This is a genomic window from Candidatus Edwardsbacteria bacterium, from assembly GCA_018821925.1.
Taxonomy (GTDB): domain Bacteria; phylum Edwardsbacteria; class AC1; order AC1; family EtOH8; genus UBA2226.
Map to the genome: position 1 here is coordinate 1 of JAHJLF010000049.1, position 48202 is coordinate 48202.

Sequence of the window (48202 nt, forward strand, 5' to 3'; positions counted from 1 at the left end):
GGGCTTTATGCCAATCCGGAGGCCATAGAGTTTTACGAGAAATGCTTGGCGACGCTGAAAGCCGTAAAACAGACCAAGGATTCGACATTGGAAAAGGCAGAGGTGCTGGGTGCCCAAGGGTCCATCTATAGGCTGATAGGTGAAATGACAAGGGCTCTTAAAAATCTCAACCAGGCAGTCAAGGTGACGGCCGGGGGTGGCAATAGTGCTGTCTCCCGGAAATATACATTGGAGGTCGGCATCATCCATGATATGCTGGGCCAGGCCGACCGCGCCTTTGCCCTGTGGCAAAAAGTACAGAAAGCGGCCCAAAAGGACAAGGACAAGGAGGCCCAGGCCCTTTCCCTGCAAAATCAAGGACTGCTGTACTTGCGAAAAGGGGACCCGGCCAAAGCCGTCGAAGATTTCCAGACCGCCTTGAAGGTTTTTGAGGAGCTCAAGGTTAAAAAACACATTGCCCGGATAAACTCGCACCTGGCCCAGGCTCAAGAGGTCATGGGGAATCTGGACAAGGCCATCGAGCATAATGGCATCGCCCTGGCGATATCCCAGGATATCAACTACCTGGAGGGGATAGCCTCTTACAACAATAACCTGGGCATCAATCTGCTGATGACAGGCAGCATAGAGCAGGCTGCGGCTAATTTCAGGACCGCCTTTAACATGGCTGGGAAGATCGGGGACCGGAGGGTCGAATCCCTGGCCGGTTTCAACCTGGGCAACTGCCAGTACATCATGGGGAATTACGATTCGGCTCATGAATATTACCAAGGCGCTCTGTCCTCGGCCCGGGAGATAGGCGATATCGCCCAGCAGATGAACATAGACATCAACTTGGGATGCTTGCAACAGGTGAGGGGAAATGCCAAGGCCGCCCTGGAATACCACAGCAATGCCCTAGAAATAGCCTTGAAGATAGGGGACAGAAACAACGAACTGGAGACCAAGCGCAATCTGGGGATCGATCTTTCCATGTTGGCTGATTACGACAAGGCCCGGTCCGAATTTGAAAGCGGGCTCAAACTGGCCCTGGAGATAAGCGACCCCCGGATGGTGGCCTATATTAGGGCCAACTACGGGCTGACCATGGTCAATCTTCGAGATCTGAACCAGGCTGAAAAGCTTCTATCAGAGGCCCTGGATGACGCCAGGAAGGTGGGGGACCCCGAGGTCATCCTGTCGGTGGTCCGGGGCTTCATAGAGCTGAACCTGGCCAAGGGCGATTTCGGGGCCGGCCAGCAGGAAGTTGACAGGGCCCTGAGGATATCCGGCGATACCCATAACAAGAGAGAACGAGCCTATGCCCTGATGTACAGCGCCCTGCTGATGGTCCAGCAGAACGAACATGAAGGGGCGTCGGCTCCCATATCGGAATCGCTGACCCTGGCCCGGGAAATGAAGGATGGTATCCTGTTGTGCAAGCTTTATCTGATCTCGGCTCGAAGATCGCTGGCCTGCGGATCGATCAACGAGGCTCAGATGTTCATAGTGGACGCCAGGGAGGAAGCGGCCAAAAGCGGGGCCAGGGAGGAAATGGCAGACAGCCATGGCCTGATGGCTCAGCTTAAAAAACTGCAGGACCAAAGCGATGAAGCCGAAACCGAATTAGCCAGGCAGAAGAAGGAGCTCGACGACATTGCCATGAATATTCCGGAGTATTTAAGAAAAGGATATATAGAAGCCAGAATATCTTCCGAGTAGGCAGGCAGAATGAATAAAAAAGCGGCCCCGTAATGGGGCCGCTTTTTCGTTTGAACCGTTATCTCAGCAGCGTAATCTTCTGGGTCAGACAACCCTGTCCGGAAGTCAGGCGGTAGAAATATACGCCATTGGCCAGGTTCCGGCCGTTGTCATCGGTGCCGGTCCAGTTGGCGGCATAACTGCCGGGTTGTTTGACATCGTCAAATATGGTCTTTACAAGGTGCCCGCAGATATCGTAAACTTTTAACGCCATTCTTTCCTGCCGGTTGGTGCTGTAACGGATCTGGCAATTGTTGTTAAATGGATTGGGCATGGCTTTTAAGCTGTATGAATAGATATCGGCTGCCACAGGGGTGTTCACCAACACCGGCCCGTACCATTCGACAAATTCCATATTATCCTGGGCCCCTAGGCGATACAGATATGCCTGCCCCAGCAGGGCCGAATTATCCTGGTAGCTGTAGTCCGAACCCGAGCCTGAGCCGGGTAGCTCAACCAGCCGGGCATAATTTCTCCCGTCGTCGGAAGAACGCTCCACCAGCCACAGATCGTGATCCTCCTCCAGGCCGCTCCGCCAGGCCAGGTTTACACTTCCCTGCTCGTAAGCCGCGGCAAACATGGAAAGTTCCACCGCCAAGGGGGTAGCCACCACCCGGGGGGAAACCCCGGAGGCCAGGCTGTTGAATTGATAATAAGAGCCGTATTTGGCCGGCACCTTGGCGCCCTTTGTAGTGATGGAATTGGTTGTGGGAAAAGCGTTCCATGGATTGTCGCTGGTTTCATATTGGGAAACCGCCAAAAATTTAAATACGTTACCCACGGTATATTTTAAATAACTAAAGGGTACCCGCATTTCAGCGTAAGTGAATTTATTGATGCTGTCCAGATAAGGCCTATTGGATGCAAGATAGGTTGCTATGGGAACTGAATCAACCCAGGCTGAACCGTTCCATTTCTTCAAAGATATTGAGTCGGCATTTTCAAAAATCAGGCAGAAATCTGGCCGGAAATTGATATCGAATCCGGCGGATCCGGTACCGTTGTATTTAAAAGTTGAGTCGGCCCCTCCGGTGCGGGTGTCAAAGTAGAATAACAGGTCTCCAGCGGTGCGCCAGTCATTGCGGCCGTAACCCAAGTATAGATTGGATGCATCCCATGTGGTAAAGAGCGTATCCCTTAAACCCACTGCTCCAATCCGCGTTCCAATCCGTTCACTTTTGCAGAAATCATTTACGGCGCCGAATGTAATATAACCCAATCTTATCGTATGGGGAGTGACCGTATCTCCTGAAGCCACAATGCGAGGCTCATTACCCAAAGTACCCCACCTGATGGGAGAACTTTCATCACCGGCTTTTAAAGCAAAGATCAAGGTATCTCCTGGAGCAAAACCGTAAACAGTTTTCTTCTCAAGCACACCAGCATTTGCTGGCGTCCAAGTCTGGTAATATGTAGAACCAGTGTCGATAAAATCGATTTCGGAACTTATTTTGCCCAAGTCGGAAACAGCGGAATTGTACTTGGAATATTTCAGCCAATACTTGGTGGCCTTTTCTGTAGCATCGTCATCGCTGACAGCCGTCCACGAAAGCTCTACGGTACCCTCAATGGTGCCGGTGTAAACCGAATCCACCAGGTCAACAATCGGTTCCGGTTCCACATTGAAGCCCTGGTAGGCCAATATCCGGCGGGTCAGCTCTGAAGCGGTGCTGGGGTGAATCCCGTTGCTTAAGGAGCCGATGGAGAAGGTCAGGTACACGTTTTTATGTGTAGAGGCCTTCTCGCCTTTATAGTAGCTTCCATAGGTGGTGGCCCGTCCGTAGGTAATTTTCCCGGGGCCGTCGCTTTCCATAACAAGTTGAGAACCAGCTGCCAGAGGACCAATTATATCCACAGAATTATCCGGCCCTTGCTGAAATGGGTAATCAAAATTCATTCCTTCGGTAAAGGTTCCGGGCAAGCCGCTTATTTTCTGGATATTGCCGGTTTCGGATGAATTGCCTGGACCGATATATTTGGAGCCGAAATACGAGAATAATGTGGTCGCATTGTACATCTCGCCGAAATCATTTCCGGCCACGATCAAACAGCTCAGGCTGTCCGTGGCAAAAGCTTCCAAAGAATCCTGCTGTTCTTCCTGTATGACCCCGGCGGTGGAGCCGTCTTCGGCATAGCCCAAGTCCAGCAGGCACAGGTCATATGCGGCGCTGCTGTTCAGCTTTTGTTTGTCCCGCCACATGTATTCCAAGACTTCGGTGTTGGTGATTTGGACAAACAATTGGTTTGGTATATTACGCTCCTTAAAGGCCAACACATAAGCCGAATCCAACGGAATGTAAATAGAATCCGGCTCGGCGATGGGATCCTCGTTCCAGCCGGGGGTGGATGGATTATCATAATTCTTCTTGGGGTGATACCAGATAGTGCGCCCGGCGGCCTTGTCGTTGCTGATGTTGTAGTTTACGCCCACGGCATCCAGGGTATCGTCCTTATTGACATTAAGCATGTAATACTGCCCGAAGATGTCGCCCCGGCCGTTGACCCGGCTGGAATCCAGCCAGGCCACAGAGAACAATTCGCCAAAACGGCAAACCGCCGGGGCCCGCTGGCCGTACCAGGGGTTTTGGTTGACTGTTTTGACCGCAGCGTTGAACCGGCCGGCCTTGTCAAAATAACGGGCCCGTATCTGATACATAAGAGATGTATTTTGGGAGTCGGCCCAGCTGGTCCAGAATGAAACGTTGTCTATGCCCATGGTCACCGACGGTATCCGGCAGGCCACCGGGGCGACGGTAAGGTTAACTTTGATGTTTAGGTTGATCGGCTTGGCGTCGGGATCGAAACGCTGGGCGCCAATATCTCCGTAGGCATTGCTTTGGAAACTCAACCACACGATCGTGAAATAGCCAGTGTCAGAGACGGCGATGGCGGGGGTGAAATGCCATCTTTCGACGTCGCTATTGACCTGCTTGCTGGCTGTGAGCGGGGAAAGATCTGGTTTGAAATATCGAAAATAGATATCGGCCCGGGCCAGTCCGTCGCGGTTGTCCTGCCAGGCCACGGCAATACCTTTGTCGCTGAAGCTGACGACAGGTAGAATGTGGGCTACTTTTAGCCCGTCCTCGTTTAGTTTGATGTCGGGCGACTGCGGCTCGAACTTATAGTTGAACAGCCTGGCCCAAATGTCAATCTGCCCATCCCGGTCTTCCTGCCAAACTATAACGAAGTCCTGGGTGCGCTTATTTACAGCAACCTTGGGAAATTTAGCGTTGTTCACGATTTTTTCTGTGACCCTTATTTCGTCCGTCATCGGTTTCCCGTTCTTGTCCAGCTTGCGGCCATAAAGCTGCCACAGTTCCCCGGGTTTCATTACAGAGTCCTGCCAGACCACAAAAAAGAAATCCCCCACCGTTCCGGCCACATCGGGCTGCTCCTGGGTATGCTCGTCCACCCGGATCCGGTTGACCAGAAAGGAGCCGGTAGCCGCTGCCGGTTTCCGTTCCCATATCCGGCCGTAGATGTTGAAATTTCCGTCGCGACTGTCGGCCCATACATAACGGGAGCCGTAATTCTCGTCCATCACAGCGGCCGGGGCCCGCTGGGTAGCTTCGCCGGCATCGTTGTCCCACAGGAATATTTTACAGGTATCCTGGGCTGCCTGGGCCACACAAGCGAAGGCAGCAGTAAGTAAAACCATTAACCATAATTTTTTCATTTCTTCTCTCCTTTACCGGAATTGCTTTTTACCCTTATTGATTCCACGGCCACCATCAGCAATCTCAATCTAGCAGATTTATCGGTCATGCCGCTTTTTAATTTTTCAAATATAGGTGCTTTTTCTGACGACAGATGGTAATTGTCCTGGTTGTTTTCATTTGAGTACAGCACCCCCTGCATCAGCAGGTCATCTATAGCCTTTTTTATTGCTTCCTCGGTGCGTCCGGTCATTTTGGTCAGGCTGCAGACCGATTCCTGAGCCATGGGCTGACGGCTGTAGTGAATAAGGATATTCCATTTTTCAAAACAATCAACGGTATCCTTAATGAAAATGCTAAGCTCCGGGAAGTCCTTTGAATTATACATGTAAATCCTTTGTGCTATTATTGTTAACACTAGAATTACATGCAAATAGTATGCCAAGAAAAAATAACAACTTAACTTGTTGTTATTTGTAGAGTTAGTTGTTTGATTGTTTGATATGATTTCTTGAAAAGTTATACTATTAAATAATCCAAGAATAATATAATAGTATAAACTACGGTTTAGATATATTGAGTTCTTTTATAAGCCGAGACAAATAAGTGGGTTGTATTTTTATGGCGGAAGCGGCTTTACGTTGATTCCAGTTGTTTGCATTCAAGACTTTTATCAAATATTCTTTTTTGAAAATTTTCTGCGCCTCATCCCAGGGAAGATTGGCTGGCAACGCTATGTCCTTTTTACCGCCGACGCCGATATCCTGTAGCATGATGTTATTAATTACTTTTCCCGATGATATCACTACCGCCCGCTCAATGACATTCTGAAGCTCCCTGATATTTCCCGGCCAGTTGTATTCCAGCATGGAACTGATCACATCGGCTGAAAATCCCGTGATATTTTTTTTGGTCTCCCGGCAGAAATATTTCAAAAAATGATTGGCCAGGACCGGTATGTCCTCCCGCCGCTGTCTTAGTGGCGGTAAAAATATCTGGAACACGTTCAGGCGGTAATACAGATCCTCCCGAAACTGGTTTTCCCTGACTAATTGTATCAGATCGTGGTTGGTGGCTCCGACTATCCGGACATCGACCTTGATGGTTTCACTGCCGCCCAGCCGTTCAAATTCGCGCTCCTGCAACACCCTCAGGATCTTGGCTTGAACCGCCAAAGGAAGGTCGCCCACCTCATCCAGAAATATGGTCCCCTGGTGGGCCAGCTCAAACCGGCCCCGCCTTAAGTTGGTGGCTCCGGTGAAGGAACCTTTTTCGTGACCGAACAATTCCGACTCCAGCAGCTCCAGGGGTATGGCGGCGCAGTTTACGGCGATGAAAGCCTTGTCGCGCCTGGGGCTTTGGTTATGGGTGTATCTGGCCAGAAGTTCTTTCCCGGTGCCGTTCTCCCCCTGCAGTAAAACCGTGGTATTGCTCAAGGCCACCTTCTGAGCCAGGCCTAAAACCTCCTGGATGGACGGGCTTTCTCCGATAATGGTGTAGCGGCTGGCGATGTCATCCTTGAGCTGAAGGTTCTCGGTCTGCAGCTTGTGATATTTGTCGGCATTCTCCAGGACCCGGGCCGCCATCTCGGCCACTTTCAGAAGAAGCTCCTGATCACGTTCGTCAAAGGACTGGCTTTCCTGCTTGTTCAAGACTTCTATGACTCCGACCGTCTTGTCGTCCAGCACCAGAGGAACGCATAACAGCGAGCGGGTGATGAATTTGGTCTTTTCGTCAATGCCCTTGTACCAGCGGTTGTCCGTATCCGTCTGATTGACTATCTGCGGTTTCTTCTCCCTGGCCACCCAGCCGGCTATGCCCTGGCCCATAGGAACCGAAAGCTTTTTCAATTCCTCCGAAACCTGCCCGGTGGCATGGGCGAAATGAAGCCTTTGGGTATTCTCATCCAACAGCAGCAAAGAGCTGGCCTCGGCCATGGTCAGTGTTTTGGCTGCTTCCATGATCATATCCAGCAGCTGGGTCTGGTCCAGGGTCGATGACAACGCCTTGCTTAACGAGTATAGAAATTCAAAATCGTTGTTTGAATCTGGATTCTGTTTCATGATATTGCTCCTTAAAAGTAATGAAAAACCAAAGATGAACAATTTTATAATATAACCCTTATACAATTTAATAATATCAATGTAAACAAGTCAAGTCAAGTAAAAAATATAATTAAATATTGCATAAAATAAACCCGTTGACAGTATGAAATTACAGTGTTATCATTATGAATGAATCATTATGGAGGAATTATGTTCAGCAATATTTTGAAGATTGTTTTATTAGCTGTTTTGGCATCGACCCCTTTGACAGCTCAAAACAATAAGAAGATCAAGGGGAAAGCCTATTCCGGAGAATCCCGCCAGACCAGCGTTTCCGGGGAATATGCCATGCTGAAGGGACTCTTCTCCTATGGTGCGGCAGTCTATCAATTCCAGCTTCCGGCCACCACCGACCGGATAAAGGCCAGATTAAACTTCAAAAATTTGAAAAACAAATGGCTTAAGATATACGTTTATAATTATGGAATCGCCTTCGACGATTTTTCCATCCGCAATAAACGGCTGGGTCCCAACTGGAGGCTGTGGGAAGCGACCGACAGCGATGGTTTATGGGAATCCCACAGCCCCAAGCATATTTATACAACATCAAACGATGGCCGGATTGATTACCTGGGGCCGCAGAATATCTTCAAGGTTATGTTTTATGCCGATGGGGGCATACCTTTCATCAGCGACGGAAGATTCATTATCAAGCAAATAGAGTTGGGGTACAGCACCAGCGAAAGCCTGCTCCCGGATATCGTTACTTCGAAGGATGTTTGGATCGAGGGAAATTTTATGCTGGTCAGGGGAGTGGGGCGGACTAAAAACAGGATAGACGCGCCGGGTTATGAGGCTCTGCCGAAGCTTACGGCCCTAAGGCTGGCCAAGGTGGATGCCTATAAAAAGCTGGCGGTGGCCCTGAAAAAGATACCCCTATCCGGCGGAACTGTGGCCATTCCGGGCAGCCAGGTGCGGTCCACTCGTTACATCAGCGACGCCGAGGTGGAAATTATACTGGAGGTACCGCTGGCCAGTCTGCATGAGAAAAAATAAATAGTGCAAAATACACCGCATTGAAGGCATCATAACTACAGAAAGATTTTTAATGGACTTTTTAGCAAAGCTCAACCCCGAGCAAAAAGAAGCTGTCACCTATCTGGAGGGTCCCTTGCTGATACTGGCCGGGGCGGGCTCCGGAAAGACCCGGGTGCTGACTCACCGCCTGGCTTACCTGGTGGGGCAGGGCGTTTGCGCCCCCTGGGCCATCCTGGCGGTGACCTTTACCAACAAAGCGGCCGGGGAGATGAAAAACCGGGTGGGCCGCTTGATAAATCGCAGCGTGGACGGTCTGTGGGTAGGGACTTTCCATTCGGTCTGCGCCAGGATACTGCGCAAAGAGGGATATCTCCTGGGATACCAGCGTGATTATACCATCTACGACGAGAATGACAAGCTGGCCCTGATGAAAAAAGTGATGAGCGCCCTGGCCATCCCGGAACGCAGAGTCCCGGTAAAAGCCGTGATATCACGCATCTCCAGCTCCAAGGACAGCTTGGTGGGGCCGGAGGAATACCAGAAGATGGCCTACGATTTCTTTGAAAAGGAAGTGGCCAAGATATTTAGCCTCTACCAGCAGGAATTGCTGAAGAACCAAGCCATGGATTTCGACGATCTGATCTTCAATACCGTAAAAATACTGTCCGGCAATAAAAAGGTTCTAGACGATTACGGCCATAAATTCAAACACATCCTGGTCGATGAGTATCAGGACACCAACCGCGCCCAATATATGCTGGTAAAACTGCTTTCCCAGAGCCATCGCCAGCTATGTGTGGTGGGCGATGACGACCAGTCTATCTACGGCTTCCGGGGGGCGGATATTCGGAATATCCTGGAGTTTGAAAACGATTTTCCCGAGGCCAAGATCGTCCGCCTGGAGCAGAACTACCGCTCCACCCAGGTCATTCTGGAATGTGCCAATCAGGTGGTCAAGAACAATGCCGGTCGCAAGGGCAAGGAGTTGTGGACCGACAACCCCAAAGGGGAGAATGTCTCGCTGTGGTGCGCCTGGGACGAGCGCGACGAGGCCGAAAAGATCTGCCGGGCCATCAAGGAGCATTGGACCAAAGGCTCTTTAAAGGACTGCGTGATACTCTACCGCACCAACGCCCAGAGCCGGGCGCTGGAGGACTCCCTGCGGCGAGCAGCGGTGCCCTATCTGATAGTGGGCGGCCTGAAATTCTACGAACGCAAGGAGATCAAAGATATTTTGGCCTATCTGCGGGTGGTGGTCAACCCGGCGGATGCCGTCGGCTTGAAAAGGATCATAAATATTCCGCCCCGTGGCATTGGCGACACCAGCCTGTCCAGGATTGAATCCTATGCCGCTGAGAGGGATATTTCCCTGTTCCAGGCTCTTAAGGAAAACGACCAGGTGCCCGGACTGGGGCCGGGCATAAAATCGGCTGTCAGCGGGTTCGTAAAGGATTTGGAAAAGCTGATAGCCTTAAAAGATTCCTTGAATGCCCAGGAGCTGATCACAAAGGTCATCGAACAATCCGGCTATATAAAGTTCATCGGCAGCCAGTATCTGGACAAGGTCGAGGCCGATAGCCGGACCGAGAACGTTCAGGAGCTGGCCTCGGCCGCCAACGAATTTTGCGAGCGTTCGGAGGATAAGAGCCTGCCCGCTTTTCTGGCCGAGGTATCCCTGGTGGCCGATATCGACCGCTGGAACGATTCCGCCGAGGCGGTTACGCTGATGACCATTCACAACGCCAAAGGGCTGGAATTTCCCCAGGTGTTCATCACCGGGCTGGAGGAGGGGCTGCTGCCGCACCGGGCCTCGCTGGATACCATTGAAGAGCTGGAGGAGGAGCGGCGGCTGTTCTATGTGGCCATCACCAGGGCTCAAAACAAGCTGACGCTCTGCTCGGCCATGTCCCGCCGACATTTCGGCGGACTGATACAATCATTACCCTCCCGCTTCATTGCCGAGCTGCCCAGGGAGAACCTGGATGCCGATTTGCCAAGAAGCGAAAAACAGGCCGGCGATTTCCCTAGGGAATCCCAGGAGGGAACTCACCAAATCCAGGCCAAGGGCCTCAAGGGTAAGCGGGTACACCATGAGATATGGGGCCAGGGCCAGGTGGTGGATGCCGAGGGAGACGGCGATGATGTGAAGCTCTCTATAGTTTTCGGCGGCGGGGTGAAGAAAAAAATAATGGCCGGATTTGTGGAGTTCATGTAATACCCAGGCAGATCGTTAAAACACTGCTTGAAATTATCAGCAGTTATTATTATATTTCATATGAATATCAAGCCACGCTTCATAGAACTTTATAAAACCGGAGATCTCGAAAAAAAGAGCCGGGAGGCCCATGATCTTTTAACCTGCTGTACCCTCTGCCCCCGTAGCTGTGGAGTCAACCGTTTGCAGGGCCAGCTTGGTTTCTGCCGGTCCGGATTTCTGCCCACGGTCTCCAGCTATAACGCTCATCACGGCGAGGAGCCGCCGATATCGGGGACCCGTGGCTCGGGAACCATTTTCTTCAGTCACTGCAATCTGTCCTGTTGCTACTGCCAGAACTGGCCCATAAGCCAACTGGGACAGGGACAGGAGGTTTCTTGCGAAAGGCTGGCCGGGATGATGATGGAGCTGCAGCAAAGGGGCTGCCACAACATCAACTTTGTTACTCCTTCCCATATGATCGCCCAGATCCTGATGGCGCTGGAGATCGCCGTTCCCCAAGGGTTTAATCTGCCGTTGGTCTACAACACCAGCGGGTATGATTCGCTGGATTCCTTAAAACTGCTGGAGGGGGTAATAGACATTTATCTGCCGGATATCAGATACACCGATCCCGGGGCGGCGGAGAGATATTCGGGAGCAGGGGATTATCCGGCGGTCAATCAGGCGACATTAAAGGAGATGTGGCGGCAGGTGGGCGAACTGCAACTGGACGACGAGGGGATAGCGTTCAGGGGAATGCTGGTAAGGCATCTGGTGCTGCCTAATGGATTATCGCAAACCAAGGAAGCTTTAAAATTTTTATACTGTGAAATATCGCCCAGGGTGCACTTGTCACTTATGTCCCAGTTCTTTCCAGCCCACAAGGCAAACCAAACGGCCGAACTGGGAAGAAACATCAGCCGGGAGGAATACCGACAGGCAGTGGAATGGACGAAGGAGTACGAGTTGGAGAACGGCTGGCATCAGGAGTTGGACGATACCGGAGGCGGGCCTCCGGACCGGATAGTGAAAACCACTTAAAACAATATCATCTTCACCTAATGAATACTAAGTGCTGGGAAGACAGAAATTGCCAGCAGAAAGAATGTCCGGTCCGCCGCCGAGGCGGCAAGCACTGCTGGCTCAGCGAGCCCCGTCCGGGCTTTGACGGGCAGTATCTGCCATTCCGTGAACGGCTCTACCGGCACTGCCGCGGTTGCATCCATTTCCATGAAATCATCGAAAGGGCCACCGGGCGCAGAGCGGACGACCGCCTGATGTCCGATACCCTTTTTAAACTACTGGAGGAGATGGGCTCCTTTCACGAAGAGGTGGCCAGATCTAACCAGGCCCTTACCGAGAATGTTCAGAACCTGGCCATGCTCAATGAAGTGACCAAGGCCCTGCAGTCCACCCTGGACCTGAAACAGACCCTGCATATAATCCTGACCGGGGTCACGGCGGCGGAAATTTTAAGGCTGAACCGGGCATTTTTACTGCTGCTGGACGACAGCCGGAAAAACCTGGTGGGAGAGATGGCGGTCGGCCCCACCGGTCCGGAGGAAGCGACAAAGATATGGGACGAGCTTAAAAGCAGCCCCGCCAGTTTTAAGGAATTGGCTATGCGGCCTCATCATGAAATAAACGGCAACGAATATGTCAACCGGCTGGTCAGGGAGATAAAAGTGCCGGTTGACGATTACGACAACGTCGCCATCAGGGCCATCAGCCTAAGGAAACCTTTTTTGGTAAGCGATGCCCATGCCACACCGGGGGCCAAGGGCTTTGCCGCAGTTCTCAAGGTCAGTAATTTCGTGATAGTTCCCCTGATTGCCGAGAACGAACCGCTGGGGGTATTGATGGCGGATAATTCGATCACCCAGGCGCCCATCGTGCAAGGCGACCTGACCCTGCTGGAGATATTTGCCGGCCAGGTTGCCAGCGCCATCCGCAATGCCAAGCTTTATCAGCAGCTGCAGATGAAGGTCAAGGAGTTACGGGAAAGCCAGGACAAGCTGATAAAAGCCGAGAAAATGGCCTCCATCGGAGAGATCGCCACTACTCTGGCCCATGAAATGAGGACCCCGTTGGTATCCATCGGCGGCTTCATCAACTCCATGGCCAAGCAGCAGCCGGACAACCGGCCCTTTGAAAAGCAGTTCAGGATAATAGGCTCCGAGATCGAGCGCCTGGAGGCGGTCCTCTCCGACACCCTGGAGATGGCTCGATTCAAAGAACCGGAGCTGGTCCGGGCCGACATCAATACCATCATTGACGATTGTCTTAAACTGCTGCTGCCGGAATTTGAGGACAAGAAAATAGAGATACAAGCCAGCTTCAACTGCCCGGAACATCTGATCTGGCTGGATAAACTGCAGCTACCCCAGGTTTTTTTTAATATATTCAAGAATGCCATTCATGCCATGCCGACCGGCGGTCTGCTGCGGGTCGAAACCAGAAGAACCGACCCCAACGATATTGAGATAACGATCTCCGACACCGGATCCGGCATATCCGGCGACCATATAGACAGAATATTCGAACCCCGGTTTACCACCAAGAACGGTGGCAGCGGCATAGGACTGGCCCTCAGCAAGAAGATCATAAACAGTCACCGGGGAGTGATAAAAGCCGAGTTAAGGCCGGAAGGCGGGACCGCCTTCACCATCAGCATTCCGTTGATATAGGGATTTATCGGGGTCTGTAACCTTTAAAAAGGAGCGTATCATGAGAACTATTTTGGTGGTCGACGATGAGGAGAATATCCGCATTTTATACCAGCAGGATTTTACGGCTAACGGTTACAAGGTGATCTGTGCGGCGACGTTGGATGAGGCCAAGAAGGAGTTCTCCCAGAACCAGGTAGACCTAGTGGTCCTGGACCTTAAGCTTACCGCTCACGACGGCGGCCTGGAGATGCTGCGCTGGATGAGGGAGACCAACCGCAAGATCCCCATCATCATCAATACCGCCTATCCGGCCTATAAGACGGATTTCTCCTCCTGGCTGGCCGATGCCTATATTGTAAAATCCAGCAACTTGGATGAACTGAAAGATAACATAGCCCGACTTCTTGAAGAAAACAAATAAATACTGTTCGGGAGAAAAAACATGAAGCATTTATCTATATGGGCTGTTATCTTATCCTGTCTGGCAACTCCAGCGGTGGGCGATGAACTGTATCTGTTGGCAGGCAGTAAATTCAATGGAACAGTAATCATGTGGGGCCAGGAAGATATTACCTTCGTTCTTAAGGGCACCACCATAAATGAATCTTTCGATATCTCGGTGAAATCTATCTCCCAGATTATTTTAAGCGATAACACCATACATGTTCCGGGCGAGGATAGCTGGATCGCCAGCGGGGGGCTAAGTCAGGAACAACTGGCAGGATTGGGTCTGCTGGGCCAGCCGTCGAATAATATAACTAGATTTGAGGAAAAGGGTACCGCCGGGCTGATTTCACCGGCAAAGATAATGGCAACCAGGAACCCGTTTGCCGTCGATCTGTCATTAAAAAAAATGTCGGGGTATACCGATTATCACATTGAGATAGTGGAAGGATACATAACCTGGCAAAGCATCCTGGCCTTTCCTCTGGATGGTAATAAATTAACCGTACAAGCTTCGTACTTAAAACATCCTTTCAAGGATCCTAAGAAAGATCTTAGTTTTGAGTTGTTGTATGCCCGGTATATGACTGACCCCAAAGAGGCCATGGTCGATTCCGATTACGGGGTATATGAAGCAGGTTCTTTTACCGAGAAATGGGTTTGGAGCGCCACCAAGTCCACCGCGAAAGCCAGCATCAATGAAATATCCGCTAAAACGCTGATAGGCATGGATCTGGGAAATAACATCTATGGCGCCCTTATCCTGGGGTATCGTTATCTTAAATGCTCTTATGATATCTTCGGGATTGATGGCTGGCAACAGCCGGAATACGGGGGAGAAATCTATTCTTTTGATGTTTATCAGAACTACAATGTGCTGGACTACCGCATATCCTATCATTTGCCCCTGGCCGGGATAAAACTGGATATCGGGATGACCGATAACGTAATGATCGCAGGAGAACTATTGTGGCATCCAATGTCAAATGTCAACGACTTCGACGACCATATTTTAAGAAAGAAAACCGCAGTTTCGCAATGCCATGGTGGCGGGTGGGGGGCTTCAATATCAACCAAGATATTAGCAGGGCACCTGAAAAAAGCGGAGATATTCGTTGGGGCCGGATTTGAAATGACAAGGGTCAGCACCACCGGCGAACAACAGCAGACATTCTATGGTGATGATCCGGGAACCACCGATATTGATGAAACTGGTCTTAGTTATACAGATATTGATAATTCAATAAACTTGAAACAGCAGGCCATAGGGTTTTTTATGGAGACCCGATTTTAAAGGAAGAAAGAAAAGATGAACTTGCTCAAAACTATCATATTAATGACGGGGTTAACGGTTATCCTGGTTTTAGTCGGGGACCAACTGGGCGGCCGGCAGGGGATGATGATGGCCTTGATATTTGCCGGAGGGATGAATCTTTTTGCCTACTGGTTCTCCGATAAGTTGGCCTTGATGAGCTATCGGGCCAAGCAGGTGTCCGAGGCCGAGGCCCCGGAACTGCACTCTATTGTCCGGGGTTTGGCCACCAGGGCCGGGATACCCATGCCCAAGGTCTTTATCATTCCCTCGGCATCCCCCAACGCCTTTGCCACCGGGCGCAATCCCAGCCATGCCAGCGTGGCGGTGACCGAGGGCATAATGAGCCTTCTTAATCGGACGGAGCTGGAAGGGGTAATCGCCCACGAGCTGGCGCATATCCAGCACCGCGATATCCTGATCGCCTCGATCGTGGCCACTCTTGCCGGAGCCATAACCATGATCGCCCGGATGGCCGGTTGGGCCGCCATGTTCGGCGGTTACGGCGGGAGGGGCAATGACCGAAACAGCGGTGGCGGAGCCATAGGTTTCATTCTGATGGCCATATTGGCTCCGATTGCCGCCCTGCTGGTGCAGATGTGGATCTCCCGCACCCGGGAATACGACGCCGATGCCGGGGGAGCCAGGATAGCCGGAAATCCCTCCGGCCTGGCCAGCGCCCTGGAGAAACTGCAAAGGGGGGCGCAGGCGCGGCCCCTTCAGGCCAATCCCTCCTCGGCCCACATGTTCATCGTCAATCCGCTCTCGGGTAAAAGCCTGATGAGCCTGTTCTCCACCCATCCTCCCATTGAAGAAAGGGTGGCCAGACTGAGGGCCCTGGCCAGGGGGTAGCTTTTAGGGTAAAAGGGGTGTATAATTCATAAAACGAGGCAATAACTTTTTTAAGGAAACCGATCGATGAAAAAAACGGGGTTGTTATTTGCGTTGGCTTTCTCTTTGCTAGGCGGGTATCTGTTCGCTCTGCCGGTGGGGATCTACAAAGTCGAACTTGCTCCCGGCACCGATGCCTACCGCTATGCCGCCGACAAAGGCTGGGAGGTGTTTTATGCCATGGAGGAACAGCTGCTGGTGTCCGACAGGCAGAGCATTTTAAATGACAGCAAGATCATCAATGCCGAAAAGATATACCAGGGCGATTCGAAAAACCTAAAGTGGGCCTATCAGAGAAAAGGCTTTGCTGCCGCCGCCCCGGCCCAAAAAATCATCTTCTCCCATAACGGAAGCTATCTGCTGGAAGCCCCCGATATCAAGCATTCAACCGCCAAGGACTACGAGTCTTTTACCATCAAGAATTTCTCCGGGGAGCCGATCAGGCTCAACGCCAATACCTATGTGCTGGGCACAACCCTGGTCAGGGATTCCTCGATAGCGACGCTGACCCATCTGGTGGATACCGCCCAGGTACGCACCCGGATAGAAGCTTTGCAATCTTTTAACACCAGATTTTTAGACGCCGCCAATCATGACTCGGTGGTAGGTTGGATACGGAATCAGTTTCTGAACATGGGCATTACCGATGTTATATTAGATACCTTTAATATCGGCTTCGGTCCCAAACAGCATAATATCATCGCTACTATACCGGGTCTTTTAGACACATCGGTCGTTTATATCGTGGGGGGGCATTACGATTCCTATTCTGACAGACGTTATTCAGATCCTTTAATAAAATACTCTCAAGCCCCCGGCGCTGATGATAACGCCTCAGGCACGGTGGCGGCCATGGAGATGGCCCGGGTGCTGGCCCAGCCCGGCAACCGGCCCAACAGCACGGTCAGGTTCATTGCCTTTGATGCGGAGGAATATGGTCTGTTCGGCAGTGAATATTATGCCCAGCAGGCTCTGGCAGAGGGTAAGGACATAGGATGCATGCTCAATTACGATATGATCGGATATAAAGGCAACGACAGCACTTTTATCTCCAAACTTTATCCGGGCTCGGAAGAATATGCCTACATGCTGGGACAGCTGGCCGGATGGTACGGCCGAACCGCCGACACCAATCTGGTGCCGGTATACAACAGCGTTTATTTGAACGGCAGCGATAGCTGGGAATTCTCCATTCGCGGGTTTCCGGTGACCTACAGCGAAGAGGATGTTTTCAGCACGGTCTATCACCAGACCAACGACAGCACTACATATATGAACATGCGCTATGTTACCAGCATTATCAAGGCTGGGACGGGGTTTTTGGGCACGCTGGCCAACTATCCCCAGAAGGTAGCCGATGTCATCGCCAGCGATATCGGAACCGGAACCGAACTGGCGGTGGATTGGACCCCGAATGCGGCATCCAACATCGCGGGCTATAAAATCTATTATGGCTATACCAGCGGGTCTTACGTCTATAACCAATACACTACTTCATTATCCGACACCATATCGGGGCTGACATCAAACGCCAACTGTTATATTACCGTCCGGGCGGTTGACACTGACGGGAAGGAGAGCCCGATTGCCGCCGAGGCTATCGGCGTTCCGGTACTGCTGACGCTGGATAAGGGAATCCTGGTGGTGGACGAGACCCAGAACTGGACGGCGGGGAGCTTCCCCCGGGATACCACCCAGGACAAATATTACCGGGATCTTCTGGAGGGCTATACCATAACCGAGCATGAATATGGCTCCAGCGGTGAGAAGCCGGGCCTGATCAACCTGGCCCCCTATTCCACAGTCTTCTGGCATGCCGACGACTACAGCTCACCGATGTTGAACAGCTGCGTTAACGACCTGAAGTTGTATTTGTCGCACGGCGGCAAATTGTGTATAGCCGGCTGGAAGCCCAGCGCGGATATCACCGGCAGCAATATTGATACTGCTCATTACTATGCGGGCAGTTTTATGTACGACTACATGAAGGTGTCCCAAATGAGCCGATCACTAACGGCGGATTCGTTCCAGGCAGCGGTGGGTAAACTGAGTTATCAGGATGTCTCAGTGGATCCGGCCAAGGTGCCGGTGGTCTCCTGGGGCGGGACCATGCGTTATATAGAGAAGCTGACGCCGGTATCACCGGCCGAAGGGATCTACAATATAGACATGAAAAACGACAGCAGTCTTTTTGAGGGACAGAACTGCGGGGTGAGGTATTTGGGAAGCGACTTCAAGACGGCCCTTCTAGGCTTCCCGCTGTACTTCATGGATCAGGCCCAGGCCAAGGCGGCGGTTCAGAAGATCATGGATGATTTTGGGGAGGTTAGCGGGGTGAGTGGCAATCCGGAGGACAAGATCCCGGCTTTGAACTTCAAATTATCCCAGAACGCTCCCAACCCCTTTACCAAGTTTACAGTTATCAGTTACCAGTTGCCGAAGGCCGGCCGGGTCAGGCTCAATATCTATAACATAGCCGGGCAGTTGGTGAAGACACTGGTCAATAAAGATCAACAGGCGGGAATTTATGTCCTCAACTGGGACCGGAAAGACAATAATAACAAGCAGGTCAGCGCCGGGGTGTACATCTATCATTTAAGCACTGGCGACAATACCCAAAGCCGGAAGATGGTAGTGCTAAAATAAAAGAGAAAAACTTAATGGCAGTTCTATTATAGAATAATTCAGAAATCGAATTGTTATGAGGAATGACGATGAAAACTAATATCTTAATAATTGCCATAACCATACTGTTGGCATTATGCTGGCCAGTTCCAGCAATATGTCAGCAAAGTTTTTTTTATATCGAAGGAAATTATAATCGTGATTTCATCCAAAGAACAGACAAGCCTGAATATGAAGTCATCGCCAGATTTGGATCGGGTTATATTATCACTGGCTTGAAAACGGATCATGCTCGGCTAGTTAACTGCGATCTTAGGGTAACTTGCCTTGGCACGATGGATGAAACTTGTCTTTACCGTTTAAAATCCGATGGTGCCGTTGACCCAGAGGCCTTGCGATCTTTGGGGCGTATACTCATCCAACGTGGCAATGATGTGTTGATAGCCGCCAATGTGGTAATTCCTATCGAACGATTAATAATTGCGCCCGGTATCACACTATCCCCAATTTCTCTAAAGGGACTTCCTTTTAGACCGACACCATTGTTATCAACCGGTCAGATCCAATACGATCCCGTTATCGCGGCAATGGTTTCATCTATCGACACCACATCGATTCAAAATCGAATTCTCGCTTTGCAGTCCTTAGGTACTAGATATTACCTTTCATCTAATCGTTTTACCATCGCCGACACTATACGCCAATGGTTCACATCCATGGGTATTCCTCTTGTGGAGTTCGATACTCTTTACACTGCGGAATACGATTCGATCGGCAGCAACCTATCGATTAACGTCATAGCGACCATACCGGGTTCTAAAGATACTTCTGTGATATATATATCCGGTGGGCACTACGATTCCTATACCGGAATATACACCCCTGCTCCGGGGGCCGACGATAACGGCACCGGATTGGCGGCAACTCTGGAAATGGCCAGGATCATGGCACTATTCCCTCCCAGAAAAACTGTACGTTTTATTGCATTCGCTGCTGAGGAGGTCGGAGCATTGGGAAGCATACATTATGCGGGTGTTGCTGATTCTTTAGGTATGGATATTGGTTGCGTATTAGTGAATGATGTTATGGGATATGTTGGCAATAATGGGGAAATTCAAATATATAGGTATCCGGGGTTTGAAGCATATGGTGAACTATTAGGTCAAACCGCTCAAATTTATACCACACTCATTCCGCAGTTTATTCCGGGATATTACAGTAGCGACGATTATCCTTTCTTCGAACGAGGTTACCCAGCAACTCGGGGAAAGGAATACCCATATAGCCCATACTGGCATACGATGCAGGATATCATTGATTATGTAAGCATTCCTTATTGTAGTCAACTTACCGGCGCCGGGCTGGCAATGATAGCTACTCTTACTAATTATCCTGGAATTGTTCAAAATCCCGTGGTTAGTGACCTGGGCGACGGGGAACGACTTCAAATCGCTTGGGAAGAGTTAAATGAACCCGAGATACACGGATACAATATCTATTATGGTTATGCTAGCGGATCCTATGCATACAGTAAATATACAACCTCATTATGTGACACAATTTCGGGGCTAACATCAAATGTTAATTGTTATATTACCGTTAGAGCCGTGGACAATGATGGCAGAGAGAGCCCGATTGCCGCCGAGGCTATCGGCGTTCCGGTACTGCTGACACTGGATAAGGGAATTTTAGTGGTGGACGAGACCCAGAACTGGACAGCCGGCAGCTTTCCCCGGGATACCACCCAGGATAAATACTACCGTGATCTTTTGGATGGCTACATCATCACGGAACACGAGTATGGGACCAGCGGTGAGAAGCCGGGCCTGATCGACCTGGCCCCCTATTCCACAGTCTTCTGGCATGCCGACGACTACAGCTCACCCATGCTGAACAATTGCGTAAGCGACCTGAAGTTGTATTTGTCGCACGGCGGCAAATTGTGCGTAGCCGGCTGGAAGCCCAGCGCGGATATCATCGGCAACAATATTGATACAGCCCATTACTATGCCGGCAGCTTTATGTATGACTATATGAAAGTATCGCAGATGAGCCGATCACTAATGACGGATTCGTTCCAGGCGGCGGTTGGCAAACAGGGCTATTCGGATATCTCGGTGGACCCGGCCAAGGTCCCGGTGGCATCGTGGATCGGGACCATGCGGTATATAGAGAAGCTGACCCCGGTGTCTCCGGCCGAGGGGATATATGATATAGACATGAAGAACAACGGAAGCAGTTTTGAGGGACAGAACTGCGGGGTGAGGTATTTGGGAAGCGACTTCCAGACGGCCCTTCTAGGCTTCCCGCTGTACTTCATGGATCAGGCCCAGGCCAAGGCGGCGGTTCAGAAGATCATGGATGATTTTGGGGAGGTGAACGGCGTATACGGGAAACCGGAAACAGAAAATCGGATAACGGCAATGCATCTGTTCCAAAATGCTCCCAATCCATTCAACAAACAGACTTCAATAAAGTACCAGCTGCCTAAGGCTGGACGGGTCAGGCTCAATATCTATAACATAGCCGGGCAGTTGGTGAAAACACTGGTCAACAAAGATCAGCCGGCAGGAAGCTATACCCTCAGCTGGGACCGGAAGGACAACCATAACAAGCAGGTCAGCGCCGGGGTGTACATCTATTATTTAAGCACCGGCGACAAGTCCCAAAGCCGAAAGATGATAGTGCTGAAATAAAAAGACAAGCCAACCAACAGGCCGCCCTTAAAAAGGCGGCCCGTTTTTATTAAGCAACAAAGATATTACAGCATCTTATATTCTTTTCAACTTTTAACTGCTTTTGTCGCCCCTCTGTGTTAAAATACTAAATATGCCAAAGGGGTTTTCTTTATGACAATATAAGATATCTATCTTCTTGATTTTTTCTGTCCGATAATAGATAATCAACCCCAGGCCTTAATTGATAAATCAACCAATCGGAGCGTTACAATGTCCGAAGTGTTAATAAAAGACAGCGAATACAAATTTCCCCACCTGCTGGTGGTCTCGGCCTCGGCCGGGTCCGGCAAGACCCACGCCCTGACCCTTCGCTATGTCCAGTTCCTGCTATCCCCGGCAATCCCCCAGAACGAGGTTCAGAATATACTGGCCATCACCTTCACCAAGAACGCCGCCCGGGAGATGAAGGAACGGATAATTGCCTGGCTGAAAGCTCTGGCCCTGAACAGTGACAAGGAAACCCTGGCCCAGACGGCAGCTGTTTTAAAGATCAAACCAAAGGAGATTCCCGCCGCGGCTGCCGCGGCGCTGGACCGGATCCTGAAAGGTTATTCCGATTTTCAGGTTCAGACCATAGACAGCTTCGATAAAAACATCTTCATGGCATCGATAAATGATTTTGACCTGCCGTCGGACATAGAGCTGGCCCTCAACTACACCGACCTGCTGAATTATTCCATCGCCGACATGCTGAGCCGGTCCGGAAAGGATGAGGCCCTGGACAGATCGCTGGATGATTTCATCTCCACCCTAAACCGTACCGAGGGGGCGATCTTTGCCTGGAAACCCGAAGAAAAGATGGCTAAAGAATTCTCGGTGCTTCTTGGCATAGAAGCCAAGAAGTACGGAAACATCATCGATCATTCGGAGCCCGGCAAGGTGAATCAGTTCTTAATCGTAATAAAAACGGAATATGAAGGCATAATCACTGAAGCCCAAAAAAGCGGCCTGGAGCTGAAGAAACCAAGCAAATTCATGGAATATGTGTCATCCCGCGAAATATCTAAACTTCTGGATCTGACGATATCCAACCGGACCCTGCCGGTTGCCAAACCTAAAAAGGCAGACAAGGCCTACGAACAAATGATGGGCCGTTGGCTGGAACTCCGACAGGTTTTCGAGCAGCTGGCCTATGCCCATGCCACATCGTACTACAGCGCCTATGCCCGGCTGTTCGGGGATTTTAAAACCTACCTGGCGCGGTCCCAAAAACAACTGGGTATTGTCCACTTGAACGATCTGGGGCGTTATTTAAACGGATACCTTAGGGAAGAGATCATTCCCGAGGTCTATCTGAGGCTGGGTGCCCGGCTCAACCATTTCCTGATAGACGAATTTCAGGACACCTCGCCCATGCAGTGGTTGACGCTGGATCCCCTGTTTAGGGAGGCCCTGTCTCGCCAGGGTTCGCTGTTCGTGGTGGGCGACGTCAAACAGGCCATCTACATGTTCCGCAACGCCGACTACAGGATTATGCGGCAGATGATGGAAGAGGCCAAATCCGCCAAGGGCGGGGAGAAGGTCCCGGCCAGTGTGGCCGGCAGCGCCCATGTCAAGTCCCTATTGAACAACTACCGCAGCGGGGGGGTGATAGTCGATTATGTGAACGGTGTGTTTAAGGGAAAACTGAAAGCAATGCTGGGCACCGAGGATTTTGCCGCCGATGACAGCGGCTTGACTGAATATGAACAGCAGGCCCTGCCGGAAAGAAAGTCCCAGGGTTATGTGCTGGTGAAGCACATTCCGGCCAAGGCCTCCGAGCCCGAAGATGGGGAAACAAATGGAGACGAAAGTCCGGCGGCCGAAACGGAGGAGACTGGCCCGCCGGAGCCGGGCCGGGATGATCTTTTAGCGATAATCAAGGATGTCCTATCGCGGGGATATTCTCCCCGGGACATAGCCGTGCTGGCCCATAAGAATGCCCAGCTGGAGGATGCAGTGGGCTGGCTGAACAAGGCCGGCATACCGGTGGCCTCGTCCAGTTCGCTTGATATCCGGAACCGCAAGGTGGTGGCCGAACTGGCGGAGCTGTTGAAATTCCTGGACTCGCCGGTGGATGACCTGTCATTTTACCGTTTCATCAGTGGGAATATAATGAACCGTGCGGCATCATCATTAAACATCAACCTGACACCGGAACTGCTGCACGCCCTGTTGGCCGTCCGCCGGGAAAGCCGGGAATACCTCTACCAGTGTTTCAAGCGTGATGCCGTACTGGGACAGCTGTGGTCAGTTTTCCTGGAGCCGCTCTACCAAAAAGCGGGCTATTATCCACTTTATGACCTGCTCTCCCTGGCAATGAAGGCGCTGAATGTCTTTGCCAATTTTGCCGAGGAGGCCGATTCTCTGGCCAAGATGCTGGAGTCGGTCAACGGCCTGGAGGCCAAGGGAGCCAACAGTATCCGTGATTTTCTGGAGCAAGCCGGGCGCCAGGACCAGGAACTGTTCCAGCAGGAACTGCCGGAATACGGCGATGCCGTCCGGCTGATGACCTTCCACAAGGCCAAGGGTCTGGGCTTTCCCGTCGTAATAAACCTGTTGTATGACTCCCGGGCCTCGAAAGGATCGATTTATTACGCCAAGGAGGGGGATGACCTTGCGCTTTACAGAATAACCAAGCAGACGGCCGAGATCAATGACACCCTGGGCGGAATATTTGACCGCCAGGCCATTGATGATCAAATAGCCGAGATGAACCTGCTTTATGTGATCTGCACCAGAGCCAAGTATGAGCTTTATAACCTGGTGGTTTACAAAAGTGATAAATGTTTTTATAAAAGGCTTTTTGACGTAACCGAGAAGGGTGCTAAGCGTGATGTGAAAGGAGACAAGGCGACCCAGTCTCCCACCGAGATCATCCTGCCGGAAAACTTTGCCAGGAAAGACGACATCAGGGGGGATAAATGGACCAGCCATCGCCTGCATGAGACCCGCAAGGGGGAGGTTTATCACCGGGCCCTGGAACTTGCCGAAGAGCCATCGGGCCGATTAAACGAAGAGGTCGAGCGGGTATTTGCCCGGCTGGAAAAGGAGGGAACGCTGTCTGATTTCTCCGCGGCCGAGGCCACAGAGATGAAACAGCATGTCGCCACATTCCTCGAAGATCAAAAGATAAAAGAATGGTTCCGGACTGACGAAGGAAGGAATATCTCTAAGGAGAAGAATTTCATCGGCCGGGATGGAAGACTTTACCGTATGGATCGTCTGATAGTCCAGGATGAGCGGCTGACCCTGGTTGATTTCAAGACCGGTCGGGAGGGCGACCACCGGAAGCAGATGAAGGAATATGCTGAGATCCTGGGGGAGGTCTATCCCGGCAAAAAGATCAGGGTCTTTATCGCCCATGTCGAAACCGCCAAAGTGGAGGAATTATCATGAACCGGACCATAGTTCTTTCCAAGGGCGGCGACCTGGTGGCCGGGGCGGTTGAAATATTGCTGGAGCAGGGAGAGAATCTGGACCAGTCCCTGCTTGTCTTTCCCGGCAAAAGGCCGGCCGTTGCGGTCTACGAACTTTTGGCGGCCAAGAAGGGCAAAGCCATGGCCGGTCCGGAGATCTTGTCAATAGATGAGTGGGTTGACGGGGCCTGTGATGAACTGGGGTTGATCACCCGGCCGGTCTCTCCCGCCGATGGAATGGCCCTGCTATACGACCTGCACCGGGAACGGGGCTCTTTCGGGGCCGGGAAGAAAGATTACAGTCTGGATGAATTCGCTCCCTGGGGTTTCAAGCTCCAGGCCGATTTTGACGAACTTTATATCGAGGGGGTAAGGCCCGAACAGCTGTCATCGTTCCAGGCGCTGGCCGAGCAAAAGATCCCACCCCGGATGCAAAAGGATTTCAGTGACTTTTCAGGCATGTACCGGGCCTTTTATGACAAGATCCAAGCTGAGGGGCTTTCTACCAGGGCCTGGCGGTATGCCCGGGTTTCGGAGGGAACGGCCCGGCTGAAACTTGGCAAATATTCCTGCATCATTTTGGCCGGGTTTTATGCCCTAACCCGGGCCGAGCAGGCGATATTCAGGGAATTGCTGAAGTTGGATCAGACTACCATCCTGCTCCAGGACGGGCCGGGCATCGAAGGCATAATCAAGGCCCTGGGTTTAAAACCGGAGATGCCGGAGACAAAGGGACCAAATGCTAAACCGCATTATCATCGGGCCAGGGACATTCATGGCGAGGTTTTCGGGCTGAACCAGATACTGAAAGGCACCGGTAAACTCGACGGCCGGGCGATCATCCTGCCGTCCCCGGAGAGCCTGTTCCCATTGGTGGAACATACCCTGCCTCTAACGGGAGACGATTGGAACATATCAATGGGCTACCCCCTGTTCCGAACCCCAATCTACGCCATGATCAAGGCCCTGCGACAGGCTCTGGAACAAAAAAATGATAACAGGTATTATTTACAGGATTACCTGGGATTATTGTTGCATCCCTATCTGAAGAATATCAAGATGGGGGATTCTGTCCAGGCAGGACGGATACTGGCCCATACCGTAGAGGAGCAGTTGACCCAACATCAAGCCCGGTTCGTCGAGCTTGAGGTTATCGAGCGGGACCAGGAACTGGTTAAAAAATTCTGCGAAAGGTGCTCGGTGGGAGGCAATCATGATGTTAGCCGGGACTTGGCGGGGAAACACCTGGCAAATATCCACCAGGTGGTGTTCCGGAATTTTGACCAGATCGCCGATATCGGGGATTTTGCCGGGAAACTTCAGAACCTGGTGTCCTTCATTTCCCGCGAGGGTTCGGCCAACCGGCATCCTTATACTTCGGCCTTCATAGAGTCGCTGCTGAACGGCCTGGAGGACCTGCGACACTCAATGCTGGCCGGCCAGAGGTTTGACCGGGTGGGTTCCTATTTCCGCTTTCTGGAGCACTTCCTGGGCAGCATAGCGGTGCCTTTCGGAGGCAGCAGCTCCCGCTGCCTGCAGGTGCTGGGGATGATGGAAACCAGGGGCATAAAGTTCCGGGAGGTATTTTTGCTGGACGCCAACGAAGGCATACTTCCACCCGGAAAGTCACCGGACACCCTTCTGCCGCACGCCATGCGCCAGGAGCTGGGGCTGATCGGCTACCGGGAGCGGGAGATGATCCTGAAATATTACTTTGAGAATCTGGTTTGGGGTGCGGAGGATGTTCATATATTCTTCCGGGAGGGCGACGGCCAGGAAAAGAGCCGTTTTGTTGAGGACCTGATGTGGCGGGAACAACAGAGGACAAATGACCCGAAGGCCGGAAGGCCAAGCCCGGTGTTCTTCCGGACAATTTTCGGACATGGCGACCCCCGGCCCATCGCTAAGAACCAGGAAGTGATCGGGCAACTAGCAGGCATGAGTTTTTCGCCCACTATGCTGGACAGTTACCTGAAATGCCCGCTACAGTTTTATTACCATTATGTAATGGGGCTGAAGGAGAAGGAGGAGGCCGGAGAAGAGGTGGACCAGAGCATGATAGGCAAACTAGTCCACGGGATACTGGAGAATTTCTTTGAACGATGCAAGGGTAAAAAGCTGACCATCGTCAAGGGTGATAGGAAAGAAATCAAGGAGATTTGCGACAAGGCATTTGCCAAAGAATTCGGCCAGGTGCTGGACGGCCCGGTCCGGCTGATCAAGATGCAGGTGGAGAACCGCCTGGAGGCCATTTTGCAGTATCATGACCAGCACCTGAAAGACATCGAGATCATCAGCAACGAGGACACCCTGACCGGCAGCATGAAATTGGAAGACGGGCGCCTGGTGATGCTCAACGGAAGGGTCGACCGGGTCGACCGGAGGGGCCAAGATATCTTCATTCTGGATTACAAGACGGGAGCCAACCCGTCCAAGCCCAATAACAAGAAAGTTCAACTCGATGGCCGGGTAGACTGGCACAGGACCGTAAAATCGGTGCAGTTGCCGTTGTATCTGCTGTTGTACAAGGACAAGCACCAGGAAGTTCCGGTTGAGGTATTGAACAGCGGCCTGCTGGTGCTGGGAAAAAAAGCGATCTGTCAGGAGAACCTGTTCGAGGCCTCCGATTCCCGCCAGGAATTGTTAGAAAGGTATCATCGGGTGATAAAAGCCCTGATAACCGAGATCCTTGATCCGGCCGAACCATTAGGCGATTGTCCAGATCCGAGCACGACCTGCCCGAACTGCAATTATACCATCATCTGTGACAGGCAATGGATCAAGGCAGCGGGAGGTTGAGAAGCGGGATCCTTCAACGGCAACCTGTGTGAGAAGTAAAACAACTTTCATTTTAATATCCCGCCAACTTGCGACGGGATAATTCATGAATATTTAGATTGACATCAATAAATTAAGGTGTTAAAATTAAATATTAAAGATGGCAATGCCATGATGGAAGCGTGGCCGAGTGGTTGAAGGCGGCGGTCTTGAAAACCGCAGTGCTGCAAGGCACCAGGGGTTCAAATCCTCTCGCTTCCGCCATTTTGCAAGAACCCCTGGAGTGGTTGAAGACCACGGGGTTCTCCGCCGGCAGGAATTATGCAAACAAGGCGACGGCGGATGCGCCGCAGGTGCAAAATCCTCTCGCTTCCGCCAGAATGTTCATGATCAAATCACAGTTAGAATTGCTTGCCCGACAGGGCCATCTTGAATTTTAGACCAAAAAACAGTATAATTAGTTTAGATGTTTAATGCGGAGAGGTGGCCGAGTGGCCGAAGGCGACGGTTTGCTAAACCGTTATACGGTTTTAAAGCTGTATCCAGGGTTCAAATCCCTGCCTCTCCGCCATGAGACTTATGGCTAACACCAAAAAATAAATACCAATAAAAGGCGGAGCATTCCGCCTTTTATTATTAGGGAATAAAGTATGGTTTTAAACGGTATATAATTTGGAAACACTAAGCGACCAAGAACTGATAGAAAAAGTGCTGTCCGGCCAGGACGCCTATTACAGCCAGCTGGTGAAAAGATACCAGCGGGCTATCTATTCCACTGCCGCCAGGTACCTAAGAAGCCATGCGGCGGCCGACGAAGCGGCCCAGGAAACATTCATCAAGGCCTATTTTTCACTTAGAACCTACAATAACCAGTACCGGTTCTATACCTGGCTGGTGCGGATAACCATAAACCTTTGCCATGATGCGGTAAAAAAACAACAACGGTACGTGACCTTGGAGGAAGATCACCAACTGTCGGACTCCGATGACCCTCTGGAGAATGCCATTCAGAACGACTCCTGCCAAAGGATCAGGAACGAGATAGACGGCCTGCCAAACGACCAGCGGGAGGTCCTCTTATTAAGGGTCGATAAAGAGCTTTCCTATGAAGAGATCAGCCGGGCCCTGAAAATCCCCCTGGGGACGGTAATGTCCCGGCTGTTCCGGGGAAGAAAGACCCTGATGGAAAGGTTGAAGGATGTAATATGAATAAGAATGAACATAAAATAGATCTGGACCAATTGCAGGCCTATATTGACGGGCAGTTGGATCAGCGGGATCGAGCCATGGTAGATGCCCATCTAAGCCATTGCCCGGAATGCCAGGGGCTGGTCACGCAATTGAAGAACCTGGACCAGGCCGTGGCCGATGCGGAATGCCAATCGGCTCCCGAGGGATACTTTGACACCTTGGCTTCCAGAGTGGCCGGCGGCATCGCCCAAAGAAAGATAGCCCGGAAGAAAACGCCCCTATGGGGAATTTTTAACTGGGGTGGAATGCCGATAGCTGCCGCGGCTTCGGTGATCATTTTATTGGTCATTTCCGTGAACCTGTTTTACTCCGGAGAATTCTCCAACCCCCGGGAAACAGAGCTTGATAAAGCCGTCAGCATGGTCAAAGACGAAGAACCGCTCCTGGCCCGGGCTCCGGAAAAGAAATCCCGGGCGGCGGCCCCACGCGCCAGGCAGGAGATGGCGCTGGTTGCTGCGGCGCCCCACGTGGTGTATGAGGTGAAGACCATCGTCATCTTCCTGCCGGCTGATGATTCGCCCTGCCCGCCGCCGGAGATCTCCACCGCCATAGAAATAGATATTCCCAACGGAAGTTGATCGCCGGGAAAATTAAAAAGGGGAAAGCGTATGCTTTCCCCTTTTTCCGTTGTCTGACGCAACTATTTTCCCAAGGAGAAGGTGATGGGATAGGCCAGCCAAACCCTTACCGCCTTGCCGGAGGAGGCCAGGGCCGGAGAGAAGATGAATTGCCCGGCGGCAGCCACCGCCGCTTCGTCCAGGGCCGAATTGCCGGAGCTTCTTACGATCTCCACCTTCATGATATGGCCGTCATAGTCAAGCAGCAGATTCAGGTAGACCCGGCCTTCGGCCTGGGCGGCGATGCAGATTGAAGGGTAGACAGGTTTTATGGATTTGAGCAATACTGGCTTTTTGCTCAGTTCCTGGAAGATCCCGGATTCGGGGATATCGTTGTCCTTGACAAATTCGACTGGTCCTTTTATGGTATCGGGGTTAACAGCATTAGCAATCAGGGCGTTGTTTAGATCCCTTTGAGAAAAGCCGCCGTCATCCGTTGCCAGGGCATCAGCCACCGGCGTGGGGATGCCGGGCATCGGGGCGGCAATCGCTTTCGGCAGGGAATGATCTATATCAATAAATCTTTTATCTATAGGCGGAGGCGGAGGCAACTGGTAAATAATGATTTTTGTTTTGTCAGGCACATATATGGTATTGTCGGAAGCAAGTTTGGCATTTTGGATGTTTTGATATAATGAATATCCCGCCGAAGAGAGCATAATCAAAATCAGTCCGTAAACCGTAAATAACAGGCCAAGCTTCAGGTCATTGCTCTCAATGGGCGCATAGTTGCTCCGGGTATATCCCTTTGAAAATGCAGGCTTTAAGCGCAGGAAGGCCGAGCTTAAGGCGAATCCGATCAGGACTCCAGCCAGCGGGAATAACCAGATATAGTTGTGTGGCATCTTCCGTTCCTCCTTTTATCCAATATACCGTAAAGGGAGGAATTTTATTCCCAGCCAATCGCTGAAAAGTCAAATTATATTGAAATCTTAGTTACCCCGGGCCCTCTGCCGCTGGGTCATTTAGTAGGATTGTTTTTAAAAAGGAATGATTTAATAAGAAGGGCAAGAATAGGGAGAAGTGAGGCGAGGAGGATAAATAAAACGAAGATATCGCCATGCTTCTGATAAAAGGTTCTGGTGTTTAAAAGCGGGATGGCATTGGTTATTATTATTTGTTTATAAAGGGGGGTGGGTTTGATGTTCTCTCCGGTGGGCAGGATGAACATGGAGATGCCGGAGTTGGCGCAGCGGGCTATCGCTCGCCGCTGTTCCACCGCCCGGAAGACGGCCATTTCGGCGTGCTGGCGGGCCGCCCCGGATCGCCCGAACCACCCGTCATTGGTGATGTTGACCAGGAACCTGGCGCCCTGGCTTACTTGTTTTCGGGCGATCTCCGGGAAGATGGATTCAAAACAGATCATACAGGAGAAATTTATGCCGCCCAAATCGAAAACAATGCTGTCGGCTCCCGGGGTCCATTCACCCTCGCCAAAATTAACATTTCTGATAAAGGGTATCTTATCCTTGTAGGGGAACCTTTCGCCGAACGGCACCAGGTGGCTTTTGGCATAAGAATTGGTCAATCCGTAGATGGGACGTATCAAAAAGGCCGAATTATAATAAAGCTGTCTTTGCTGACTTGGTTCATAGGAAAAGTCCGGAACCCCGGTCAGGATGCTGCTTTTTAAATCATTGGCCAGGGAAAGGGCTCGTAAAAAATATTCCGGCTCATACCGGAGATAAAAAGGCAGGGCCGTTTCCGGCCACACCAGCAGATCAACCGGCTGTTTTAGGGCCTGCCGGCTGAGGGAATCATAGGTCTGCCAGTTATATTCTCGAAAATCGTGATCCCAACGCAACCCCTGTTCTATATTTCCCTGTATCAGGGAGACGTTGAGCATAGGGGCATTGCGCATCTCTTTATTTACCCTGGATAGCATAATTTTACCGATTAGCGGCGGCATAACAAAGATCAGCAGCACCAAGGATATTTTTAAAACAGCCGGGGTGGTCAACCGGAAGGGCCGGTTAGCGATGAAATATTTTATAAGCCAATAAATCAGCCCGTTCATCAGAACGATCCAGAAAGTAATCCCGTATACCCCGGTAAAAGAGGCCATCTGAATGGCGCTGGTCCACCTGGCCAGGCTATAGCCCAATGAGCCCCAGGGGAAACCCAGGATGCCGTGGCTGCGGAGGAAATCGAACAGCACCAGGCCGAATGGGGCCGCCCACCAAAACGGTATATTTAATCTGCCAGACAACCATTTGGCTAGAGAAAAAGAAGCGGCAAAGAAAAGGGAAAGATAGGCTGCGATTAAAACCACTCCCAAGTATAACAGTGGCTTGACCCAGCTCTCCACCGCAGGGTTGAACACTATCCAATGAAGCAGGCCGCAGAAGAAGAAAAATCCGCTCAGCCAGGCAACAAGAAACGCTCTGCGAACAGAGAGATTTTCAATGCCGAAATACAAGGGGATCAATGAGACAAATGCCAGGGGCCACAGGGAAAAGAGGGGGAATATAAGGAATAATAAAAGACTGGTAATGGAAGCTAAAATAAAACTGCGTCGCATCTTAGTTCTGTGCTTTTAAGGGGGTTGCTTTGTTTCCGGCGGTCTCTAATTTGCCATGGGCGATCATAGATATGGCCTGGGAATAGGCGATGTGCTCCTCTTTCAGCACCCTGGCTGCCAGGGTGTTCGGAGTGTCCTCCGGCAGCACCGGCACTGTTCTCTGCAGGATGATGGGGCCGTGGTCCACCTCTTTGTCCACAAAGTGAACCGTACAGCCCGATACTTTTTCCCCGGAGGCCAGCACGGCCTGATGCACCTTGTGGCCGTAAAATCCCTTGCCGCCAAAGGCCGGCAGCAGGGCGGGATGGATATTGATAATGCGGTTGGGATAGTGGTCTATGAAAAACGGACTAAAAATGCGCAAAAACCCGCAAAGGCAGATCAATTGGGCTTTCTGGCGGTCAATAATGGCGGACAACTCCCGGTCAAAAAGTTCGCGGGTGGGATAGTCTTTATTATTGACGACGAACCAGGGAATGCCGTGCTTTTGTGCCCTTTCCAAAGCGCCGGCACCGGGAACGTTGGAGATGACGGCCACTATCCGGGCATCAAGCCGGCCGGATTCGATATTATCAATTATGGCCTGGAGATTGGTTCCGCCGCCGGAGGCCAGGCAGGCTAATTTCAATTTATCATCCATATAAAGGATTTTATACTAAGTGATGGCGGTTGTCAAATATAAAAAGCCCGAGGTGGATCGGGCTTTTTGTGGTTAAAAATCAAACGATCAGTTCCAAAGCTCCATGGATATGCCGAAAGCATAGCTCCTGCGGGGCATGGGATATCCGGCCCGCACCTGGTATTCGGCGTTGAACAGGTTGTCGATCTTGTAGAACAAAAGCGCATCCCTGATCTTCAACGACAGCGTTTGGCCGGAAACGAAATAACGCGGCAGTTCGGATCCCGGATTAAATTCATCGGGGTGGCTGGCCAGCTGGCGGTCCTTGTACTGGGTGTTTAACTGCCAGCTGAGCGAGAGATGGTCTGTGATGGGGTAACCCTTAACAGCAAATGACAGGTTGGCGGAATTGGCCGGAGTGTAATTCAACTCCCGGTTGCTATCTGAAAAGCCGAATTGAAATTTAGCAGAAACATCTACTACTTTTGCCAAACAATAATTATAGCTGGCATTTAGGACAAAATATTTCAGCAGCGATGCCCCACCGTTAATTTCAAAACCGGTTGTTTTAACTTCGGTAAGGTTGGCTGTTTGAGTAAAAAAAGTATCGGGGAGGATGAAAGTTGTCTGATTCCAATTAATAAGGTCTGTGGTGTTGCGTTGGTATAAACAGATGGAACTATTATACGAAGCGTTCTCCTGCTTGTAGCCGATCTCATACTGGTTGCTTTTTTCGGGGTTTAGTGTGTCATTGCCGGAATAAATAGATACGTCCCAGGGGGAATTATAAACTGAATACCAATACAATTCATTGACAGTAGGTGCGCGATAGGCTATGCCGTAAGTGGCATATAAAGCGTACTGCTTGGTTAATTGCCAACTGGAAGAAATCGAAGGTGAAATTTGGCGTGGATAAGATGAATTCTTGTCGTACCTCACACCGGCAACGACCAGCCAGGGCGATAATGGTTTGACCTCCTGATTTATAAAGGCCGAGTACTGATCAATATTGTGATCTCCGGAATTATCGCTTTCGCTCGTTACTTGCTGATAGGCGCCCCCAAAGACCACATTGAATTTTTGCCGGAAGCCATAATTAAATTGAACATCTGCATTGTTCTGTCTGGAGAAATTTCTGGTGCTGGAATTATAATCGTAACTGTAGAAAATATTATCCACCATGCTTTGTCCGAACTTTATCTTAACAAGATCGGAATAAGAAATATTGGCGTAAAAATCCTGCTGGTCGTCTAACATCCGGTCATGCAAGGTGGCGCCATATATAAGGCTCCCCGGCGACCCGCTCATCGACTGGTATGAGTGGTATTCCAGGCCGACCTTTAAAAGGTTTATCGGCGTTGCGGTGGCGCCCAAAAAATAATTACTGCCGCTGTAATCGGAATTGGGTCGTTCTCCGTCGGTGCTTTTCCAATCAGCCGAAAGGGAGATGCTCAAAAACCGGTTCAACTGCCGGGAAAGGATGGCCGACATTGTCTGCTGTTTATGCTTCCCGTATTGATAGGTTATCTTGGAATAAGGCTTTTCAGGGGCGTCGTCAATGGTTATTATATTGACCACTCCGGCCAGGGCATTGGCCCCGTAAAGAGCTGAGGCCGGTCCCTTGACCACCTCGATCCGTTTTATGTTGCCGGTTATCTTATTAAGGTCGTAGCCCCCGGTCAATGCCGAGTTCAAAGGCATGCCATTTAGCAGAAAAAGGACCTGTTCGGAAGACGAGCCCCTGATGTTGAATGATGCCACGCTGCCCAGCCCCCCGGTAATCCCCACATTGCCCCCCGATACCTGCGAGAAGGCTGTCACTGCCCCTCTGGATGGATCCATGGAATCTGCCTGAATGATGGAAACGCTGGCTGGGGCCACCAACTGGGCCAGAGGAGTCCTGGTGGCGGTCACCACTATACCTTTTAAGGTAAAAACCGGGATGCTATCGGACAATGCAGCCGGTTTGATTATTCCATCCCCGGACAAAGTATCAAGGGATACATTGGGGTCGTTGCCGGGGGCGTTTGGGCCCCTTAGAGAGTCCCCATGGGAGGCTGCCAAGATCAGGCTAAGCATCAAGGCGGTTAGCATCTATTCTCCTTAATATTTATTATCCGGTCAAACCGATCATGATCTGTCTTTGTTTCTGAGCGAACTTTATTTTGTTCTCCTTTGCCAGCCAGCCCAGGGCCAGGTAAAGGTTTTTATCGTCAAGCTTGGTGCTTCTTTTTAAAGCGCTGATATTCTGCTCGCCTTTGGCATTCAATTCGTGCCAGATTGTTCCGGCATTTTTGCCGATATTCATTTCCCACATGAAATTTCCTCCTTTTAAATAAGAATTTGTGGTCTATTGGTTCTGGGATGCAAAACGATATCGATATCGGTTTCATAAACCGGCGTTAGGATGGTTGCGTTCAGCACTTCGTTGGGCGGGTTGTCAGCGGCGATGGCCCCTTGATGCAGTAATATTATCCGGTCGCAAAAACTGGCGGCCAGGTTCAGGTCGTGCAGAACAGCTATTACCAGAACCCCGATTTCGGAGCTCAACTTTCTGGCCGTTCCCAGGATCAGGCGCTGATGCTTGAGGTCCAGGTGATTGGTGGGTTCATCCATTAATAACACTTTGGGCTGCTGGGCCAAGGCCCGGGCCAATATTACCCGTTGCCGCTCGCCGCCCGAAAGTTCGGTGATCGGGCGATCCTTTAGCTGATAGCAGTCACTCTGCCGCATCGCCTCCTCAATGATCCTATGATCCCCGATTGTTTCATCCTGCAGGGCTTTGAGGAACGGGCTCCTACCCATGGCCACTATTTCGTAGGCGGTAAAATCGAAGGGAAAGAAATTGTCTTGAAAAACAACTGCAACCATACGGGCCAGAGCCTGTGAATTATATCCGGCAATATCCTTTCCTCCGATAGTTATCCGGCCGGGGAAATTACCCCTTAATCCGGCCAGGCAAGATAACAAAGTGCTTTTGCCGGAGCCGTTGGGCCCGATCAGCCCTATCATCTCTCCCGAAGCGGCCTGTAGGCTGATATCGCGAAGGGCCGTAATCGGGCCGTAGCGGTATGTCAGATGGTTTATAGCTATCATATCTTCTGTGATTTTTTTCTCCATAACAGGAAAATGAAAAACGGTACGCCCAAAAGGGCGGTAATGACGCCAACCGGGATTTCAAAATTTCCGAAGCTTCTGGCCAGAGTGTCCGAGAGGATCAACAGGCTGGCGCCCAACAGTCCGGAAACAGGCAGCAGCCTTTTATTGTCCGGCCCCGAAATCATCCTTCCCAGATGGGGTACCATCAACCCGATAAAGCCTATCACTCCGGCCAGGGAAACCAGCGCTGCCACCATCAGGGCGATGATAAAGAACACAGATTTTTTCAGCCGTTCCACCGGAACCCCCATGCTCTGGGCCTGGGCCTCCCCCAGGGTCAGCAAGTTCAGGTTTTTCGACTGGATCCACAGATAGATAGACCCCGCCACCACCAACACCGAGGCGATGGCTAGCAGGAAGACCGTGTCCCGGGTAAACAGGATCCCCAGATTGCCCATTAAAATGTAGATCATATCCTGTAGCTGCCTTCCGGCCAGGGACATCAGCAGCATTATCAGGCCGGAGAAAAAGGCATTGACCACCACGCCGGATAATATCATGGTCTCTGAAGGAAGCCGCCCGTGGACCCGGGCCAGCCGGTAGACCAAAAAGATGGCGGCCACTCCGAAGGAGAAGGAGAATAACTGCAATGTGAAAGCACCGACAAGACCGGACGATAGACCCAGGATCAATGCCAAAGCCATGCCGCAGGCCGCTCCGCCGGAAACCCCCAGCAGATATGGTTCGGCCAGGGCATTGCCCAAAACCGCCTGCAGGGCGGTGCCGGAAACGGCCAGGCCCATCCCCACCAGGGCGCCCAGCAATACCCGTGGCAGCCGGATGGAGGCTATCTCCGGGCTGACGAACAGTCCGAATCCACCAGGGCCAAAGGAAAGACCGGCTAAAACTGCCAGGAAAAGTATCAGCGGCGACAGCCAGACTAAATGCTTACTTCTCATAAAATATTCTATTCAGCTCTTTTAATCCCATAACAGAACGGGGCCCGGCCCGCAGGACAATATCCAGATCCAGGTCGTCGAACACTTTTTTATTCTTGACCGCCGGGATGTTCTGCCAGCCGATCCTTTCAGATAATCGTTTTTTATCGGTCTGGGGATGGAGTATCAATACAATATCCGGCCGTCGTTGAATGACGATCTCCGGGTTGATGACAGCATAATCCTGGCCGATATCCGAAACGATATTTTCACCTCCGGCCTGTTCAATCAGCAGCCCTACCAAACCCATGTTGCCGGCGGTCATCAACGGCTGTGACGAAATCTCGGCATATACCTTGGGCCTTTTGCCCTGCGGGATCACCTCCAGGGAAGATTTTATTTCTCTCAGGGCTGTTCCGATATCAATCAGCAGGGAATCGGCCACCGCTTGTTTGTTTAAAACCACTGAAAGAAGTTTGATGTCTCGGAAGATATCATCAATGCTGACCGGATTTAAAACCACCACCGGGATTTTCAGTGCCTCCAGTTTGGCCAGGATAGGAGTATTCTTCGTTCCCACAATGACAGTCAGGTCGGGTTTTAAAGCCAGGATCCTCTCCAGATTGGCGGTGGTAGCGTCGCCAACTATTTCTTTTTCCTTGGTCTGCGGGGGATAATTGCACCAAGCCGTGATGCCGACCAGCTTGTCCTCGGCGTGCAGGGCGTAGATCATTTCCGTCACATTGGGAGCGAAGGAGATCACCCTGACGGGAGTTTTTGATAATGTAACTGTCCGGCCGATATCGTCGGTTACGGTTAATTTTTCACCAGAATAAAGCTGTTGGGGTTCCTTTTGACTACAGCTTATAAAAAAGAATGTCGTTATGATAAACAGAAAGGTTTTTTTCATACACCCCCAATTTAAAAGACTCGAACCTTATGAAAAGATTCGAGCCTTGACCTTAAAACAAATCAAGCCCGACCTTTTCCCTCGAAGGTCCGGTAAATATTGTGTCAAGGCCGGTCTCCTGGCTTGCCCGGATCATAAGCGCCTTCCCGTGGTAACAGTGGCATTATGCTTATATCCATTATTTGGGCTTACAGTTGCGGGGCAGCTCCCGATTTTCTAAAAAATTCAGAGCACGGGATTCCCGATTATCTCCCTTAAATTAGGGAGCACCTTAACAAACGAGATTATATAAGAAATATTAAATTATGTCAAGGATACTAAAATTGGGCTGCCAGATGCAGCCTGCTGATTATTTTGCCCATTTGGGCGTAGTCTGGCGGAGAGTCAGGGATTTGAACCCCGGATCCCGTTCATCACGGAATACACGATTTCGAGTCGTGCGCCTTCAGCCGCTCGGCCAACTCTCCGCTTGTAGATAATGGTATTTGGATAACAGATTTCAGGGGTTTTGAGAACGGCGTTTTTTAAAGAAATCTTTTAATAGCTGCGAGGCCTCTTTGTCCATTACGGCCCGCTCCACCTTGATCCGGTGGTTGAGGCGCTTATCCTCGACGATATTGAAAACCGAGCCGCAGGCCCCGGCCTTGGAATCCGAAGCCGCAAAGGCCAGCCGGTCAATGCGGGCCAGCACCATGGCTCCGGCGCACATGGAGCAAGGCTCTAAAGTTACATACAGAGTGCAGCCGGTCAGCCGCCAGCGGCCCAGTTTTTTAGCAGCCTGCTTGAGGGCAATAAGCTCGGCATGCCGGGAGGCGTCTTTTTGAGCTTCCACCTGATTCCAGCCTCTTCCGATGATCTTATAATCATGAACGACCACGGCCCCCACCGGGACTTCATTGTTCAGGGCCGCCTTTTGGGCCAGCTTCAGGGCCCGTTGCATGAAATATGTATCGCTATGTTTCTTTTGCATAATAAAATGGTACGCCCGAGAGGATTCGAACCTCTAACCTACGGATTCGTAGTCCGTTGCTCTATCCAGTTGGGCTACGGGCGCACTTCAATGGCAATTATAACCATTAAATGGCATTCAAGTCAAGATGTTTGATAAAGATGATATTCCGGCATACTAATTTGTTTTGAAATTAATGTTTGTCAAATTAAAGATTTTATAGTATATTAAACAAAGGATAAAGATCATTTTACAGCCAGGAAAAGAGACCTATGAAAATAAGTCCTAAAATATTCCTGCTGTCATCTCTCTTGATGTATACGCTTATCATCACAGCCCATGGGAGGAAAACTATGGAGAATATCGTTTTTGCCACCTTTGCCCAGGATGAATCCGAACTGGAACAGGCTCTGGTGCTGGCCAGGAGCCTGCGCACTTTTGGCGGAGATATGAAAGAGGCGCCATTCTGGCTATACCTTCCGGCCGAATCACCCGAACTGGCGGGGAAGATCGGCGATAGGTCAGCGCCGCTGAATATCAAGGTGCGGACATCCGCCACTCCCGAAGCGGCCATGGATTACTATTATTCCGGCAAGACCTTCGCCGCCGGCAATGCCGAAGGGGCCGCCGCCGGGAATTTTAAGGTACTGGCCTGGCTGGATGCCGATAATGTCATCGTCCGGGAGCCGAAGGATTTTCTTATAAAAGACGGGGTTTGCTTCGGCTGGCGGCCGGTGATGCTCAAACTGATCGGTTCGGCCTATAATCAGCCGCCCGACGAATTCTGGTCACGATTGTACGCTAAACTCTCCGTAAAGCCGGAAGCGATCTTTCCCGTAACCACGCCGGTGGATAACGAGCAGATAAGGGCATATTTCAATGCCGGGATACTGATAGTCCGGCCCGATCGGGGGATCCTGCGAAAATGGCCGGTATTCTATGAAAAGCTATATTCCGATCCATTCTATCAGGATGAAAGCAAAAAGGATATTAAAAAAAACATCTTCCTGCACCAGACGGCCCTGGCTGGGGCGGTGCTGAATATGCTCAACCGGGATGAGATGGTCTGTTTCGACGACAGGCACAATTATCCCTTCTTCTTTTTTGAGAAATACCCAGCCCACAAACAACTGAAATCGCTGGATGATGCCGTTACCATCCGACATGATGGAGTGATGTATCGAGATAAGGGCTGGAGGGATAAGATGGCGGATACCTCAAAGATCGCCCAGTGGGTAAAAAGTCAATTCTCTCAATAATAATGAAAATCGGACAAGAATAAAAGAAGCCGTTACGGTTAGTAACGGCTTCTTTTATCAAACTGGTGCGCCATAAAGGACTCGAACCTTTGACCCGCTGATTAAGAGTCAAATCTGGGCCTTTTATAGAAGAATTGTGATTTCAAGGAGTTCATAAAAACAGCTTATCAATTCGGGGGTTATAGTATTTTGTTAATTTTGTGGGCTTTGTTTATTTATACCAGTATTGCTTCAAACATGGCACAAATTTGGCACAAACGCCCCTCCTTAGGATGAGGGGCGAGGCTTGGTTTTAAAAAATAAGAAAGGTAAAAGAAAGGAATATATGATCCATAAGACACTTACATTTCTCCAGGAGCATTTACGGGGAGCTGAGAATAAATTGAATCTATTTAAAAGTGGAATAATCCGGCTTCAATACCGGGCTATTCTTTTATGTTGACAAAATGAATATAATGAGAGTATGATATATTTTATTAGGATGTTATTATGTTATATCATGATTAACGATGTTTTCATTGAAAATTAAAAAGAAAGTAAAATTAAACATCTATAGTTTTGCTTGATATATTAAATTCTTTTTTGGCAAGTAATAGCTATATCGGTTCAATCATATACAATTGAATTTTGCTTGACACATAATTAAATATATAATAAAATCTTTAATTCATAATTGTGGACAAGATGATTTATAACTTCAATAGAAGAAGCATTAAGAGCGATTATTCGGGATATGAAGAATTAATTAATTTTTTTACAATAACCAGTTCTTTGCAGGCTCAAGATATTCATATTGACTTCAGTAATATATTTTTTAATGCTAATCTATGTGCAGTATTAGGAGCAATGTTTGAGGAACTGCAAAAGCGAACGAATAGAATATTTATTCAAAATGTTGATCGAAGATTAATAACATTACTTAAGCGGAATAAATTTCTCACTTATTTCGGTAGCCGCGAATTGCCTGATTATTATAAAACAGTTATAAAATACAGCAAGTTCGGTATTCATGAATTAAAAATATTTAATGAATACTTGCAAAAAGACTTACTTTCAGCTCAACATATACCACAAATGTCGGAACGACTAACTAAGAAAATTAATGAAAGTTTACTTGAACTATTTGATAATGCTGTAGCGCATGGTGAATGCGTTAATATTTTTAGCTGCGGTCAATATTATCCCATTCATAAAGCTTTAGATTTTACGGTTGTTGATATTGGAACAACTATACAAGAAAATGTGAATAATTATCTGAGAGAAAATTGTTCAGCAACTGAGGCGATTGACTGGGCAGTAAAAGATGGCAATACTACAAAAATTGGTTCTATTCCGGGTGGCTTGGGGTTATATTTAATACGGGAATTTTTAAAAATCAATAAGGGGAAAATACAAATAATCTCATCAGATGGTTTTTGGGAAGAAACTAATGGTAAGGTAATAGTGAAAAAATACAGCAATGCTTTCCCAGGAACGATAGTCAACATTGAATTTAATATTGATGAAAAGTATTATTGTTTTAAATCAGAAATTAATGACATTGAAAACAATTCAACTTAAGGATGAAAACAATGTCCGATAAAGAGGAAATACAAATAATAATTTTTCAAGAAGCTGGTTGCGACGCTGCTGTTTCATACGAGGATGGTAATAATGTTTTTCTTCGTATTGAGCAGGCTTTCACAAACGCTCAAAGTGTTATTATTGACTTTGCAAATATTAAACTCTTAACTTCAATATTTTTAAATGCCGCAATAGGACAATTGTTTGGTAAATACGATGAGATATATATTCAAACGCATTTAAAAATAATTAATATATCGGAAGAAGATAATATAACATTTATGAAAGTTATTGAAAGAGCCAAACAATATTTTAATAATAAAAAAAATGATGGGATTGATAGAAACATCGATAAGGTTATGAATGATGAATAATTGTCATGATATTCGCAGATATAGCCCCAAGAATGATGACAGATTTATTTTAGATACAAATATCTGGGCTTATCTGTATTGCAATGTGCCTGCAAAGAAATATTTTATACGAGAGTATAGTGGATTTTTTAAGAAAATCATAAATTCTGGTGCATCAATATTTATTTCGTCGTTAATATTGTCAGAGTTTATTAAAATATACCATCAAATCGAGTTTGAGTATTTAAAATTAAAGGATCCAATGAAATATGTAAACTATAAATCTGACTATCGTAATACTCATGATTATTGTGTAGCAATGAAAGGCGTGAAGAATGTTTTGACCAACAATATAATGAAATGTGCAAAACCTATTGATGATAAATTCAAATCGATTACTATAGAGCAGTTAATAGATGATGTCGAGAATTGTGATTTTAATGACAAATATCATGCGATTTTAGCAAAAATTGAAAATTTATCACTTGTTACTAATGATGGCGATTATCAAAGTAAATCAATTAATAATATAAATATACCGATATATACATGCAACGATAAACTACTAAAGCCGAAATAACTATTTGATTTTTATAATATACCATATATCGGATTAAGCCTTAATATTGCTCGACATTGGTGCTATTATATCGATAATGAGATTGACCCTCATATTGTACCATGTGTATCTTTAGGTTAGTTGAGAAAGATGAATATGCTATTATTAGTCACTTTATATAAAGGTGATAAGGAATGTTCGGATTTGGAGTAAGATATAAGAAGCCGCAATTAAATTGCGGCTTCGGTGATATCAGGGTATCTTTTTAAAGACGATTATTTATGAAACTATCCGACATTTGCTTCGAGTGGCACCTTGCTAATAAAGTTAGTAAAGTTTTGATTCAGGAGTGTGTTGATCTCTTTTCTGCACACTATGGTATATGGGGGAAGACGGCACCTTATGGCTTAACTCCTGGAGAGCGAGTCCGTCTCTCCCCGAAGCGGATGAGTGCTCTTTTGACTGGCCCTGATACTTGGCTTGCTCTCGCGCGTCACGAAGACTACCTGGTTGGTTACGCTGTTGCAGTTCAGGCCATCGTTCCGGATAAAGGAATCTTGTCGTGGGTTTCACAATTAGTTGTTCATTCAAAATATCAAGGAATGGGTATTGCCAAGAATCTTCTGGCGTCTGTATATGGATTCTCTGATCACTTTTCGTGGGGGCTTGTCACTGCCAATCCCAAGGCCGTTAGGGCATTGGAGAAGGCAACTCGACGTAGAGTGGACCCATCTATGGTATATACACATTCAGACTTGCTAAGGGCGTTCGCCAAAGAACACGTTCCATATGTTGGTGAAGGTATTTTTCGTTGTGATGAGACTCGATCTGTTGTAGACACATCCTTCCATCTCGATCTCGACGAACTTGACTCTCTTATTATGGCAACGTCCGATGTGAGTAAGGAGCCATGGAAATTGGGTGAGCTTGAAGCCGGAGAAGAGTGGATAGCGTTTACCTTCAACGAACAAAAGCCGTTTCCAATTACTTGCTCAGACCTTGACATACTTCTCCAGCATTCCGAACAAAAGCTATGGCAAGCTTTCGAACGCATGACGCTTGACGACAACCATCGTTGGATGAAATTCGCTGCGGAAGAGGTCAAATACCTAATGGAGACCTACGAAATATGTCCAGGCTCTCGAATTCTTGATCTTGGTTGTGGTACGGGTCGCCATTCCCTCGAAATGGCCAGGATGGGGATGGACGTCATTGGAGTTGATTTTATTACAATGTTTATTCAAAAGGCTAAAGAAAGAGCGGCCATACAAAAACTTCACTCTTGCTCCTTCTATATTGGTGACGTGCGAAATCTTGACTTTGATCATACAAGGTTCGATGTTGTACTTGCTCTATACGACGTCGTTGGATCCTTTGCAAGCGAAGAAGAGAATATGGCAATTTTAAGGACTATTGTGAATCGATTGACTCCTGGTGGCCTTGCAGTAATTTCAGTGATGAATATGCACCGAACCGAGCATAACGCACTTTTCCGTGCTTCATTGAGAGATAATCCAGAAGAACTCTTCCGTCTTCCTCCAAGTAGCACGATGGAGTCGTCTGGAAATGTATTTGATCCGAGATACTATCTAGTAGATTCTTATTCTGGCGTTGTCTATCGTCGGGAGCAGTTTAGTCGTGGAGAGCAGCTTCCAACCGAGATTATTGTGCGTGATAAGCGATATACAAGGGAATCCATTGCTAGTCTTGTGAGGGAGAGTGGTCTTGAGATCCTTAACGTTCGATATGTTCGCGCAGGTCAATTCGATAAGGAAATAGACCCCGTGAAAGCCAAAGAAATATTGGTAATAGCAAGGTCTCCAGTAATAAAAAACGTTTGAACTAAAACCCGTTTGACGTGATATTCTCGTGCAATTTGGCCTACCCGCTTCGGAAAAAAAGACTAAAAGAAACAACAACAAGTATTACTAGAATTCGATATATTATGATCAATTTTAACTCAGCACGATAGCGATCAATAAATTATCATATCCTATCCGGAGACTTATAGTTGTTTGGATATAGAGCAAACAGTACATTGCTGTAAGGCTAAATTATATTTTATTTATTGTTGACAGATACTAAATATAGTGATAATATTACCGTTATCGTTCTGTTTAGATATTAATCTGGGAGACCATCAGCTTAGTTTTATTATAATTTTTTTATAAAACATATTGATTTAAAAGATCATCACAATGGATAAAGAAATCAAATATATATACCTAGCACATCCATTTACTGACAATTATGAATATAATATTAAAAGAGTGACTGCTATAGCAAATGCTATTGTAAAACATTCGATAGATAATCCAGATTGTTTTTTTGCTCCTATAGTTCCACATTTAATTTTATCGGTGTTTAATGAGGAGAAGGACAATTCCGTAAGATCATACACAGAAGAAATAAGTAAAAATTTAGTACTTTTCTGTGACGAATTATGGCTTGTTTCAGATATCATCTCAAAGGGTATGCAGTTAGAAATACAATCAGCTCAGGAAAACACCATACCTATAAGAAAATGGTCAGAAATTAAATTAATAGTACCTATACTATGTCAATTTGATAATATTTAACTTGTTATTATTTTAAGGAATAAAATGTCTTATCTTGAGATAGAAAAAATTAAAGAAAAAAATATTGTTCCATGGGCCGCAACGTGCGAGAAATATAATAATGATCCTGATGAAAGAAGAAGTGCATTTAAACATGATGAGGATGAGTTTATTTATTCATCTGCGTTACGTAGACTTGCGGATAAAACCCAAATAGTGGTTAAGCCAGAATTTGTTGAGCAATACCGATCTAGATTAACGCATACTTTAGAGGTACAGCAAATAGCAGAAAGTATAGGTTCACATCTTTCCTTAAATAATGAACTTATTAATGCTATTGCGTGTGGTCATGATTTGGGCCATTGCCCATATGGCCATGCAGGAGAAAGAGCCATACAAGGAATATTTAAAGCGAATATACTACCGTTATGTGATCTTGGGAAACTTAAAATTAATTTAACAGAAGCATTATATTTTTACAATATAAAGGTAAAAATAAAGCGTGAAATACAACCATATTATTTATTTCACCATGCTGTTAATTCGGTTAGAATAATCGAAAGGAAGATGAAAGGTATAGGATTTATAACAAAAAGGGGAATTATTACTCATAGTTGGAGTCCATGGCAGAATCAAAGCAAAATAAAATATGGTATCCCAGATACACTTGAGGCACAAGCTGTTGCTATAGCTGATCAGATTGCTGGTATAAATCATGATACCGAGGATATTTTAAATTGTAAGGAATCAGATTATGATATTGATAAAATAAAAAAAGCCGGATCAAAACATATAGATAATAAGGGTTATTTGAAATATTCTGATGCGTATGCGATATTCAACGAATGGTTTTTAACAACGGAATCTACTCATATAAATGGATGGGGGCGTAAAAAAAGGTTAAGAAATATAATCAATAGTGTTATTGATTACTCTTCGGATGAGATTTACAAATATTATATTGCAAAGGAACCAAGAAGATATGGAGAAGAACCTGTACTTCAATTAGATAAAAACATTAAATCTTTCTTATCTGGATATGAGTCTTTTATCCGTAGCGAAATAATACAAGTAAAGAATTGTTTTAAACAAAGAGACGCACAGGCAGAAGCTGAAATAGGAACGGCATTTAATTTTTTTAAAATAAGAGATGAAAATGATCAAACAAATATTAAGGAAAAGGAGAAAGAGTGCATAAATGCATTTAAATTATCGATAAGCGATGATAGATATAACGAGGATAAAATATTTATTGCTTTTATAAATAGTTTAAAAAAACATAATGGAGATAAATTACGACATTACCTTGAGATAATTGATTTTGTGTGTGGTATGACAGACACATATTTGCATAAAATCATAGGTATTGCCAATGAGCAGTTCAATAACAGTAAATAATAAAAAGGTTATTATATTATAATAAATATGGGTACATTGACAAATTATAAAATATCTTCTGACGGTTCGAAGAAATATATTTGGGAAACAGAGGATGGCTTGCATTATGAATCCGCTCTGGTTGATTTAGATTATAGAACCCCAAATAAAGTAATTTGCGTATCATCAGCTATCGGTTGTACTATAGGTTGTAAGTTTTGCAAAACAGGGCAAAAATACCATAGAAATTTAAATAATAGAGAAATCATTGAACAAATAGAAAATATTATACAACATGATAGACTAAAAAGTGCATCATCTTCTAAAATGTTCGAAATTAGTTTTATGGCGATGGGTGAACCCCTTTTGAATTACAATAATCTAATAAAAACATTCGATTGGCTTGGAAAAGAGTATGGTGATAATCTTGAAGTAACGGTATCTACTGCAGGCCTAGTAAATAAAATATATGAACTTGCTGAACTAAATTATCCTTTTAGTATCGATTTGCAGATATCATTACATTCTACTGATCAGTATTTGAGAAATAAGTTAATGCCAGGTTTAAGAGACAATATTAAAGATATTATTAATGCATCTGAATATTATGCTAGGAAGGTTAAAAGAAAGGTCTGCATTAATTACTTATTGCTTAATAATGTTAATGATAGTGAGAAAGAGCTAAGGGCCTTACATAAATTATTGAACCCAAAATATCATTATGTAAAATTATCAGAAATAAATTCTAATAGCTCACACTTTAGTAAGCCTCCCGATAGCAAATATAAAATATTTTATAATTTCCTTTTAAGTAAAAATATTGAGACAAAATTGTTTAAAAGCAAAGGTGTTGACATCGGAGCTGGATGTGGGCAATTATCTGCAGCAGAGGATATAAGGTTAACATCTTTAAATTATAATAGAACAAATTCGAAGAAAATCAATACAGTATTTTAATTATATGAGTATTGATTTATGAGAAAAATTCTCTTCTATATTATTTCCCTCCTCTCTTTTTCCCTTCTAAACGCCCAACAAGAAGCAACAACATCTGATGGAAAGAAAGTAATCCTCTTTGAGGATGGAACCTGGCAATATGCTGTTTACATTACTGAAATAAAACCCGTACATATTGATTTCCTTGAAATCCCGGAAAATCCCTCTTCTTGCCAAATGGTGGTTCATGCAGGGTATACTCTTTCATATAATGAGGAGCATGAGCAGGCCAATTGGGTGGCTTATGAATTGACTGAGAAAGAGACAGAAGGGAAGCATAAGAGGACGAATAAATTCATTGTGGATCCGGATATCTCAACTGGATCAGCAACCAGCAAAGATTATAAGAAATCAGGCTATGATCAGGGACATTTAGTGCCGGCCGCGGATATGGCCTGGTCCCAAACTGCAATGACGGAATCGTTTTATTACAGCAACATGAGTCCCCAGGAACCAAGCTTCAATCGCGGTATTTGGAAGAAGCTGGAAGAACAGGTCAGGGGGTGGGCAAGAGAGAATAATGCAATATATGTCATTACAGGGCCTGTATTGACTGATGGATTGCCCACCATAGGCCCAAATAAGGTCTCTGTGCCCAAGTATTATTACAAAGTGATATTGGACTATACTCTCCCCGAAATAAAGGCTATTGGCTTTATAATGCCCAACGCGGGGTCATCAGAGCCATTACAGAGCTACACAGTGACTGTGGACAGTGTTGAAAAGTTTACTGGGATAGACTTCTTTTATCGGCTTCCGGATGACCAGGAGAAGATAATAGAAAGTATTCTTGATGTCGGGGCCTGGTTTAAAGAATAGTAAGCTTGCTCTTTGTAATATAATCCCGCAATTCAAAATGGAGAAGATCAAAGATGAAACAAAAACTCGTTCTCCTCTTGAGTTCCATTCTATTTGTGGGACTCTTTGCAAATAATTCTTTTGGGCAGGATGATCAAACAGTTTATGTTACAAGAACAGGTGCTAAATATCACCGGGTAACTTGCAGCTATCTTCGCCAGAGTTCAATACCAATGAAACTGTCAGAAGCAGTTAATTATTATGGTCCTTGTTCAAGATGCCATCCCCCCGTGTTAAACAATCA

36 protein-coding genes, 4 tRNA genes and 1 riboswitch are annotated in these 48202 nt (G+C 48.0%); of the genes, 26 read left to right on the top strand and 14 right to left on the bottom strand.

Features of this window, described 5'->3' with window-relative positions; genetic code table 11:
* The coding region (locus KJ869_05230) for a tetratricopeptide repeat protein (GenBank protein ID MBU1576595.1) at nt 1-1701 on the top strand (1701 nt) is incomplete at its 5' end.
* 58 nt (nt 1702-1759) lie between these two features.
* Here KJ869_05230 and KJ869_05235 read toward each other — a convergent pair.
* The 3 genes from KJ869_05235 to KJ869_05245 form a co-directional block, all read right to left on the bottom strand.
* Complete coding sequence (locus KJ869_05235; protein MBU1576596.1) at nt 1760-5416, bottom strand: T9SS type A sorting domain-containing protein; 3657 nt, start codon at nt 5414-5416, stop codon at nt 1760-1762.
* On the bottom strand, nt 5413-5784 hold the full coding sequence (locus KJ869_05240; protein ID MBU1576597.1) for a hypothetical protein: 372 nt from the start codon (nt 5782-5784) through the stop codon (nt 5413-5415). The genes KJ869_05235 and KJ869_05240 overlap by 4 nt, the downstream gene beginning before the upstream one ends.
* 172 nt (nt 5785-5956) lie before the next feature.
* Nucleotides 5957-7459 (bottom strand): sigma 54-interacting transcriptional regulator, encoded by a 1503-nt coding sequence (locus tag KJ869_05245; GenBank protein ID MBU1576598.1) that lies wholly within the window; start codon nt 7457-7459, stop codon nt 5957-5959.
* 192 nt (nt 7460-7651) lie between these two features.
* Here KJ869_05245 and KJ869_05250 point away from each other — a divergent pair, with 192 nt between their 5' ends.
* The 15 genes from KJ869_05250 (at nt 7652) to KJ869_05320 (ending at nt 29360) form a co-directional block, all read left to right on the top strand.
* Nucleotides 7652-8497, top strand: coding sequence for a hypothetical protein (locus KJ869_05250; protein ID MBU1576599.1), 846 nt, complete (start codon nt 7652-7654; stop codon nt 8495-8497).
* 52 nt (nt 8498-8549) lie between these two features.
* The gene (locus KJ869_05255; GenBank protein MBU1576600.1) at nt 8550-10694 is read left to right on the top strand and encodes a UvrD-helicase domain-containing protein; all 2145 of its coding nucleotides are present in this window, start codon (nt 8550-8552) and stop codon (nt 10692-10694) included.
* A gap of 60 nt (nt 10695-10754) precedes the next feature.
* The gene (locus KJ869_05260) at nt 10755-11717 is read left to right on the top strand and encodes a radical SAM protein (GenBank protein MBU1576601.1); all 963 of its coding nucleotides are present in this window, start codon (nt 10755-10757) and stop codon (nt 11715-11717) included.
* A 20-nt stretch (nt 11718-11737) separates the two neighbouring features.
* On the top strand, nt 11738-13363 hold the full coding sequence (locus tag KJ869_05265; GenBank protein ID MBU1576602.1) for a GAF domain-containing protein: 1626 nt from the start codon (nt 11738-11740) through the stop codon (nt 13361-13363).
* A 40-nt stretch (nt 13364-13403) separates the two neighbouring features.
* Complete coding sequence (locus KJ869_05270; GenBank protein MBU1576603.1) at nt 13404-13766, top strand: response regulator; 363 nt, start codon at nt 13404-13406, stop codon at nt 13764-13766.
* A gap of 21 nt (nt 13767-13787) precedes the next feature.
* Complete coding sequence (locus tag KJ869_05275) at nt 13788-15083, top strand: hypothetical protein (GenBank protein MBU1576604.1); 1296 nt, start codon at nt 13788-13790, stop codon at nt 15081-15083.
* A 15-nt stretch (nt 15084-15098) separates the two neighbouring features.
* Nucleotides 15099-15953, top strand: coding sequence for a zinc metalloprotease HtpX (gene htpX / locus KJ869_05280; GenBank protein ID MBU1576605.1), 855 nt, complete (start codon nt 15099-15101; stop codon nt 15951-15953).
* 66 nt (nt 15954-16019) lie between these two features.
* Nucleotides 16020-18638, top strand: coding sequence for a M20/M25/M40 family metallo-hydrolase (locus tag KJ869_05285; protein MBU1576606.1), 2619 nt, complete (start codon nt 16020-16022; stop codon nt 18636-18638).
* Between the two features lie 68 nt (nt 18639-18706).
* Nucleotides 18707-21313: a M28 family peptidase gene (locus tag KJ869_05290; GenBank protein ID MBU1576607.1), complete on the top strand. Its 2607-nt coding sequence runs from the start codon at nt 18707-18709 to the stop codon at nt 21311-21313.
* A 252-nt stretch (nt 21314-21565) separates the two neighbouring features.
* On the top strand, nt 21566-24733 hold the full coding sequence (locus KJ869_05295; protein ID MBU1576608.1) for a UvrD-helicase domain-containing protein: 3168 nt from the start codon (nt 21566-21568) through the stop codon (nt 24731-24733).
* The gene (locus tag KJ869_05300) at nt 24730-27552 is read left to right on the top strand and encodes a PD-(D/E)XK nuclease family protein (protein ID MBU1576609.1); all 2823 of its coding nucleotides are present in this window, start codon (nt 24730-24732) and stop codon (nt 27550-27552) included. Before KJ869_05295 ends, KJ869_05300 begins: the two co-directional genes overlap by 4 nt.
* Nucleotides 27553-27707: 155 nt before the next feature.
* A tRNA-Ser gene (locus tag KJ869_05305) sits at nt 27708-27795 on the top strand.
* A gap of 213 nt (nt 27796-28008) precedes the next feature.
* Nucleotides 28009-28102, top strand: a tRNA-Ser gene (locus tag KJ869_05310).
* Between the two features lie 101 nt (nt 28103-28203).
* A complete protein-coding gene (locus tag KJ869_05315; protein ID MBU1576610.1) occupies nt 28204-28740 on the top strand; it encodes a sigma-70 family RNA polymerase sigma factor in 537 nt (178 codons plus the stop codon).
* Nucleotides 28737-29360 (top strand): zf-HC2 domain-containing protein, encoded by a 624-nt coding sequence (locus KJ869_05320; GenBank protein MBU1576611.1) that lies wholly within the window; start codon nt 28737-28739, stop codon nt 29358-29360. Before KJ869_05315 ends, KJ869_05320 begins: the two co-directional genes overlap by 4 nt.
* Before the next feature lie 62 nt (nt 29361-29422).
* Here the strand turns inward: KJ869_05320 and KJ869_05325 are convergent, their stop codons facing one another.
* The 11 genes from KJ869_05325 to KJ869_05375 all read right to left on the bottom strand — a co-directional run bounded on the left by KJ869_05325 (nt 29423) and on the right by KJ869_05375 (nt 38540).
* A complete protein-coding gene (locus KJ869_05325) occupies nt 29423-30244 on the bottom strand; it encodes an energy transducer TonB (protein MBU1576612.1) in 822 nt (273 codons plus the stop codon).
* A 116-nt stretch (nt 30245-30360) separates the two neighbouring features.
* Nucleotides 30361-31920: an apolipoprotein N-acyltransferase gene (gene lnt / locus KJ869_05330; protein ID MBU1576613.1), complete on the bottom strand. Its 1560-nt coding sequence runs from the start codon at nt 31918-31920 to the stop codon at nt 30361-30363.
* Nucleotide 31921: 1 nt separating this feature from the next.
* Entirely contained in the window at nt 31922-32560 is a 639-nt protein-coding gene (locus KJ869_05335; protein MBU1576614.1) for a phosphoribosylglycinamide formyltransferase, read from the bottom strand.
* 87 nt (nt 32561-32647) lie between these two features.
* Nucleotides 32648-34633: a TonB-dependent receptor gene (locus KJ869_05340; GenBank protein ID MBU1576615.1), complete on the bottom strand. Its 1986-nt coding sequence runs from the start codon at nt 34631-34633 to the stop codon at nt 32648-32650.
* Nucleotides 34634-34652: 19 nt separating this feature from the next.
* On the bottom strand, nt 34653-34847 hold the full coding sequence (locus KJ869_05345; protein ID MBU1576616.1) for a winged helix-turn-helix domain-containing protein: 195 nt from the start codon (nt 34845-34847) through the stop codon (nt 34653-34655).
* 23 nt (nt 34848-34870) lie between these two features.
* The gene (locus tag KJ869_05350) at nt 34871-35659 is read right to left on the bottom strand and encodes a heme ABC transporter ATP-binding protein (protein MBU1576617.1); all 789 of its coding nucleotides are present in this window, start codon (nt 35657-35659) and stop codon (nt 34871-34873) included.
* Nucleotides 35632-36597 carry an iron ABC transporter permease gene (locus KJ869_05355; GenBank protein MBU1576618.1) on the bottom strand — a complete coding sequence of 322 codons (966 nt, stop codon included), beginning with the start codon at nt 36595-36597 and terminating at the stop codon, nt 35632-35634. The genes KJ869_05350 and KJ869_05355 overlap by 28 nt, the downstream gene beginning before the upstream one ends.
* Nucleotides 36587-37486 carry a cobalamin-binding protein gene (locus KJ869_05360; protein ID MBU1576619.1) on the bottom strand — a complete coding sequence of 300 codons (900 nt, stop codon included), beginning with the start codon at nt 37484-37486 and terminating at the stop codon, nt 36587-36589. The genes KJ869_05355 and KJ869_05360 overlap by 11 nt, the downstream gene beginning before the upstream one ends.
* Before the next feature lie 90 nt (nt 37487-37576).
* Nucleotides 37577-37775, bottom strand: a riboswitch (cobalamin riboswitch).
* A gap of 85 nt (nt 37776-37860) precedes the next feature.
* Nucleotides 37861-37953: transfer RNA gene (locus KJ869_05365), tRNA-Ser, on the bottom strand.
* A gap of 32 nt (nt 37954-37985) precedes the next feature.
* Nucleotides 37986-38456 (bottom strand): tRNA adenosine(34) deaminase TadA, encoded by a 471-nt coding sequence (tadA, locus tag KJ869_05370; protein ID MBU1576620.1) that lies wholly within the window; start codon nt 38454-38456, stop codon nt 37986-37988.
* A 7-nt stretch (nt 38457-38463) separates the two neighbouring features.
* Nucleotides 38464-38540, bottom strand: a tRNA-Arg gene (locus tag KJ869_05375).
* A gap of 248 nt (nt 38541-38788) precedes the next feature.
* On the opposite strand from KJ869_05375, the gene KJ869_05380 reads away from it, so the two are divergent.
* The 10 genes from KJ869_05380 to KJ869_05425 all read left to right on the top strand — a co-directional run.
* Complete coding sequence (locus KJ869_05380) at nt 38789-39694, top strand: hypothetical protein (protein MBU1576621.1); 906 nt, start codon at nt 38789-38791, stop codon at nt 39692-39694.
* Nucleotides 39695-40369: 675 nt separating this feature from the next.
* Entirely contained in the window at nt 40370-41254 is an 885-nt protein-coding gene (locus KJ869_05385; protein ID MBU1576622.1) for a hypothetical protein, read from the top strand.
* A gap of 11 nt (nt 41255-41265) precedes the next feature.
* A complete protein-coding gene (locus KJ869_05390; GenBank protein ID MBU1576623.1) occupies nt 41266-41631 on the top strand; it encodes an STAS-like domain-containing protein in 366 nt (121 codons plus the stop codon).
* Entirely contained in the window at nt 41624-42190 is a 567-nt protein-coding gene (locus tag KJ869_05395) for a PIN domain-containing protein (GenBank protein MBU1576624.1), read from the top strand. Before KJ869_05390 ends, KJ869_05395 begins: the two co-directional genes overlap by 8 nt.
* A gap of 260 nt (nt 42191-42450) precedes the next feature.
* Nucleotides 42451-44010, top strand: a complete 1560-nt coding sequence (locus KJ869_05400) for a GNAT family N-acetyltransferase (GenBank protein ID MBU1576625.1) — start codon at nt 42451-42453, stop codon at nt 44008-44010.
* 357 nt (nt 44011-44367) lie between these two features.
* Nucleotides 44368-44748, top strand: coding sequence for a hypothetical protein (locus tag KJ869_05405; GenBank protein ID MBU1576626.1), 381 nt, complete (start codon nt 44368-44370; stop codon nt 44746-44748).
* 24 nt (nt 44749-44772) lie between these two features.
* Nucleotides 44773-46125 (top strand): HD domain-containing protein, encoded by a 1353-nt coding sequence (locus tag KJ869_05410; protein MBU1576627.1) that lies wholly within the window; start codon nt 44773-44775, stop codon nt 46123-46125.
* 27 nt (nt 46126-46152) lie between these two features.
* Nucleotides 46153-47061: a radical SAM protein gene (locus tag KJ869_05415; GenBank protein ID MBU1576628.1), complete on the top strand. Its 909-nt coding sequence runs from the start codon at nt 46153-46155 to the stop codon at nt 47059-47061.
* 18 nt (nt 47062-47079) lie between these two features.
* Nucleotides 47080-47919: a DNA/RNA non-specific endonuclease gene (locus tag KJ869_05420; protein ID MBU1576629.1), complete on the top strand. Its 840-nt coding sequence runs from the start codon at nt 47080-47082 to the stop codon at nt 47917-47919.
* Between the two features lie 53 nt (nt 47920-47972).
* A partial coding sequence (locus KJ869_05425; GenBank protein MBU1576630.1) for a hypothetical protein occupies nt 47973-48202 on the top strand: 230 nt, incomplete at its 3' end.

What these genes read in the sequence shown, in the direction of transcription:
- KJ869_05235 (MBU1576596.1), bottom strand. Translation starts at nt 5,416, where the DNA reads ATGAAAAAATTATGGTTAATGGTTTTACTTACTGCTGCCTTCGCTTGT.
- KJ869_05240 (MBU1576597.1), bottom strand. Translation starts at nt 5,784, where the DNA reads ATGTATAATTCAAAGGACTTCCCGGAGCTTAGCATTTTCATTAAGGAT.
- KJ869_05245 (MBU1576598.1), bottom strand. Translation starts at nt 7,459, where the DNA reads ATGAAACAGAATCCAGATTCAAACAACGATTTTGAATTTCTATACTCG.
- KJ869_05250 (MBU1576599.1), top strand. Translation starts at nt 7,652, where the DNA reads ATGTTCAGCAATATTTTGAAGATTGTTTTATTAGCTGTTTTGGCATCG.
- KJ869_05255 (MBU1576600.1), top strand. Translation starts at nt 8,550, where the DNA reads ATGGACTTTTTAGCAAAGCTCAACCCCGAGCAAAAAGAAGCTGTCACC.
- KJ869_05260 (MBU1576601.1), top strand. Translation starts at nt 10,755, where the DNA reads ATGAATATCAAGCCACGCTTCATAGAACTTTATAAAACCGGAGATCTC.
- KJ869_05265 (MBU1576602.1), top strand. Translation starts at nt 11,738, where the DNA reads ATGAATACTAAGTGCTGGGAAGACAGAAATTGCCAGCAGAAAGAATGT.
- KJ869_05270 (MBU1576603.1), top strand. Translation starts at nt 13,404, where the DNA reads ATGAGAACTATTTTGGTGGTCGACGATGAGGAGAATATCCGCATTTTA.
- KJ869_05275 (MBU1576604.1), top strand. Translation starts at nt 13,788, where the DNA reads ATGAAGCATTTATCTATATGGGCTGTTATCTTATCCTGTCTGGCAACT.
- htpX (MBU1576605.1), top strand. Translation starts at nt 15,099, where the DNA reads ATGAACTTGCTCAAAACTATCATATTAATGACGGGGTTAACGGTTATC.
- KJ869_05285 (MBU1576606.1), top strand. Translation starts at nt 16,020, where the DNA reads ATGAAAAAAACGGGGTTGTTATTTGCGTTGGCTTTCTCTTTGCTAGGC.
- KJ869_05290 (MBU1576607.1), top strand. Translation starts at nt 18,707, where the DNA reads ATGAAAACTAATATCTTAATAATTGCCATAACCATACTGTTGGCATTA.
- KJ869_05295 (MBU1576608.1), top strand. Translation starts at nt 21,566, where the DNA reads ATGTCCGAAGTGTTAATAAAAGACAGCGAATACAAATTTCCCCACCTG.
- KJ869_05300 (MBU1576609.1), top strand. Translation starts at nt 24,730, where the DNA reads ATGAACCGGACCATAGTTCTTTCCAAGGGCGGCGACCTGGTGGCCGGG.
- KJ869_05320 (MBU1576611.1), top strand. Translation starts at nt 28,737, where the DNA reads ATGAATAAGAATGAACATAAAATAGATCTGGACCAATTGCAGGCCTAT.
- KJ869_05325 (MBU1576612.1), bottom strand. Translation starts at nt 30,244, where the DNA reads ATGCCACACAACTATATCTGGTTATTCCCGCTGGCTGGAGTCCTGATC.
- lnt (MBU1576613.1), bottom strand. Translation starts at nt 31,920, where the DNA reads ATGCGACGCAGTTTTATTTTAGCTTCCATTACCAGTCTTTTATTATTC.
- KJ869_05335 (MBU1576614.1), bottom strand. Translation starts at nt 32,560, where the DNA reads ATGGATGATAAATTGAAATTAGCCTGCCTGGCCTCCGGCGGCGGAACC.
- KJ869_05340 (MBU1576615.1), bottom strand. Translation starts at nt 34,633, where the DNA reads ATGCTAACCGCCTTGATGCTTAGCCTGATCTTGGCAGCCTCCCATGGG.
- KJ869_05345 (MBU1576616.1), bottom strand. Translation starts at nt 34,847, where the DNA reads ATGAATATCGGCAAAAATGCCGGAACAATCTGGCACGAATTGAATGCC.
- KJ869_05350 (MBU1576617.1), bottom strand. Translation starts at nt 35,659, where the DNA reads ATGGAGAAAAAAATCACAGAAGATATGATAGCTATAAACCATCTGACA.
- KJ869_05355 (MBU1576618.1), bottom strand. Translation starts at nt 36,597, where the DNA reads ATGAGAAGTAAGCATTTAGTCTGGCTGTCGCCGCTGATACTTTTCCTG.
- KJ869_05360 (MBU1576619.1), bottom strand. Translation starts at nt 37,486, where the DNA reads ATGAAAAAAACCTTTCTGTTTATCATAACGACATTCTTTTTTATAAGC.
- tadA (MBU1576620.1), bottom strand. Translation starts at nt 38,456, where the DNA reads ATGCAAAAGAAACATAGCGATACATATTTCATGCAACGGGCCCTGAAG.
- KJ869_05380 (MBU1576621.1), top strand. Translation starts at nt 38,789, where the DNA reads ATGGAGAATATCGTTTTTGCCACCTTTGCCCAGGATGAATCCGAACTG.
- KJ869_05390 (MBU1576623.1), top strand. Translation starts at nt 41,266, where the DNA reads ATGTCCGATAAAGAGGAAATACAAATAATAATTTTTCAAGAAGCTGGT.
- KJ869_05395 (MBU1576624.1), top strand. Translation starts at nt 41,624, where the DNA reads ATGAATAATTGTCATGATATTCGCAGATATAGCCCCAAGAATGATGAC.
- KJ869_05400 (MBU1576625.1), top strand. Translation starts at nt 42,451, where the DNA reads ATGAAACTATCCGACATTTGCTTCGAGTGGCACCTTGCTAATAAAGTT.
- KJ869_05405 (MBU1576626.1), top strand. Translation starts at nt 44,368, where the DNA reads ATGGATAAAGAAATCAAATATATATACCTAGCACATCCATTTACTGAC.
- KJ869_05410 (MBU1576627.1), top strand. Translation starts at nt 44,773, where the DNA reads ATGTCTTATCTTGAGATAGAAAAAATTAAAGAAAAAAATATTGTTCCA.
- KJ869_05415 (MBU1576628.1), top strand. Translation starts at nt 46,153, where the DNA reads ATGGGTACATTGACAAATTATAAAATATCTTCTGACGGTTCGAAGAAA.
- KJ869_05420 (MBU1576629.1), top strand. Translation starts at nt 47,080, where the DNA reads ATGAGAAAAATTCTCTTCTATATTATTTCCCTCCTCTCTTTTTCCCTT.